The organism is Priestia sp. 53B2 (assembly GCF_056099005.1).
Genome location: NZ_JBLZXA010000016.1, coordinates 1 through 55,461, shown reverse-complemented (window position 1 = coordinate 55,461; position 55,461 = coordinate 1). Strand labels below are relative to the sequence as shown.

The following is a 55,461-nucleotide window of genomic DNA, read 5'->3' as shown; positions in this document are numbered from 1 at the left end:
ATCCTGAGCCAGGATCAAACTCTCCGAAGAAATGTTTGACTTGCTCATATAAAATAAAAAAATTAACGTTGACGTTTGTCGCTTTGTTCAGTTTTCAAAGTTCAACCGCCGCTCTTAAGCGACTTTATTATCTTATCAAGTTATCAACGTAATGTCAACAACTTTTTAAAATTCTTTTTTTAGCTTCGTTGTTACGAGTGTGTCTCAACGACGCTTCATAATAATATAACGCTTTGCATATAAAGTCAATATGTTTCAAGAAGAAAAATGATTTTTTTCTCTTATTTAACTTTTTCCCTTACTGAGAAGTAGTTAAACATAAATAAACTAAATTTTCTAATTTTTATCTATACTCTATATTAAAAAAGAAGCCCTTCACAAAAAGAGCTTCTTTCTTATCTTACTGATTAAGGTAAATAACGACGTGCACCTGCATACTCTTCAATATATCCCTTCGTGTTTAAAGGAATAATCTCTACTGTCCGCTCGGAGTTCGGCGAATGAATCATCATGCCATCTCCCGCATACATTGCTACATGGTGGACGCTTCCTTTTCCTTGGTTATAGGCAAAGAACAATAAGTCTCCAGGTTGAAGGTTGTTCATATCTACTGGTTTCCCTGCTCGAGACTGTGGCCCTGAGTCACGTGGAATCGTAATACCATGGGATTGGTACATCGTAAACGTAAATCCAGAGCAGTCAAATCCAAAACCACTCATGCCAGCCCATAAATATGGAAGATTTAAAAATGCCTTTCCACTTTCAACAAGCTCCGTGCCAGTTGGTACAGGAATATCTTTTTGAGACGCGTAGATTTTTCCTGTTTTTGTAGAAATCCATGCTGTCTTTCCATTTGGTTTTAATACTTTATATGCACTCTTTGATTTTGACAAAAGAGGTAAGCGCGTATTATAGCTAACTTCAATACCTTTCTTTTTTAAAGAAGGCGAATGATATAAATAAGTAGTCGGGGCCGTCACCATTACAAAACGCTTCTTTGCATACTGTTCGTACCTTTTGCTATAGGTTAATTGTTTAGTAGGCATCCATCCGGGATATCCTAATTCATTTCGAGAAGTAGGCTGTCCGTCTACAGCTACTTTGACCCAGTCTCCTTGTTCGTCTAAAACCGTTACTTTGTTTCCATATAACGCTTGTGTCTCAAGCATCCCATCGCTAGATAACTGCTGCTTCTGTTTCAAATTCATCGATGTGGTCCACTTTTTCATATCTACAGGATTAGTAGCTGACGGAGCGTCCACTTCACGCAAGATGTTTGGTGCTGTCCACAGAGTAGCTGCTGCGACATCTATATAAGCAGTTTCTTTTTCTTCAGAAGCATGAACAGAAGGAACTGCACTGGCCCCAAATGTAGCTAAAATAACTGTTGTTGCCGTCAAAAGCCAACGTTTTATATTCATCGTCTCTCTCCTTCTACTATATTACTATCCTTTTATTTTGAGATAGGAACGGTGATTTCTCCTATTCCAGGAAGATCTGATAAGAAAACCTCTTGACCGCTGTACTTTAACACATCCAGTTCAGTTGAAAGCCAAAGAGGAGCATCTAAGTCAAAATACGTGATATTCGGATGAGCGGCTGCCAGATGAGCAGCTGCTCCCACGGAAAGTGATGGTTCCATCATGCTTCCAATCATACATGCAACACCGTTCGCCTCAGCAATACTTGCGATTTTTCTTGCTTCATTAATTCCTCCGCACTTCATTAGCTTAATATTCAAAAGATCCACGTACCGCCCGCTTACAAGCCTTAATGCATCTTTGGCAGAAAATAGACTCTCATCTGCCATAACGGGTACGTTTACTCGTTCAGTCACAAACTTTAACCCTTCCCAATCATGAGCAGGGACAGGTTGTTCTACCAATTCAATACCAAAATTGAGAGTTTCCATTTTATTAATTAATTGCACTGCTTGTTTTGGAGTCCATCCTTGATTTGCATCCAAACGAAGTTTTACATGATCCGGAATGACAGATCGAATATGTTTAATACGCTCAAGGTCTAGCTCAGGAATTGAACCTACCTTTACTTTTAAAATGTCAAATCCGTCCGCTGCACTTTTTTGTGCGTCTTCAGCCATTTTCTCAGGTGTATCAACACTTATCGTCATACACGTAGAGATAGGCTGCTTATCGCCCAAGAAAGCATATAAAGGAATGTTGAGAAACTTTGTATAAGCATCATGCAAAGCGATATCAGCAGCTGCTTTAGCACTTGAATTGTGAATACAGCAGCTTTGAATTTTTTTTAAGAGTTTTTGAAACTGACGTATATCCTCCCCTATTAGCGCTAGTTTAATAGGTCCTTGAAGTGCAGCTTGAATGCCTTCTAAAGAATCGCCTGTAATAACATATGTTGGCGAAGCCGCTCCTTTTCCTTTTATTCCGTTTTCTAACTGAATCTCTACACTTATGCTGTCTATCTCTGTTGCTGTTCGAAGCGCTGTTTTAAACGGAACGAGCAGTGGAACGGTTTGATGCTTTACAGTTATGTCTTTAATTATCATTTCAATCGCTTCCTTTCGATTCAGCACAAATATTCTTTCATACGTACTTTTGGTTTATTCTTAGATCGCCCCTAAAATTTTGGCGATCATCATACCAAAATAAGTACCTAAGAAGGAACCCATCAGAGCCATAATGACTCCTACCGGAATCAGTGCACGGTTATAAGCAGCTGCAAGCATTGGAGCAGACGCCATTCCACCAATATTAGCTAAACTTGCTACTCCGAGCGTAAATAAATCATATTTAAATAGTTTAGCTAGCAACAGCATGATCACTAAGTGCACGAACATAATGAGAAAACCAGATACTAAGTAAATAGGAGCCTGAGCTAAATTTGAAAAATCTGATTGAGAAGCAATTAACGCTACAACGATGTATAACATAACGTTTGATACATCGAGCGTACCTGGAATTTTTGCCGCTGGGGTTACAGCAAGCACTAGACCAACCACAGAAGCAATCATAATCGTCCAGCTCGTTGCATTAATAACCGCTCCCACTTCAGGCAAAAGCCCTCCGATAAATGTAGAAAATGCCGAAACGAACAAACCTAGACCAAGTAAATAAAGAAGATGCTGAAACTGAGGGCCTTCTTTTTCGCTTTCAGAAGTTGCTGCGACTTCATCTATACTATTCTCAATAAAGCTGACGTCTGCTTTTGTCCATTTATTAAATTTAGATGCAAATGGTACAAGCCAAAACATAAACATAACCCATACGGCATAGTTAATCGTATCCATCATAAGAGCGTAGCCAAATATATTTTCTGGAACATCCAAAATCCCTTGGAGAGCAACCATGTTAGCTGATCCTCCGGTCCAACTTCCTGATAAAGCACCAAAAGCTTTCCACGTATCCTCTACATAGAAATTCTTAAAGATGGCATAGACGAGGATAAAACCTACCATTATGCTAAAAACCGCAACGATGAATCCTCCCAGCATTCTTGGACCAAGTTTAATTACACTTCGAACATCACACTTTAACAGCATAAGCATCAGCATGGCCGGAAGCAGTGCATTTTTAACACCCGTATACATGGCGACATTTGATTCGCTATCCCCAAATAACCCTGCCGTTTGCATAAGAGCAGCTCCTATATAAATAAGTACAATACCCGGGATAAATTTAAAAAATCGATTGGCTTTAAATCTTTTTTCAATCCCTACCATGAGTGCAGCAAAGGCAGTTAACACACTCACATACATAAATCCATCTTGAATCATTTATTCTTCCCCCTTCATCTCCACGAAAATGTTTTTATACAAAACAAAATCCAGCCCAACGTTTGAAAACGTCAGGCTGGATTTCGTCTAGGTCTATGTAGACAAAGCAGCTGTTATTTGCTGATATTTTTTCTGTGCATCATGAAACGCTACCACCAGCGCTTTTTGGGAAGACCCGAAGTAGCGGCTGTTAATTTCGTCTGTAAGGGTGGGATCACTTATGTGACGTCCAATAAAAATCGATTCAACAAATCGAACGGTCAACTCAATCGTCGCTGAACATTCCACATCAATAATTTTCCCATTTGTTTTATCAACTACCAACCCTAAAAAATACTGATTGAACTTTTTAGTAATCGGATTGCTTTGAGGAGCTTTGGCATCTCCAATAATATAGATAGTATCTTGATCATACATGATTTTTTATTCCTCCTAAAAGAGATAACAGACGATGCTAGGGACCGGCAAATGAACGTTTGCGGAGCTACGCAACATGTATTCGCTTTCATAAGGAACATTATAATCTATTCTCAATATATCATCTATAAAACAATTTCACAATATAAATTTTATACTATTCAGAATACAATAATATTTTTGTGAAAAAAGAGATTGAGACATAACGAACCACTAATCAAACATGTTGATCAAGGGTTCGTTTTTCACTGTGGGTCAAATATTTTTGTCCCGGCTTCTTTCTACGTCATCCTTTGAACATGGTAGAGAAAAAACGGTTAGGGTAATCTGTCATCACTACTTTTACTGAAGCCTGCTGGAGCTTCAAAAAGTCATTCATTTCATTAATTGTATATACCCGTAAGTCTAATCCTTCTTGCTTTGCTTTTTTCCCGTATGAAGAAAGAGCAAACGACATATCACAGTGTAGGTGCGCTCCTATCGATTTTGCTTTTCCAATCGCATCTTCGCTCACCCCTTCAAATAAAAAACCTGTTGGTATATATGAATGGAGAGATCTCACTTTAGCCAAGCTATCATAGTTAAAAGATGACAAAATAACTTGACCTTCTAAATCAAACTCATCGATTAGACGAAGAACTTTTTCTTCAAGTTTTGGATAGTAAATTCGGTCATTTTTTAATTCAATATTCACCGTTAATTTTATCTTTTTGTCCATCATCCACTCAAATACTTCTACTAATGTCGGAATCGATTGTTTAGAAAAACGAGAGTCATACCAACTGCCAGCATCGAATAAACGCAGCTGTTTGTATGAAAATTCTTGAACATACCCCATTCCATTCGTCGTTCTGTCAATTCGTTCATCGTGAATAACTACTATTTCCCCGTCTTTTGTTAATTGTACATCTAATTCAATACCTGCAACTTGCATTTTCCTAGCTTCTTCAAATGCAATCATTGTATTTTCAGGATATCGTCCGCTAAAGCCGCGATGCGCATAAAGATCAATTGAAGTATTCATTGTCCTCTATCTCCCCTAACTAGTCATTCACTAAGTAAAAAGCTCGTCCTCAAAATAACTTGAAAGACGAGCTTCGTAATCATACGTTATTTTTGATTGGCTACTTCTAATGCTCTATTTGTTTCTTTTGCTGCTTGATCAAGCGCTTTTTTTGGCTTTACTCCTTGATACAGGCTTTCCATCCCTGTTACTACTTTTTGACGCGATTCAGGAAACACAGAAATTAAAGCACCTTGCGTAGCTGGAGTAGGCTTTGTTTCACGAAGCTGATCAACCGTTACTTTTAACTGCGGATATTTCTCCCACTCTTTTTTCACAATATCTTGTTCATACGCTTTTGTGTTAACTGCAAAGTATCCACTTTCTACGTGCCATTTTGCTTGAACTTCTGGTGTTGCTAAATATTTCATGAAGTCCCAGGCTGCTTTTGATGTTTCATCACTGATTCCTTTAGACATCCATAAAGATGCTCCGCCAATAGCTACTCCTTGGCGATCCTCTTCTTTTGGGACAGGAATATAAGATACGCCTACATCAAATGGAGCATTGTCTACTAGTGTTTTAATACCTGCTGATGAGTCCAGGAACATTGCAATTTTTTTAGATTGAAATGCTGCGCGCATATCATCCCAGTTTTGTCCTACGTTGTAGAATGTACCTTCTTTGTACATATCATTGATTAAATCAAATGCGTTTTGTCCTTCTTTTCCATTAAATACTGCCTTCTCAGCATCACCTTTACGGCCGTTTTCGTGATCTACATACAGGCCGCCTTGAGAAGCAACTAGCTCTTCAAAGAACCATCCGTAATTTAGAATTGAAAAACCGTATTGCGATGTTTTATTTCCTTGTTTTTCTGTTAATTTCTTTGCAGCTGCCTTTAATTCATCATACGTTTTTGGAGGATTTTCAGGATCCAACCCTGCTTTTTTAAAAGCATCTTTATTGTAAACAAGAACAGGTGTTGAAGAGTTAAATGGCATTGAATATTGCTTTCCATCTACTTGGTAATAGCTTGAAATGTTTTTCTCCCACTGTGAAGTATCATAGTGGTCTTGATCGATAAACTTTTGAACAGGCTGAATCTTACCGCTGTCTATCATGAATTTCGTTCCTACTTCGAACGTTTGCATAATAGCCGGTGCATCTTTGGTGCCTGCTACTGTATTAAATTTTGTTTGTGCTTCCTCATACGTTCCTTGAAAAATAGGCTTTACTTCCACTTTGTCCTGAGATTTATTGTACTCATCGACAATTTTATTCAGTGATTTTTCAAGGTCACCGCTCATAGCGTGCCAAAATACGACTTCTGTTTTACCTGATGCTGTTTTTTTTGTTTCTTGCGCTTCCGAAGAACCAGTTGAGTTTGAGCAAGCACCTAGAATAACTAGCAAGCATGCCGTTACGATAGCCAATATCTTTTTCATCACATTCACTCTCCTATTTAATTGCACCTTGGGTTAATCCTTTTTGAAGACGTTTTTGACCTAGGAATAATAGTAATAATGTCGGTAAGATAACAACAACGACAGCGGCCATAACCACTCCCCAATCAGTTGAAATCTCCTGTGTTTGCATTTGCTTTAAACCAATCTGAACGGTACGAACATCCTCTGTATTTGTCACTAGTAGTGGCCATAAATACATATTCCATGTTGTTAAAAAGCTATATACGCCAAGTGTGACTAGACTTGTTTTAGACACAGGGAGCACGACGTTCCAAAAGAAACGAAAGCGGCTAATACCTGCAACTTGAGAAGCTTCATATAACTCATTCGGAATGGTTTTAAACTGTTGACGCAACAAAAATGTCCCAAACGCTAAAGCAAAAAAAGGAATCGTTAATCCTAAATAATTGTTAATCCACCCTAGCTTTTGTGCTGTTAAAAAGTTAGGAACCATCGTTGCTTCCCACGGAATCATCATCGTAGAGATAAAGAGAAAGAAAATAGCATCTCTTCCTTTAAATTTAATAAATACAAATGCAAAAGCGGCCAAACTCGAAACTAACAGCTGCCCAGCCATGACGAAGATAGACACTGCAAAACTGTTAATTAAATAATGAAGCAGCGGAACTTTCTCAAAAGCAGCGAGATAATTTTCAAATGAAAAAGATGAGGGCCAAATCTTTCCTTCCAACACTTCCGCTCCACTCATAAAACTAATGGAAAAAGCGTATAGAATAGGAAACATCAATACTAAAGTAGCTGCAATGAGTAACAAATAAGTTGTCCATTTTCTCGTGATGCTCATTGATAATGTACCTTCCTTTCTCCAAGCTTGAATTGAAGAGCGGTAACCAGTAGAATACAGAAAAATAAAATTGTAGCTTGAGCACTTGCAGAGCCAACATTATAGTTTACAAATGCATCTTTGTAGATTGAATAAACAATGACATTTGTGGAATCTGTAGGTCCGCCTTTTGTTAAAATGTCAATTTGTCCAAACGTTTGAAACGCGTTAATAAACGAAACGGTGATAATAAAAAACAGCGTTGGGGAAAGCATAGGAAGCGTAATTTTGCGGAGCTGATACCAATAGCTAACTCCAGCAATACGCGCATTCTCATACAGCTTTTCATCAATATTTTGTAACCCGCCAAGTAAAATTAAAAAGGTAAACCCAATGTTCATCCAAATTGTAGAGATAGACACAGCAACCAATGCATACTTAGGATCTAATAACCACTGCACATCATGAATCCCTATAAGGTTTAATACTTTATTGATAACCCCGATTGTCGGATTATACATAAACATCCAAATCACAGAAGAAGCCGCTACGCTCATTCCCATCGTAGATGAAAACATTGTTCTGAAAAAACCAATTCCTTTCAGCTTTTCATTTGCGATTAGCGCTAGGAATAAGGCAATAATTAAGCCAATAGGCACTGTGTAGAGTACAAATAGAAAAGTAGCTTTCATACTTTGTAAGAAGTTCGGATCTGTAAATAGATATGAGAAATTTTGCAGTCCTACAAAATTTAAGGGATTTCCCCGTGTGTCCGTAATAAAAAGACTTAAATATAATGTCTTAATCATTGGGTAGAAAAGAAATACACTAAATAACAGTAATGATGGCAGTAAATAAGATAGTCCAACAATAATATTAGGCATTGATTTTTTTTCTTTTGGGTTTGCTGAAACAGAAACAGGTGAGTTTGCTGTTTTGGTAACAGCACTCATACAAATGCCCCCTTTACAGTTAAATCTTCTGTTGATGGTTCGTAGTGCAAGCATGAACCTGTATCGCCATCAAATAAAAACAGGTGTTTTGGATCGATAAAAATAGGAACTCGCTCTCCCACCTTTATAGTCCATTGACCGTTCCACTTAGCCATCCACTGCTTGTCACCCATATGAAATGTAAGCAGTGTTTCCGTGCCTAGAATTTCTACATTATCTACTTCCACAATAAAACTCGTATTATCGTTTGTCGCAAGCTGTATATGCTCAGGTCTCACTCCAACCATAACTTCTTTTTTACCGTTAAGGTTACTGTGTGGTGTACTCATAGAAATAGCTCTTCTATCTTCAAAAACTAGTAAGTTATTTTCTATAGAAACGTTTGATAAATTCATAGGGGGAGAACCTATAAAAGATGCTACAAACGTGTTCTTTGGTGCATTGTAAATATCAAGCGGACGTCCAACTTGTTGAATATTTCCTCCATTTAAAATCATCATTCGATCTGCCATCGTCATCGCCTCTGTTTGATCGTGCGTGACATAAATCATCGTAATACCTAACTTACGCTGAATCTGGCGAATTTCTGACCTCATCTTCGCGCGCAGCTTCGCATCTAAGTTTGATAACGGCTCATCCATCAAGCAAATAGGCGAATGAGTAACAATAGCACGTGCAAGCGCTACACGCTGACGCTGTCCTCCCGAAAGCTGTCTAGGCTTTCTTTTTAGATATTCACTTAAACCAAGCATCTCTGCTGCTTCCCTGCAGCGCTTTTGCTGTTCTTGCTTTGAAATTTTCTTTGTATGCAGACCAAAAAGAATATTTTGTTCCACTGTCAAATGCGGATATAAGGCATAGTTTTGAAACACCATTGACAAATCGCGCTGACTTGGAAGCAGTTTATTTGCTTTTACATCTCCAATTAGTAGCTCTCCCTGCGTGACTTCTTCTAATCCGGCAATCATTCTCAGCATTGTACTTTTCCCGCACCCTGAAGGACCTACTAGTACAAAAAACTCTCCCGGTTCAATTGTGACGTTAATATCTTGAATAACATTTGTTTTTTGATCGTATGATTTCGCAATGTTAACTAGCTCTACTTTTTTCATTAAAAACGCTCCTTTCTCTCATTCATATTTTTCCACAACCATGATTTCCCTGTAGAAACTGCCGTAGCTCCTGCTTTTAAAGCAGCTTGGATATGGCTTTCATTTTGAATGAGTCCACCTGTAATAATAGGGATACTTGTTTTTTTAACGACTTTCTCTATCATCTCCGGAATTAATCCTGGCATTAGTTCTAATGCATCCGGTTTAATATCTTGAACGGTTTTCAACCCTTGTGCTACCGCGTCTGTATCCACTAGAAACAGCCGCTGAATAGCAACCAGTCCTTCTTGCTTTGCGTAATTAATGAGTGAACTTTTAGTGGTTACGATACCTGTAGGCTTTACAAACTTAGCAAGGAATTTAAGCCCTTCTCGGTCATAGCTAATCCCTGGAATTTTTTCAACGTGTAAAAAAACCTTTCGATTATGCTGTTTAAGTAAATCTACATAGCGTTTAATCACACTAATATTGCCCGTTAATAAAAAGGCGGCCTGGATCTCTGTTTCTAAAAATTGTTCTAAATTTTTCGGGCTTTTAATGGATGCAATCAAACGGTCTTGCCCAAGCTTTTGTAAGAAATCTGCTTCCCTATTCAAAACGATGCCTTCCTTTCATTCACAAAAAACCACAAAAAACCACAAAAAACGCATAGGGTATTGATATAGACCTATTGTTTTTTGTGGTTTCTCAATTTCATAACCTTAGTAACTATTCACTTATCGTTCACATGTTTTATAATAATGGTTATTTATGAAGGAAATATAAAGAAGCTGTTGAGTTTTGTAAAAAAACCGTATAGTTCCTGTAAATCGCCTAAAAATCAAAAAACCGTTGATTTCTCAACGGCTTTACAGTGCACATTCTTCAATTTCAAATCCTAAATCTTCAATTAAACCCCAGTCAGCTGTAGGTTCTTGACCTTGAGTCGTTAAATAGTCACCTACAAAAATTGAGTTTGCAGCAAACAAACCAAGCGGCTGAAGTGATCTGAGGTTGACTTCTCTGCCTCCTGAAATTCGAATTTCTTTGGCTGGATTTACAAAACGCATCATCGCTAACAGCTTTAAGCATTGCATTGGCTTTAACGCCTTTTTGTCTTCTAGAGGCGTTCCTGGAACGGCAACAAGAAAGTTGCATGGAATAGAATCTGCATCTAACTTTTTAATTTGAAAAGCTAATTCCACGGCTTGTTCATTTGTCTCGCCCATTCCAAAAATCGCACCGGAACAAGGTGACAAACCTGCTTTTTTAGATGTAGTAACCGTATCGACTCGATCTTCATATCCATGCGTAGAACAAATATTGTTATAGTTATCAGCGTGAGTATTTAAATTATGATTATAGCGATGAACACCCGCCTCGACTAGTTCGTGTGCTTGATCATCTGTTAAAAATCCTAGACAGGCACAGATTTTTAAGTCTGTCTTTTGACGGATCTCTTTTACCGCTCCCACTACGTGCGCTACTTCTTTATCAGTAGGGCGGCGGCCTGACGCCACGATACAATATGTACCTGCTTTTCTTTTTTGAGCTTCAAAAGCACCTTCTACAATTTTCTCTTTTGTTAACCACGCATACTTATCAATCGGCGCTTCTGATACAATCGACTGCGAACAATATCCACAGTCTTCTGGGCATAAACCTGATTTAGTATTAATAATCATATTAAGCTTTACTTTTTTTCCATAATGATGATGACGAATTAAGTACGCGGCATTCATGACCTCTAACACTTCTTCATCCGGTACATGAAGAAGTTGAAGCGCTTCGTTATATGTAATTTCTTTCCCTTTAATAATAGACTGAGCAAGTGCTTTCCAATCTCTTAAACTTGTGGTTTCCATCGATTCCCCTCCACTTTAGTAAACTAAAAAAATATAAAGTTAACAATTATAACTAAAAGTTACCATTACTTCTCCTTTTATGTCAACACTGTATAAATAATAGTTAACTCAAAAAGCCACTTCTATGATATAGAAGTGGCTTTTTGCTTATTGCGCTTGCAGTGTGTAAATAACCGATACAAAGTCTCCAGATTTTTCATCGTATGCTTCAACACCCGGATACTCATGAGTTAGAGCAATACCTGCGTACATGAGCTCATCTCCATAAGCTGTTTGATCTGTTTCCATCACTGTATATTCATAATCAGGATGAAGCCCTTTTAGCTCAATGCGTTCGTAAGAAGGATTTGGTCTAGACAATACTTGATAATAACCGATGATTGCCTGTTTTTGATCGGATGAAACAACCATCCAGCTCGTCACATTTCCATCTTGTTCAAACGGACTTTTTAAACGATAGAATATGCCATTTTGAATAAGAGATCGGTGTTTTTTATAATACTGAATTTGTTGTTTTACGGTTTCTTTTTCATCTTCTGTCATCAGCGTAACATCTAACTCATAACCAAATGCGCCAAAATACGCAACGTCTCCTCTTGTTTCTAGACTTGTTACTCTGCGTACTTGATGATTTGGTACGGCCGATACGTGTGCTCCCATTGAACTGATTGGATAGGCAAAAGACGTGCCGTACTGAATTTTTAGACGTTCAATCGCGTCCGTGTTATCGCTCGTCCAAGCTTGAGGAGCATAATAAAGCATTCCCGGATCAAATCTAGCGCCCCCGCTTGCACATGATTCAAATAAAATATCCGGAAACTTCCTTATTAGTCGCTCATACAAATCATACACACCTAAAATATAGCGATGTACTACTTCAAACTGACGGTTCGCGGGCAGCCCAACAGATCCAACCTCCGTTATATTTCGATTCATATCCCATTTTATATAAGAGATAGGCGCTTCACTTAAAATAGCTTCCATTCGTTCATAGATATAATTCACTACTTCTTCTCGTGAAAAATCAAGCACATATTGATTTCGTCCATGAGACTGATGACGATTTGGCACATGAATCAACCAATCTGGATGCTTTTCATACAAGTTGCTTTGCTTTGAAATCATTTCAGGTTCAAACCATAACCCAAAGTCCATACCTAAATCGGTTACTTTTTGAGCCAATGACTTCATACCGCCCGGAAGCTTATTTTCATCTACAAACCAATCTCCAAGAGAAGTTGTATCATCGTTACGTTTACCGAACCAGCCGTCATCCAATACAAAAAGTTCAACGCCTAGCTTTTGCGCTTCTTTGGCAATATGTACAATTTTCTCTTCGTTAAAATCAAAATACGTCGCTTCCCAGTTATTAATTAAAACTGGTCGCTCCAAATCCCGCCATTTTCCTCTAGCAAGACGCTTGCGATAAAGCTCGTGATACTCTTGGCTAAGGCCGTTTAGCCCGCTATTTGAATAAGCCAGTACTAGTTCTGGTGATTGAAAAGTTTGTCCACTTTCTAGTCGCCACTGAAAATCAAAAGGATGAATGCCCATCGTTATTCTTGATACATTGTAATGATCTACTTCCACTTGTCCAAGAAAGTTTCCGCTGTATACAAGACTAAAACCATACGCTTCTCCACTGTGTTCAGTTGCATCTGGGTTCTTTAAAATTAAAAATGGGTTTTGCTGACTGCTGCTTGTACCTCTCGCACTAGAAATACTTTGAATACCAGGCTGAAGCATTCGTGTTTTCACGTGTCTTTCTCGAATCCACGCACCGGAAAGCTGAACCATCTCATAATTTGATGTAGGCAAATCAATGCTGCCGCTCATGATACGCAAAATATCGACTGCTTCTTCTCCTCTATGCTCAAATCGTGCGTGACGCGTAATAATATTTCGGTCTTCGTAAACGGTATACGTTAAAACAAGTGATGCATTGAGCAATTTATCAATCAGTTCAACTTCTACACTTGTGGCTTCACTCTCTTCTTCTACATATGTAGCAGGTAAGCCGTTTAGTGGCTTCTTGCCTTTGTAAATTTTATGGTTATCGTATTCAAAATTTGTGATTCGGCTTCCGTTTTGCTGAAGAAGTTGATAAGCTGGCTCTCTGAAGTCTGTTGTTCCATAAGAAGGATACTCTTGTTTGATTGTTTCAAGAGAAAATGCTAGTTCTCCTTCATATACCGAAGCGCTAGCTCCTCTTGTTTCTACACGTAAAAAATGCTGAAAAGATGAACGGTGCTTAAGCTTTTTTCCATAGTACAAGTGACCGAGCTGCCCGTTTCTCAACACTGAAAAGATATAACTTACATCGCGTCCCTGCAGGTGAAATTCCTTTGTACGTTCATTAAATAAGATTCCCACTTTATCCCTCTCCTTACCATCAAATATCTAACGAGACATTTCCTTTTTCATCTATTGCCGTTGCATGCTCAAAAGCAGATGCTAGATTAATCTCTTTTCTCTCATACCATTTCGCTAAATCTTTGAATAACTCTTCTGTTTCAACCATTCTTGTGTCTACTCGCAGTTCAGTTTCATAGCTATGAAGAGCCCAAGTGCTTTCACTAAATAAAGTCATTTCTACATCTAGACACATTTCTTTCCAATTGGGAGCACACAGAATAGGATGACGTATGTCTGAACATGCAATGGTGTAGCGGTTAGAACCATTCTTATTCATAAAACAATGAACAAAAGAGGCACTCACATCGCCCTTACTAGTTTGTAAAGATTTATATAGTTGGATATCTAACAACGGAACGCTCCATTTTAATTTCATTTTTGGAAGAATTCTTTTTTTAACCGACTTGACCGTTAATTTAATAAAATAAACACCATCTTTTTTTGTTTCATCCAATACGACATGCACACCTGGTTCCTTATTTATCTCCAAGTTTATATAGGGTGTAGCAATCACTTCCTTCATCTCCTTTACCATCATTCTTAACTTTGTATACCGACAAAATGTAACCGCATTCAAAAATTTGTTTTCGTATTTATTACAAGTAGATCACCCTAAACGAAGCTTTTTTACTTTCTTTCATTTTATGTAAAATACTTTCTAGACTCAATGGTAAAAATCAAAGTGAAAAAAAGCATTTTTTTGCTTTATCTAGTAATCAATTAAACGCTCTTTATCTCTTAGCGCGCAATTTTCTCTTCTTTTTTAAAAAAAGATGACAAACCTAATAATATAGTATAATAATAAATAATGCAGAATGATTATACATAGAAAGGATGACAAATATGAATCATGACCCTTCTCTTCTTAAACAACTAAAATTATGGCATATCGTCGTGATAGGCTTAGGCTACATGGCACCTATGGCCGTTTTTGATACATTTGGCATTGTAACTGAATCAACAGATGGACATGTTTCAGGCGCTTATGCATTCACGTTGATTGCTATTTTATTTACAGCCATTAGTTACGGAAAAATGGTAAAAGCTTTTCCCGGAGCTGGTTCCTCTTATACATATGCACAGCAAGTACTGAATCCAAGCATTGGTTTTTTGGTAGGATGGACGGCTCTTCTTGATTATCTATTTCTGCCAATGATCAATGCACTTTTGACAAATATTTACCTAAGCTCTCTGTTTCCAGGTGTTCCAAAGGCCTTATGGATTATCAGCTTTGTTGTCATCATGACCATAATGAATATTTTTAGCGTTCATTTAACCGTTTCTTTTGGTACGCTATTAGTTGCTTTTCAAATTTTAGTCGCTATTATCTTTATTATTTTAAGTGCTACAACTCAAGGCCAAGAGCTATCATTTAAACCGTTTATAAGTGAATCGGCCTCTATATCTCTGTTATTAAACGGAGCAGCTATTTTATGCTTTTCTTTTTTAGGATTTGATGCTGTAACCACCATGGCCGAAGAAACACTTAAGCCTGAGAAAACCATTCCTAAAGGGATTCTCATTATTGCATGTACGGGAGGCGCCTTATTTATCACAGTTTCTTACTTTGCTCAGCTCCTTTTCCCTTCAGCCTCTTTGTTTCATGATTTAGAAGGTGCATCAGCGGAAATTGCTTATAAAATTGGCGGCCAGCTTTTTCGATCTATTTTTGTAGCAGCGGCCTTGACTTCAACTATTGCTTCTGGACTTGTCTCACATATGAGTGCATCAAGACTTCTCTATGCAATTGGGAAAGATGGTTATCTGCCTCGGAGAATTTTTGGCTATATTCACCCGAAAACAAAGACGCCTATTTGGAACGTGGTGATTATTGGTGGCCTCTCTTTAATTTCACTAGGTCTGTCTCTTGAAAAAGCTACCTCTTTAATTAATTTTGGTGCTTTAATTGCGTTCAGTTCAGTGAACATAGCGGTTTTTATCCATTATTTTATTCATCAAAACAAACGATCTCTCAGTGGATATATTTCATATGTACTTATGCCTTTACTTGGCAGTTTATTTTTATTTTTTATGTGGCTTAACTTAGAAACAACATCCTTATTTATCGGTATTGTATGGAGTGTAATCGGAATTATTTATTTACTGATTGCCAGACGAAAAAATACTATTACCATTCCTACTTTTCATTTTGATTAAGGAACTAGACTTAACACACCTCGACATATTTCCCTAGAAATAATGTCGAAAAAAAAGTAATTCAGATATAAACAAATCAATACCATCTAAACACGAACAAAAAGGTAAACGATCTAGTATGAATCACTCGTTACACCGCTGTTGATTTCCGTGCAAGGCTTCGCTTTCCGCGGGCGGCCGTTGAGCCTCCTCGTCGCTTGCGCTCCTGCGAGGTCTCATCTGTTCCTCTTTTTCCGCAGGAGTCTTCGCCTTGCCCTCCAATCAACAGCTAGAAGCAACTAAACACATGAAAGCTACATTTACTATACGAATGAAAAAATCCGAACGTATTTGATTCTCAACCAAGAATCAAACTCGTTCGGATCTTTCTTCAACTAAAATACTTTCGTACCAGTCTCTTTTTATTGTTGCGATTGTGAGACTTTTTCCAAAATACGTCTTTTACGGTAAAGCATCATTCCAACTTCGCCTATATCATTAATCGCTTGTTTGTTAATATAAGCCCCGAATACCATTCCTGCTATAGGAATCATTTGGAACAGCTTTTTCCAGCCCAAGTTGTCCCTGTAGGTTAGAAACACTTCTCTCCACCCTTGTAGCTGCTGCAAGCTCTGCGTTCGATTTCCGCTTGCTAATTCTTCTAAAATCGCACGTTTCCCTACAATGTCAGAAGACGAAAACTGCATGCATTTGACCATAAAAATTCGTTCCTCTTGCTCAGTGGGGTCGTAACCATAAGAAACAGCCACTTCTTGCAGTGTTTTAAGTGTAAGCCCTAATACAAAAGGAACATCAATCGCCAGTGTAAAAATCCCGCCTACCCCGGTTGTAGCTCCTTGCAGCTGTGCATTCTTTTTTCGGACTTCAATAAAATACTCTGCCAATTCATCCATTTCTTGCAGAGATAAACGCTGAATATCCTCTATCGAAAGCTGTTTCTTTTCTTGTAATTGTGCTGATGCTTTTTCTAGAGTGGCAGACGTATTAGCTAAATACTGGCCTCCATTATCAACATACTTAGCAATTTCATCTAATAATTTTTCTATTTTTTGATGAATGAACTTTGGCGTTACTTTATCTAAAGCTGAAAAAGGCAAGCGAGCCAGCCGCTCCCAGAAAAAAAGTCCTTTTTGGTCTTTCTCCCACTTTTCAATTTTTCGTAACTCTACTCTTAACTGCTCATGCTCTGACATATCCTCACTCTTTTCCTCGATTTATCAGCTCTGCCCTACTTGTTTATTCCGCACATATTTAATGATAAAAAACAATGCAATTAAAACAACAATTCCGATTCCAATAGGCTGCATATATTGAGACACAATCGGCCCCACCTCTTTCCACTTAGGTCCTAACTTATATCCTAAATATACATAAATAGCCGTTACTGGAAGCATCGCAACAAATGTATAAATAGAAAACAGCCATACATTCATTTTTGCCATCCCGCACGGAAAAGAAATAGCCGTGCGCACTCCTGGAATAAAGCGTCCAAAAAAAGCAACCCCGCTGCCGTACTTATTAAAAAAGCGATCGGCGGCGTCAATTTCTTTTTCTTTCACCAAAAAGTATTTTCCATATTTTAAAACCAGCGGTCGTCCACCGTAACGTCCCAGTGCATAAAGAGTCAACGGTCCACAAACACCGCCTACTGTACCTGCAAGGATAGCCAGATACAAGTTCATATCACCTTGATACACCCAATACCCTACTAAAGGTAAAACAAGCTCTGCCGGGACAAATTCAAACGTTAATGCTAAAATTACGCCAAAATAAGAGAGCTGTTTTAGCGCTTCAATTAAAGAAAGTAAAACCGACTCTAACAAAAATTCTCCTCCTCATGTCATTAAATCTAAGACTGCAAAACTATAATTTAGCCGATTGATAGATAAAAACCAACGCGGCATAGTTTTTTCCTTTCCCTCTTTACGTATTACGTACTACAAAAGTTTCAATAAAAAAAAGCGCTAGTTTTATCCAGCGCTTTTATAGTTTAAAGTTAATTTGAATAATACCTACTTTACGAAGAGCATCGTATAAAATAACTAAAGCCGGTCCTAAAAATAATCCGACAAAGCCTAAAAGTTTAAATCCAATGTACAAACTAACTAGTGCAGCCAAAGGTGAAATACCCATATTTGTAGAAAATACTTTCGGTTCTACTACACGCCTTACTACTGTAATGACTCCAAATAGAATAAATAAGCCGATTGCTAATGAGTCATGCCCTTGCGTAAGAGCAAAAATCCCCCATGGAACGAGCACCGATCCTGTCCCAAGGATTGGTAAGATATCGACAATTACAATTAATAAACTAAGCAGCGCGGTATACGGAACATCTAACAGCCAAAGCCCTACATAAGCCATTACAAACGTCATGACACTTAAGATAATTTGTGCCTTGATAAAACCAACCCCCGCTTGGATAAGCTGAGTGATGACAACTTGTAGCTTATATTTCGTTTCTTCTGTTAAAAATGACTTAATTTTATTTTTAATAGCAGGCAGCTCAAGGCTGATAAATACAAGCGCTACTAAATAAATAAGAAACTCTAATAGAAACCCAGGAACAGTAGCGGCAAAGCTAATGATGATTTCTACGGTACTTTTTAATAGAGAATCTAATGAATTTACGGTTTTTTCAAGCGTGCGCTCGATAGAAGAAATCACTTCTGTAGGAAGAGCGTTTGAATAGTATTTCCACTTAATAATAGTTGGATAAATCGCGGTTTCATAGATTTCTTTCACAAAGGAAGGCGCTATTTTTGAAAGAGCAACCACTTGCGTAGCGATTGTCCGAACAATAAAAAATCCAATAAGTATGAGCGAAACAACATATAAAATGAAGGTCATAAGCACTGCATAGACTCTCTTCATTTTAAAAGATTGATGCAATTTTTGAACAATACCCTCAAGTGCTAATGCTGTTAATAAAGCAAACACAATCGGTAAACTGTAAGGGATTAACAAACATACGATTACTATCGAGGCGATGACCCATATTCGCTTTTTCCACATACTCTACTATCCCCCTACTAGCTAAGCTATCTCTATATTTACTGATAAAGAAAGGAACCAGTGACTGCTTTATGTAAGAATAAAATTTGGATATTTTTATACCTGATGTTACATATTATAGGGTCAATTCCCATAATAATAAAGGAATTATTATGAAAAAAGCTACTTATTCTAATTTTTTGAATAGAATAAGTAGCTTTTTAATTTATAAATTAGCCGGCCCTCATGACCTCTGTACCTTTTTTAGGGTCAAATTTGCCTTCTGATTTAGACATTACAATTGCTGCTAGTGTGTTTCCTACTAAGTTAACAACCGTACGTGCCATATCCATGATTCTGTCTACTCCAGCAATGAAGGCTAATCCTTCTGCCGGAACACCGATTGTTCCAAGAGTAGCCAGTAATACAACAAATGATGTTCCTGGCACTGCAGCCATTCCTTTAGATGTAACCATCAATACAAGAATGAGCGTCAGCTGTTGAACGATCGTTAAATCAATACCGTACACCTGCGCTAAGAATAACGCTGCAATCGCTTGATAAAGAACAGAACCATCTAGGTTAAATGTATAACCAATTGGTACAACGAACGATACGATAGCTTTTGGACAGCCCATCTTTTCAAGTTTTTCCATAATACGCGGAAGAACTGTTTCAGAACTAGATGTACTGTATGCTAACAAAAGTTCATCTTTCATATAGCGGAATAAGTGGAAAATGTTAATTCCTGCCCATTTCGCAATTCCTCCTAATACAACAAGCAGGAAGAAAATTAACGCTAAGTAAACTAAGATAACAAGCTTTCCTAATGAAAGGAGTGACTCTAAGCCGAATTTTGAAACTGTTACACCAATTAAAGCAAATACACCAATTGGAGCCACTTTCATTACAAGATTTACCACGTGAAACATTGCGTGAGAAACGCCGTCGAAGAATTGTACAACTGGCTTTCCTTTTTCCCCAATTGCCGCTACTCCAAGTGCAAATAACACTGTAAAGAAAATAATTGCTAGCATGTCACCTTCAACAATTGACTGGAAAAAGTTTGTCGGAACAATGTGTAAGAAAGTTTCAGCCACTGACTTTCCTTCTTGCTGTTCGGAAGTTTCAACGTATTGTGAAATATCACTCTTCTGTGCTGAATGAATGTCTACACCTTGCCCAGGATGAAAAATATTAGCAACCAATACACCGATTACAATTGCAAAAGTCGTAATAATTTCAAAATAGAGAATGGTTTTAACGCCGAGCTTTCCGACCTGTTTACCGCTCCCTGCTCCTGCAACTCCAACGACTAAGCTTGAGATAACAATTGGAATAACAATCATCTTAATTAATCTTAAAAATAGGTCTCCTAGCGGCTGTAGGTATGTTACTACACGTGGATCGTTAAACCAAATTACCCCTACAAGAACACCGAGGATTAATCCGGTAAAAATCTGCGTAGCCAAACCAAAACGAATTTTTTTCATAGATGTACCTCCCCAAAGATGTATGACATTTGTATATACTTTTCTGAAAAAACAAAAAAAGACTATTCTTAAGAAAGAACAGCCTTTTACTTACGCTATTTTGGGCTCTTTCTCTCAATAAAGCAAACGGGGTTAACTGTCGGATTCGGAATTGAGAGTTTCCTACCTTTTGTAAGGATTCACCCCAAGGCAGCTTTACTGCCGATAATGATTCCCCCGCTCTATACGATTAAGCTTATTATTCAGTTTTTATAAAATTAAAACGATCTATACGTTGTCATACGTTTTTTACAGTCAATAAAACTAAACAGAAGTCTTACTTTTACTTAACTTTATACTGCACAAATATTAATTTACTATTTTTCGACACGTTTTGTCAATACCCATGTTTATAAAACGCTTTCAAAAGGCGATAATATATATTTATGCAAAAAAGCTATTGCAACATTGCAATAGCTTTTTCTTGCTCTTTGAGTCTCTATTAGACGTTTAAGGGACTAAAGAACACGCGTGTTTATTTTATAAAAATACAAAATATAGAATAGCTGCTAACACAATTCGATACAGTGCAAATGGTACTAATTTGATACGATTAATTAATTTCAGGAAAAAGCGAATAGATACCAGCGCAAAAATAAAGGCGCTGATAAAACCAGCAATAAAAAATGGTAGTGCATCTGATGTGAAATACTGCCAGTTTTTAACCAATGAAAGTCCACTTGCTCCTGCCATGATTGGCACTGCCATAATAAATGTAAAATCTGCCGCTGCCTTATGGCTCATTCCAAGAAGAACTCCTCCTGAAATCGTTGAGCCTGAACGAGAAAAACCTGGCCAAAGAGCAATACATTGAAACAGCCCTATACCCAGTGCTTGTCCATAAGACATTTGGTCCACCGTCTCTACACGCGGACGTTTAGGTCCAAACAAATCTGCTAGAATCATTAATACAGCTCCGACTACTAAGCCAATTAGCACCGTATTTAAAGAAAACAAATGTTCATCAATGTAATCATCAAACAAAAGTCCTAACACTCCTGCGGGTAATAGACCAACAATTACCTGCATTAAATTCAAGCGATTTGTCGGTCCAATTGGAGCAGCTGGCTTTTTTCCCAATCCTAATAAATTAATAAAACGATCTTTAAAAATAACTACTACTGCTAAGATCGACCCTAGCTGAATAACAATTTTAAATGTATTAGCTACTGGAGATGAAAATAATTCTTTTGAATTTAACCACAGGTCATCCACAATAATCATATGCCCAGTTGACGAAACAGGAGCAAACTCTGTTAAACCTTCTACAATCCCTAAAATGATTGCTACAATAATTTCCCACATAAAGCTATGTACCTTGCCTTTCTTTCAAATTAATAAGCTTATCGCTTCGTTTTACATGCTCAACTATTTTCCTATTTTGACACTTGCTTTTTTATCATAATTGTTAAAACTATGAAATACAATGTGTATTTGCAAAAAGATAAGAATCTTTAATAATTTGTAATAAAAACCTTACATGCTATAATCAAAAAACACGATATCAGCTTTTATTTATTTTAGAAAGTAGTCACTATGTTCGGTATAAATTCCGGTCCCTTAGCTAAAAATGAATCATCTAGACTATTTTTCTTTAGTGTGAAAAAATGACTAAATCATTATGTTTTTTCCATCCCCTTTACTGTCATCTATCATTTTAATCAACTAGCGCTTGCTTATACGACATATCCCCTAAGTAATTTGAAACTTTTTTCTCTCTTTTCTCGTATATAGTAGTATCTTTTTTAGGAGGCTTTTTACTATGAATGGAAATGTACGTACAATGAAATGGGTCACTGCTGGGTATGAAGCCTTGCTGGGAATTCCTTTAATTGGCGCGGGGATTGTTATGGGCTTTAGTTATACTCCTCTTTTTATTGGATTTATTCTTCATGCTATCACACTCATTTTAGCTAATAGACGAGGGTTATCTGCGTATGGAAACATACTAGGGATTGTTACTTCACTGGTTGCTTGGATTCCATTTTTAGGGTTTATCATGCACATTATTACAGCTATTGTGATTGCAATCGATGCTGCTAGACAACGTTAATTGTCTAGCTTTTTTTATTTAAGGGTTGATTTTTTACCGAATGATGGTAAACTTAAGCCGTAAATTGAATAATTTGAATGTTATTTCTACTAGGGGTGTCTGATAGCTCAGGCTGAGAGAAGAGTGCAATAAAACTCTTTAACCCTTTGAACCTGATTTGGGTTATACCAGCGGAGGGAAGTAGTCTTAAAAAGAATAGTATATGTTTATTCTTTTTTCGCCTATTCCATCGGGTTCTGTCTATCACAGAACCCGATTTTTTTATGGTTCGGTATAGCTACACTTTATGCGAAACCGGAGGAATATGTAATGTCAAAACAAAATGTATCAGTTTCTATGAAAAAGCCTTTTCCAAACAGTCACAAAGTATATGTCCAAGGATCCAGAGAAGACCTTAAAGTGCCTATGCGTGAAATTCATCAGTCTCCTACTACAGGATCTTTTGGTGAAGAAGAAAATAGTCCCGTACGTGTATACGACACGAGCGGTGTTTATACAGATCCCTGTTATGAAATTAATTTACAAAAAGGATTACCGGCTCTGCGCGAAAAGTGGATTGCAGAACGAAACGATGTAGAAACATATCAAGGCCGTACGGTTCAGCCACAGGATAACGGTTATTATGATGGTGATCCAAGAGACCAGTACGAGCGCTTTATCACTAATCGTTTACCTTTGCGCGCGAAAAAAAATCAAAATGTAACGCAAATGCACTATGCGAAAAAAGGAATCATCACACCCGAAATGGAATTTATCGCTATTCGTGAACAGATGGATCCTGAAGTCGTGCGTGAAGAAGTAGCAAGAGGACGTGCCATTATCCCTAATAATATCAATCACCCTGAGAGCGAACCGATGATTATCGGCCGCAAATTCCACGTGAAAATTAATGCTAATATCGGAAATTCAGCTATTCGTTCAGCTATTGAAGATGAAGTAGAAAAAATGACATGGGCAACGCGTTGGGGAGCCGATACAATTATGGATTTATCAACAGGAAAGGATATCCACACAACACGCGAATGGATTATCCGCAACTCGCCTGTTCCTGTAGGGACCGTTCCTATTTACCAAGCGCTTGAAAAAGTAAAAGGCGTAGCAGAAGATCTAACGTGGGAAGCATATCGCGATACATTAATTGAACAAGCAGAACAAGGTGTTGATTATTTTACTATTCACGCAGGTGTTCTTTTACGCTATATTCCTCTGACAGCGAAACGTACGACAGGTATTGTTTCACGCGGAGGATCCATCTTGGCGCAGTGGTGTTTAGCTCATCATGAAGAGAACTTTTTATATACTCGCTTTGAAGAAATCTGTGAAATCTGTAAAGCATACGATATTTCTATTTCGCTTGGCGATGGGCTACGTCCTGGTTCCATTGCAGATGCTAATGATGAGGCACAGTTCGGTGAATTAGAAACGCTTGGTGAATTAACTAAAATTGCTTGGAAACACGATGTTCAAGTTATGATTGAAGGTCCTGGACATGTCCCTATGCACCTCATCAAAGAAAACGTAGATAAACAAATGGAAATATGCCAAGAAGCTCCCTTCTATACTCTTGGACCGCTTACAACCGACATCGCTCCAGGCTATGACCATATTACATCAGGTATTGGGGCTGCAATGATTGGCTGGTTTGGGACAGCTATGCTTTGCTACGTAACACCAAAAGAACATTTAGGTCTGCCGAATAAAGAAGACGTTCGAGAAGGGGTTATCACCTATAAAATTGCTGCGCATGCCGCTGACCTAGCAAAAGGCCATCCAGGAGCACAAAAACGCGATAACGCGCTGTCTAAAGCAAGATTTGAATTTAGATGGAATGATCAATTTAACCTGTCACTAGATCCAGAGCGCGCAAAAGAATATCACGATGAAACACTTCCCGCTGAAGGTGCTAAAACAGCCCATTTCTGTTCAATGTGTGGACCTAAATTCTGTTCGATGCGTATTTCTCAAGATATTCGTAACATGGCTCAAGAAAATGAAAAAGATGTAAACGAAGTAAGAAAAGAAGGAATGAAAGAAAAAGCTAAAGAGTTTGTTAACAGTGGTTCAAATATCTATCAATAATGAAGTAGAACAGCTTAAAGAACAAATTAAGCAGCTTGAACAAAAGTTATTATTTGTTCAGCAAAATTGTCAGCATATTATCGTTGAATCATCCCATTCTTCGGTAAGGCGCTGCATTAAGTGTTTCTATCAACAAGAGGCAGTGGCTAGGACAAAAGCATTTTAGTTGAAGAAAGATCCGAACGATGAATCGTTCGGATCTTTTCATTGTGATGGTAAACGTAGGCTTCATATCTGTAGCTGCTTCTAGCTATTGATTCAGTTATGTCTCCATCTCTTTATCTTTTTTTGAAACGTGCTTTCAGCACGTTCTTGACCCAATATAGTATTTTAATAATAACCCAGCCTATAAATGTACCTAGCGTGTTCAAAAAGATATCATCAATGTCAAATACTCGTTCCGTTAGCTTGTACTGTAAAATTTCAATTAAAAAACTGATTAAGAAACCCGTCGTAAACACTTGGATAAAACCATCAAACCACTTCATAAACAAAGGAATAAACATTCCAAGCGGCGCAAACATTACGATATTTCCCAGTATATTTGTCAGAGTAAGCATTATATTGCCGCTTTCCCACATCAGACGGATTGTACTAAATAAATCCAAGTTCATTGCTTTTCCGTAAACATGTTCGTTTTCCCGTATGAGAGTAGCATAAATGACCACTGCCGTATACGCAATAAATAGAATAAACATGACTTTTTTAACGATTGACCTGATGCTTACATTCACTTCAACATCACCTTCTTTGACTCCCAAAACCATTTATTATTATCTATATGTACCCGTCCACTGCTTTCATTCGTAGTGAATGTATTTACATGCTTTTTTATCCTATCACATCAATAAATAAATACAATTCCCTTTATACAATTTTATTAAACTTGATTCTTTATAAATAAAAATCCTCATCATTTTATTCTACTCATTTCATTAATTTCTACATCTATAAATAATAAGAAGCAGCGAGATAACACTTCGCTGCTTCTTATTTAATCTGGATAATAAGGATTCAAATGGATTAATACTTCCTGAATATTATCATGCTTTTTCATAAGTGTTGCTTTGATTTCTCGTCCTAAATCATGACCTTCCTTAATTGTTTTAAAGTGGTCAATTGAAATACGTACATCCACCAATATATAATGGCCATGTTCTCTTGCTCGAACGCGATCAATCCGCTTCACATCTTCAAATTCATAAATGCTTTCTTCAAGTTCTTTCAGTAGCTCTTCATCAATATTGCCTTCCATTAAGATTTGAAAAGACTCTCCCATCATTTGTCTGGCAATGTTAAAAATTAAATAAGCAACAAAGATACTTGCTATTTTATCTCCGTATAACAGCAGTTGAACATCCATTTTATCACCAATAATCGATAATAAAACACCAATTGCCGCTGCAATAGAAGCAACAATATCTGCTTTATGATCAAATGCAATTGCCTCAATTGCCTTACTGTGGTGCTGCTTCGCTACGTTTAAAGAATAACGGTACAACAATACCTTTGCTATGTATGAAATAACAGCAATCCACATGGCTAAAATATTTGGAGATTCAACCGGATGGAATAAACCAACGACTCCTTCAAATACCACATAAAATGATACAAGCAATAAAATAATTCCTACGATTCCTGAGACAATCACTTCTGCTTTTCCATGTCCATATGGATGGTCATCATCTGCTGGTTTATTTGCTACTCGTATAACCAACAAGACAATAATAGAGGCAAATACGTCCGCTGCAGAGTGAATACCATCAGCAAATACAGCATCACTATTTCCAATCCATCCTACTATTACTTTTCCTAGCGTAAGGGCAATATTGCTCCATACGCTAATCCATGCTACTTTTTTCGCAATGGACTCCCTTATACTGTTGTTCATTTGCACACCTCGACTTACTTCTTGAAAAATCAGCTTTTTTATCTTATCACTGCTCATTCAAGTGGGTCTAGAGCAATCTATTTTCGCTTAGCTATATATGTTTCGGTACCGCAAAATTAATAATAATCTACAACATACTCCTTATTATTTCTCCGCCAACTTCTTACGGTCTGTTGCCATTGGAGGTTCTTCCATCCAACCTTGCTCAATCATAATCCGAATTCCATCTCTTCCATACTTCCCTATACGCCCGATTAGCTGAGAAAATTCTACTGCGACATCCGAACGGAACGACATAGACAAGCCAGCACCACAGTTATCAATAGCGATTGTCACCGCTGTGGAAGTATGATACATCATCAGCTTATCTGAAAACGGTGAAATCGTTGAGTTGGTTACATATGCATCAAGCAGCCTCGGACTTGGTAAATCAGCTTCAGACAGTAACTCGGTAAAGTGCTTGATTTGCTTACTCGCAAGCTTGACTCCATCAAAAAAATAAGAGCGTAATTTTTGTGTGGTAGCTACTTGACTAAATGCCAGCATCAGCGTTTTACCTAATACATTTGTATTAACAATTTCTTGAATAGCCGTAACCTCCAAAGAAGTTAGAGGATGCATTTGAGAGAAAAGTGGTGATATAAACGTTTTCTGGTCCACAAAATTCACTTTTACAGGATAAGGAATAACCGGAGGTCTCATCAGCATGCTTTTTCTTAAAATAACGTGGTTAGAATCCTCTAAAAGACTGTCGCTTTCTTTTACACATCGAGACAGGTGATCATAAATATCTTGCCTTCTCACTGCGCTTAGGGCTCTGGCATATTTCTTCATACCTTCAATTGCCATTTCATTTACATAAATAACCATAAAAATATCATCAAATAAAGCAGGAACTCCTTTGTTCACATCTTGTTCCCCAAAACCTACTGGTATTGGAATTTTTTCCGAACTGAATAATTCCGTCAATTCGTCTACATGAGTTTGTGAAATCTGATGGGCTTTTTTTAAGAGCTCCTTAATCTCGGCATCTTTTACAACAGATAGAAAATACCCAAGAACACATACATACAGCGTATCGCCTAAATATTGCGCCCATAAGTAACCTAACTCAGCTGCGTTCAACCGCTGATTTTGTTGATGTTTTTGCATTTCGCTCTTTATATTTTCGTTCATTCACTTATTCTCCTTTTGGATAAAGTCGTACTTTTACTATCTCCAAAGAAGCGCCGAATAAACCGCATAAAAAAGACCTAGATAACAAGTCTAGGCCTTTTAGGTTAAGCATATTTCTGGTCTTCTGTTTCTTTTCTAAAAAAGCTTTTCATCGCGTGAAAAACGTCTGATTTTTGTTTTAAAATAAAGTGTCTAAAACTTTCGTCTTGAATATTTTTGTAAGCAGACATTAAAGTGGAATGTCGATTGTACTGATTCACTTCCCCATATCCAAACATATTTGACACTTTCATTAATTCATTTACTAACTTTACACACCTTGCGTTATCTGAAGTTAAGTTATCGCCATCTGAAAAATGAAACGGGTAAATATTATAGCGGCTCGGATCATACTTTTGGTTAATTAATTCAAGCGCTTTTCGATAAGCAGATGAACAGATGGTTCCTCCGCTTTCTCCTTTGGAGAAGAAGTCTTCTTCTGATACTACTTTTGCCTCTGTATGATGCGCAATAAATTCAATTTCCACCGTTTCATATTTCGTACGTAAAAAGCGTGTCATCCAAAAGAAAAAGCTTCTTGCCATATACTTTTCCCATATGCCCATCGAACCGCTCGTATCCATCATAGCTAAGACGACTGCTTTCGATTCTGGCTTTATAACTTCATTCCACGTTTTGAATTTTAAATCCTCCGGATAAATAGGATGAAAAGCGGCCTTTCCTGTCATTGCATTTCGCTTATAAGCGCTCATCATCGTTCGTTTTTTATCAATATTCCCCATCAAACCTGTACGTCGTATATCATTAAACTCAATGTGTTCCACAACAATTTGATCAGATTCTTTTCGCTGAAGATTAGGCAGTTCTAATTGAGCAAATAAAGCCTCTTGAAGCTCCATAAGAGACACTTCTGCTTCAAAGTAGTCTTCTCCAGCCTGGTCACCTGCTCCTTGACCTTTTCCTGCTCCTTTTTGACCATCTCCAGCAGATCCATCACGTGCTACTACATCCCCAACTTTACTGTCTCCATCACCTTGACCCACATGTTTGTTTTTATCATAATTGTACCGAATTCGATATTCATCCAATGATTTGATCGGAATTTTAACAACTTCTCTTCCATTGGACATCACGATATTTTCTTCTGTAATTAAATCCGGTAAATTATTTTTAATTGCTTCTTTAATTTTTTCTTGATGTCTTTTTTGATCATCGTGGCCTTTACGATGGAGGGACCAGTCTTCTTTTGAGACAGCAAAACTTTTATCTACTTCTTTTCCCACGCTATTCCCCTCCTTATTTAAAAAACACCTGCACGTTTTTACTCGGCATGCATAAGCTATACCGAAAGTTTCTGACAAATACCTTTAGTTCAAAGGTTGGTTACTCTTATCCTATGCGCAAGAATGGTATACTTGCTAACTAATTCTTTCACTATTAACTATTCATTTTATAGTGTCTAGTGTCATGTATATGTTTATGACTTATCATATGAGGGTTAAGTGCAATGTGTACTACACATTAGCCTAATTATGCAGAGTTTATTTTAAGAGATAAGAAAAACATGGCACAAATCGGAAGTGCCATGTTTTCTTGTTAGTACTGAGTTATCGATTTAACAAACTTCCTACATAGCGCAGCAGTTCATTAGCAGATACTGAATTGTATCCATGCTCATCAATCAATCGGGCCACTACTTCATTTACTTTCTTCAGCTGCTGCTCATCTGGTGTTTTAGTGGACGTTGTAATTTTCACTACGTCTTTTAAATCCGCAAACAATTTTTTCTGAATCGCTTCGCGTAAGCGCTCATGGGAATTATAATCAAATCGTTTTCCTTTACGTGCATAAGCCGAAATACGAATTAAGATTTCTTCACGGAATGCTTTTTTTGCATTTTCCGAAATACCAATTTGTTCTTCAATTGAACGCATTAATTTATCATCTGGATTTAACTCTTCTCCTGTTAGCGGATCACGAAGCTTATTTTTGTTGCAGTATGCTTCGACATTATCTAAATAATTATCCATTAATGTTTTAGCAGACTCTTCGTACGAATAAACGAACGCTTTTTGCACTTCTTTTTTAGCAATTTCATCATATTCTTTACGCGCCAGAGAAATATAATTCAGGTAACGCTCTCGGTCCTCAGCAGAAATAGACGCATGCTGTGCTAACCCTTCTTTCAATGAACGCAGTACATCTAATGCATTGATTGATTTAATATCTTTTCGAATGATGGTAGATGAAATGCGATTAATGACATAACGAGGATCAATACCACTCATTCCTTCATCCGTATACTCTTTTTGTAACTCTTCTACGTCTGCATCGTTATAGCCTTCTACAGATTGACCGTCGTACAGGCGCATTTTCTTTAATAAATCGATATCACCTTTTTTAGGCTCTTTTAATCTCGTTAATGTAGTAAAGATAGACGCAATACGTAACGTATGAGGGGCAATATGAACATCTGATACGTCACTTTCACGAATCATTTTGTCATAAATTTTTTCCTCATCACTCACTTTTAAGTTATATGGAACAGGCATTACAATAATTCGTGAATGCAAAGCTTCATTTTTCTTATTGGAAATAAACGAGCGATACTCTGTTTCATTTGTATGCGCTACGATTAATTCATCTGCACTAATTAAAGCAAATCTTCCTGCTTTAAAGTTTCCTTCTTGGGTTAAAGAGAGTAAATGCCATAAAAATTTCTCATCACATTTTAACATCTCCTGGAACTCCATCATTCCCCGGTTTGCTTTATTAAGCTCTCCGTCAAAGCGGTAAGCACGCGGATCTGACTCAGATCCATACTCTGCAATTGTTGAAAAGTCAATGCTTCCTGTTAGGTCGGCAATGTCTTGAGATTTCGGATCAGAAGGACTGAACGTTCCAATTCCAGTTCGTTTGTCCTCTGAGAAGAAAATGCGTTCGATAATGACGTCTTCAATTCTGCCGCCATACTCTTCCTCTAATCGCATTGTATTTAAAGGAGATAAGTTTCCTTCGATTCGGATACCATACTCTTCAAAGAAGTCTTTACGTAAATGATGTGGAATTAAATGCAGCGGATCTTCATGCATTGGGCATCCTTTAATAGCGTAAACAGCTCCTCGATCAGTAAGCGAATAAGCTTCAAGCCCTCTTTTTAACATGGTCACTAGCGTCGATTTACCACCACTTACTGGACCCATTAAAAGTAAAATACGTTTACGAACATCTAAACGCTTTGCAGCTGGATGAAAATATTCTTCCACCAAGCGTTCTAGCGAATCTTCAAGTCCAAACATTTGTCCACTGAAAAATTTATAATGTCTTTTACCATTTACCTCTTCAATTCCTGCATCCTTTATCATGTTGTATACTCTAGAGTGTGCAGGCTGAGCAATTAAAGGCTCATCTTTAATCAGCTTTAGGTACTCTTCAAATGTCCCTTCCCACTTAAGACGATTCTCTTCTTCGCGGTATCTTTCAACTTTCTTTAATATATCCATTAAAGGACCTCCCCTACTAGTTATGGTGCTAGTGAACAAGATTAATACAATCTATGCAGCAAAATGTTTGAACATGCTTTTTAAATTGTAAAATTCAGAAATTTGTCCTTGCTAGGCATTCACAGTGAAGTATTTATTAGCTATAATAAAAGAGTAAGAAGGAACGGTTAAACTTTGTTAGAGAACTTATGTCTCTAGAAAAGTTATTTTGTCATTATTATCATCATGAGATATGGGAAGTCGGTTTTAACTGCAGTAGCTGTATAATCCTTTTAATTAGATTGAGGAGGAAAATCAATGCGCTTACTTTTAGTATTAGGAGTAACAATTGCTTTTTTAGCATCCATCTTCAGAGCGGGATACAATGATAAACCGGGCGTTAAAAAATAACCACTACATATCATCGTCGACATAAATAAAAAAGCGAGGTTCAATAAAATTTGAACCTCGCTTTTTACTTAAGATAAACCAGCATAATTTTGTTGACGCAGCGCTTCATAGATTAAAATAGCTGCTGTATTAGATAAATTTAAAGAACGGACATTTTCTGTCATCGGTAAACGAAGACATCTTTCCATGTTCTCTTCAATAATGTGCTTTGGCAGACCCTTTGTTTCTCTTCCAAATACGAAGAAATGATCCTGCTCTAAGTCACTATAATCAAATGTTGTATGTGGCTGCTGACCAAATTTTGTGATGAAGTAGAAACCTGCTTCAGGATACTTTTCGAATACTTCTTCTAATGAATCATGATACACCACATTTACAAATTCCCAATAATCCAATCCAGCTCGCTTTAACATTTTATCATCTGTTGAAAAGCCTAATGGCCGAACTAAATGCAGCGTCGTATTTGTTGCTGCACATGTTCGCGCAATATTTCCTGTATTTGCTGGAATTTCTGGTTGAAATAATACTACGTGTACTCCCACAAATTTTCACCTCTGCTAACAAATCTATTCATCATTATACCACTAACTTGCTAAAACGAAAGTCTTACCGATCAACGATATGGAAAAAATCATACTTAATCTTTGGCGTGTAAGCCGTTGAATCTTCATAAGCCCAATATCTCATTCGACTATTATACGTGTTTGCATTCACAAGAGGCATACCGTGACCGTCTTTCGCTACAACAATCGTCGTATGATTCCATCTTCCATCTCCTTCAAAATCGTAGCAGATAACGTCTCCCGGGACAAGTTCGCTTGCTGAAGATCTCCTCACAGCCCGAAGTCCTGATTTGGAGTTACTTAAATAGCTGTGCATGGAATGAGCAACTGCCCAGCTATAGCTCCAGGCGTTCCCTCTCATCCACCATCCGTTTGCTTTTTTAGGATATCCCCGCATCGGCGCCTTTCCTGCATGCAAACACTGTGAGATATAGTTGGTGCAGTTTACCTCAAACTGCTTATAACTTTCATTAGGTTTATCCCAATATTTTTCTGCATACTGAACAGCCGCAAGACGATCATAATAAGAGGCTCTTTCTTCGTCTTCCTCTACTTCTTCTAAATCCATTTCAACCTCATCTTCAGAAAAGTCCTTTACCAGCAGCTCATCTTGAATAAGCGTATCTTTATAAAAAAGAGCTAAACGATCTTCAATTTCTTCTTCTATATAGAAAAAATCGTTTTGTTTTAAAAATGCCTGAATGTGCACCTTATATAATACTCTAGTTTCTTCCTGATCCGTATGAGCAGATTGAATAGAACCTTTCATATTACATTTTAAAACATCAACTTCTCTTTTTTTTATAAGAGACCGCTTTAGCTCACACTGCTGTTCAATGAAAGGCTTGAAGTCTTCATGCAGCTCACCTTTTACATAGCTGTCCGCACGCGCTTTAACTAAAGTATATAATACATTCCTTTTTGTTAGCATAATGTCACCACTTTTCTAAGCGTTTATTATACGCTATGACTCATTAGCTAACTTTATCAATAAAAATACGCTTTAGATCTCTTGAAGCATCTCTATACCTTTTGACATTTCTTCAATTACTTCTTGGTCCTTTTCTTGTTCTCTTAAGTTCATAAGTGTATCTAACGCTTCTTTATCGCCAATTTTGCCTAACGCCCATGCCGCTGTTCCTCGAATGACAGGGCGAACGTCATTTTTAATTAACTCAATTAAATCTGGAACGGCGGTTTGATCTTTAAAATGGGCCAGTGCAATAATGGCATTACGCTGAATTGGCTTTTTCCCTCTCCAAGACCCTGAAACATGTCCAAATTTCTCTTTGAACTCACGATTACTCATCGTTAAGAGCGGTTTTAATTTAGGCTTCGCAAGTTCTGGGTCAGGCTCCATCTCAGGGTGAAAATGAAAGTCTTTTCCTTTATTTTCAGGACACACAGTTTGACATGTATCACAGCCATATAAACGATTGCCTAATTTACTTCGAAATTCTTCATCTAAAAACCCTTTTGTTTGGGTTAAAAAGGCAATGCATCGCTGCGAATTCAGCTGACCGCCTGTTACAAGCGCACCCGTAGGACACGCATCAACGCACTTATTACAAGTACCACAACCGTCCTCTATCGGTTTATCAGGAGGAAACGGGATATCTGTAATCATTTCTCCTAAATACACGTAGGAACCGAATTCAGGTGTAATAATGGCACAGTTCTTACCGCTCCAGCCAATACCAGCTCTTTCTGCTACAGCTCGGTCCGACAGCTCGCCTGTGTCTACCATCGATTGAAGAATAACTGCAGGTACTTTTTCTTTTATGAAGGTTTCAAGCTTTTGAAGCCTATCACGTAGAACCGTATGATAATCTTGCCCCCAAGAAGCACGGCAAAAGATTCCTCGGCGATCTTCCTTTGTGCTCTTTGGTGCATCTTTTAATTTAGAAGGATACGCAAGTGCAATTGAAATAATAGATCTAGCTTTTGGAACAACTAATGTGGGATCTACTCTCTTTTCAATATCAGGTTCTTCAAAGCCCGAAGCATAACCTAACTCTTGCTGTGCTAACAATCGATTCTTTAACTCATCAAACATAGAAGCACTCGCAAATCCAATCTTATCGATTCCAATCTCTTTGCTGTATGAAATAATTTCTTCCTTCAACTGATACACATTCATAGTGAGTAATGGCCTCCTTTCTAAGAAATTCTATATATTCATGCATTGAACTGTTTTCTCACTCAATGAAATGATAGGATGGTATCTATAAACGAACAAATACTAATTATAATAGAAAGGATCAAAAAAATGAACTTTACATTATCACCCGCTATTAAACAGCTTTGCCCTTCTTTTAAAATGGGAATCATTCAGTATAAAAATATTGAAGTTGGTGATTCTCCTCAAATGCTAAAAGGACGTCTGCGCCTCTTTCAAGAGTCCATTTATTTCGACCTTGAGTCAAAAAAACTAACAGAATTCGAAGGTGTTAGCGAGTGGAGAAAGCTTTTCAAAACATTTGGAACTGATCCAAGTAAATACCGTCCTTCTATAGAAGCTTTAATTAGAAGAATAGGAAAACAAACGTATTTGCCTTCTATCAATTCTGCTGTGGACATTAATAACTTTTTTTCATTGCAATATGAAGTCCCAATTGGAATTTATGATTCCTCTAATTTAGAAGGCCCCATCGAATTTACTATCGGTAAAAAAGAAGAGTCTTATGAAGCTCTAAATGAACGTAACATTTCTTTAGAAAATAAAATCATTTCAAAAGATGCCATAGGAGCTTTCGGAAGCCCTTATGTCGATTCTAACCGAGCGTACGTAACTGAAAAGACAACACAAGCTGTACAGTTCATTTATTTAAAGCCTTCACTTTCAGAAGAACAGGCTTATAAACTAACTAAATCCCTAAGTGACATGTTCATTCAAATTCACGGCGGCGAAGCAACCTATCAAGTCATTAACTGATGTACCTAAATATAGCGTCTATCTTGAAAAGATAGACGCTATATTTACGCTAAAAATAAAAAACGCAACATCTCAGCTTTGAAAGCGAGACACTGCGTTGTGATAACAATATGTATGGAGCGGGTGATGAGAATCGAACTCACGACATCAGCTTGGAAGGCTGAGGTTTTACCACTAAACTACACCCGCAAATATTATCAAAATTTGTCGACCGATAAGTAAAAATAAAAACAGGAATCATCCTGTCAAGTAAAGCTAAAGTACCGATGGTCGGGGTCGAACCGACACTCCCGAAGGAACACGATTTTGAGTCGTGCGCGTCTGCCAATTCCGCCACATCGGCATGATATCGAGCTTTCTACTACGTTTGTTCCGTATTACTACGTACGATCACGTTCAAAAGCGATAATGTAATTATAGTACGATATAGCTACGGAGTCAACACCTTTTTCGAAAAAAATTGTCGAAGTATGTTTACGCTGGTTGTACGGTGGGTAAGTACGGATAAATTAGGCGAGTTTCTTCCATATTAATATGCACTCTGCATTTTACATTTAGATTATACAAGTTAACAATTAAAAAAGCCCCGCTTTACTCAGCAGGACTCTTTTCCATTTGCTTCGCTTCTTGTATAAAACCGTAAATTTCTTCTTCAGATAATTCTTTCCACGATTTTGGATATTGACGTGGATCTCGCTTTCTTCTATTCTCGTATTCTTGCTTTATAGCAAAAAATTCTTTCAATACTTCTTCTCGGTTTTCAGGGATAGCCACTCTCCCAAAATGATTACCGAAATGAGCTGACATCTGTTCAAGATAAGGAGAATTTAAGCGCAATCTATTTCCATGAACTTTACTATAGGTATTTAACAATTTCCAAGGTAAGGAAATAAGCGAATCAAAATGGACTATTTGATGTCCCATTTCAATTTCACCATATGATGGTTCTAATAAAAACAATTGGGATCTTTCTAGTTTAGATATAGGAACTAATTGCCCTTTACCAGCTTCAGACCTTCTAGCATCCTGGAGAGCAGCAACTAAGACCCACTCGAGTTTCGGCTTATCTTTTCCAGACCTTACTTCAAGATCACAAGCTTGATTTAAAACAATTATATTCGCTCTTTGTACTTGTGTTACTAATTCACGCTCTGCGATATCCTCAAAATCTGCAGGACCTAAATCATCGCTAGGGTAAATAGGAATAAACAAGGGACAATTAAAAAGTATATCTCCTTGAGAGATATTTTCTGTAGGTTTTATGATTTCATACCAATTATTTTCCATTCAAAACTTCCTTTATTATCTTTCTCGTTTAATCCAACGATGGAAATTTGAAATCTCCACCTGATATAACTCTACTTTTTACTTGTTTATCAATTTTAAACAACTGATTACCATTTCCGAAATCATCCCAATTGCTCTCCTCAAACTCTGTGCTCAAGGTAGGCTCAAAAAAACCAGCATTAATAACTTTGCTCTTAATTACTTTTTCATGTTTGAAGAGTGAAGGTTGGTTTAATTCCAACTCAATCGCCTCCTGACGAGTGCTTAACGGCACACCATAATTTGGTTTCGTCACAGTATATGAATAAGCAAAAGAACTTACTACATCTTTGTTATCAACAGTGAGCTTTTTTCCAGCCTCTACACGACCTGGTAAACTTTGAATGCGGAATCCATGTTCAGAACCAAGCGACGAAGAATGCTGGTTAATGGAAGCACCGGTAGAGGGAACAAATAGAGCTGTAGCTACAACCCCAGCTGTTTGAATAATTCTTTTTATATTCATTTTGTTATTTAATCGCTGATGAAAATTATTTCTAAAGGCATCAACATCTAAACTCTCTATTCTAAATACTGGGTTCACTACACTTGTCTGTAATTGAGTCATCTGCTTTCCACTCCCTTCACATCTATAGGAAATTCTCCTATTTTATCGTCATTAACAAATATTTCAGTTCTGTATTGTCCTTCTTGGCGGAATACTACATTTCTAAAATCAAAATTCAACATCATCCCATGCATATTAGGAGGCAAATTCCTTTGTTCATCTTCAGGAGCAGGTTTTGGCAAAGCTAAATTTCTAGTATCTATAAGTACACTTTCATCCGGCCCCAAAAATTTGACCCTAAAATTATTTTCAGAATTTAGTTCAATACCGAGCAAACCAAATACAAGTGAGAAAGAAAACATGCCTGGTACAAAAGCTGGCGTAAACACATGCATAGGTGCATTAATCACCATTTGACCATTCTGCGGGTTTGCTTCAGTTGATTCACAGTACATAAAAGTTGAAACTCTAGGCATAATAAATACCTCCATTAATACTTGTACAAATTAAAAGAATTATCTTCTTTAATAAAGTATTTCCATAAAATTTAGATACGAAACAATGAGTTGCGTATAGCTATATTATAACGTATCTTCTGCAAAACGATGTCGAATCTTGTCGTCCGCTTTTAATTTTCACATTAATGTAATAATAAACCAATATTTCATTTAATTAACTTAAGCCTCCTATCTATCAAAAGATAAGAGGCTTTTAACCAAAGCTCCTTCGCCATTATGCGCCAGCTTCCCCAGCCAAGTAGATTTGTCTCGCAAGTGCAGAAGCGATTTTACTAATATCAGCCTCTTCACGCACTGTAAACGTGTTACCTTGAATGATTACGTTACCGCCTGCACCTTTTGCATATTGACGGTTCTCTTTTGCTGTTAATACACGCTCATTCTTATGCAACGTTGCTTGGTAACCGTTATAGGGAACGCGTGCTAAACCGTGATAATGCTTTTTACCCGATTTTCCTCCGCCACCTAGACCGGCTTTAATACTTCCGATACTCGGCAACTTAATACTCGGCATTTTGAACGAGGTTACCGCGCTTTTAAACGATTTCCATTTCGCTTGTACGCCGGCGATCCAACTCTTAACGGATCCGAATACGGAAGCTGCTTTACTTTTTATGCTATCCCAATTACTCATGATTCGAATACCTGCCGAAACGATTTGACCGAATGGACCTGGTAAGTTTGTAAGAACCGATCGTAATACGCCCATTTTATTCCAAAGCTCAATCGCTTTTCTCTTCACGGTATCCCAATTTTTATAAAGTAAGATTCCCGCCGCAACTAAGCCTAAAGCCGCCGCAACAAGCCCGATAGGATTGGCGTATAGTGCTGCCGAAAATAGGAGCATCGCCGTCCGAGCAATCGTTATCGCATTCTTAAACGCAGTAACAAAGGCTGTTATCTTCGGAATGATCGTTAGTGTAATCATCGCTGCTTTAACGCCAAGAACAGCACCGGCTAATCCTAATACGATTTCCTTCGAAGAGGTCGCTTTTTCAATAAAACTACTCAACCCTTCCGCAGCTTTGAGGACGACCGGACCTAACGGCGCCAAGGCTATAACGATGTTACCTACCGAATTAACTACGGTGGTCAGTATGTTCATCAAAGTAGGCCCGTTGGTTTTAACGTAGTCTATAAACGTCTTAAAGCCTTGCGATTGGCTTAGGCTTGCCGACCATTCTTTGAATCGTTGAGTGAGCCGGACGAGACTTTGTTCCATGCCCACCCCGAGAGGCGCGAAAGCCCGTAAAAGATTCGCTACGCCTGCCAATGTATTTCCGGCCATTTGTGCAAAGTTACTCAGACTATTAGCAGCGTTTGTGTTCAACCAACCGAAAAACTTAGAGGCTGAGGCGCTGTCTAAAGACCTATTGAAGCCCTGCATCAGTTCCGTTACTACAGCAGCTGTATTCGAGATAGTAGGCGTTAACTTGGTGAATATCTTCTGAGTAGCGTCTAAGCCTTCGGAAAAGGCCTTGAATATTGGTTTTTCAAACTGCTTCGTAAGATCGCTCCAAAACGACTTAAATTCGGTTAAATCCTTTAAAGCTCCCCGTTGTTCCGCACTCATGCCTTTATATAACGCTGCGAGCTCTTTCTGCGCTGCTACCCGCTCTTTTACAGAACTAGCCTGATCGATTTTTTCTTGAATCTTTCCCAACTCTTCAGAGGCGTCAAATACCTTCGTCAATGCAGACGTAGCAACGACACCATACGCAACAGCACCAGCGCCTGCCGCTGCGAAACTAGCGCCTAATGCACCAACGGCAGCTACACCGACGGCTGAGGTTGTGGACATCGCAGCGCCAAGACCTGTCATTGCAGCGCTAGCATTCGATACTGACCTTTTCGTTAATTCTAACTGCTTTGTAATCATTTTCATCTTGGCGGACATTTTGTCCTTTAATTCAATAACAGCCGTAAGATTGTATGCCACACTTTTCCAACTCCTTTCTTAATCGTCCTATTTCCATCGTTTTGTCATATACCTTTTCATACGTAACACCCATACGGAACATATAAGTGAAGGCTGTACACTGGTCTATAAGGCGTAATCCTAACTTGCGCAGCTTAGCATCCGGTTGTTGCTCGAAATACTCACGGAACTGCTGAACGTCTTTGATATGCTGTTCTGGCATGTTCAATAGCATAGAATCACCTAACGCTTGAACGGCCTCATCAAATTCGATTAGTTGTTTATCCATCGTTACACTTCCTTTTAAATTTTTATAAACACAAAAAAGCCCGCTATAATTAGCGAGCAAATAAGTTAATATATTTAATTAGTTAGTTAGAAAAACAGTGATTTTGTTAACATAATAACGAGAATCCAGAGACTCAGTGCCATGGGTACTGCGAAATACATTCCTTTTAAAAGAGAACTTTCAAATTCGTACATGTTAACACCGCCTTTTGTTATAAGCAAATTATAACATGTAAGCGCATTCATAGATATAATATTTTGAATTTTCAGGTTATATAATATCTACAAATATCTACAAATATCGACAACATAAGACCTTTGGCATAGGAGAGCCAGCGTAAGCCAGCCCGTTAATGTTCAATGTCGCTTTCTTCTTCTAGTCGCTTAGCAAACGCGGCAATCTCATCGTCAATTTTGTTATAATCGACGCCGTTACTAGCGCTTGAGATTTCTCGTTCAACGATATGCTTGTCGGTTAACATACCTTGCATCTGAAGTAATAGCTTAGCCATCGCTGCTGATCGATCATTGATAGCCACGTCATACATTCTTTCAATGAGCAAACCTAAGCGATTTTGACTATGACGCGTTGCTGCTTTACGTAATTCGCTTTGGAAAAGGTCCTCTTTCGTCCAGTTGGTGATTGTATTCCTATGAACGCCTAGTTCCTCAGCAATTTCTACGTTCTTTTTACCTTCAAGTAATAATCCGATAGCTTTGTACTGATTTTCATTTAGATATTTCATTTTGTCTTCTCCTTTCAGATGACGCCTTAAAGGGCGTTTTTAGGGTTTCATATATAAATATTAGTAGCGCATTAAAAACGTCATATCAGGGGGAATAGACGTTTAAAACACGCTTCTAATTTGATAAACCGTCATTCTATAACGCTCGTTTCTTCCGTTCTTCTCGGTATTGTCTGTTACGCTTGTTTCGCTTCACTCGCTCGATCTCTTTAGCGCAGGTCACACAGTAGATTTGACGCCCGCCAGTACGATTAAACTGAGTTCCGCAATTCTCGCAGCATGGCCGACTATCCGTTTTGCCTCGAGACGCATGATAACGTCTCTCCAACGCTGGCTCAGACGGAAGCACCGATGTCTCAAACCAGCTGCACCTACGTATATCTGCGTTTGGACTTCCGTATAAACATGTACGGTCAGTTATAAGACATCGCCCATCTCCGTAGTTAGCACAACGATTTTGAGCAAGTTTTAAAATTTCGTTCATTATTTTCTCCTCCAATATAAAAAGCCCGCAGGTAAGTGCGAGCCTAATCCGTAATTGTAATAAACGTATCTTGCTGATTGCTTTCAACCGTGACAGCGTCCGGAGTATTTAAGTAAATCTCGACGTAGTCGTTATACGCTAATCTAACCGGTAAGCAACCTACGAGAATAGTACCGGAACTAACACACATGCGGTGAAGCATCGTACCATTTACATACACGGCCAATGAACGTTGCTGTGCGGAAGGCGATGTCATCCGTACACCTGCAGCGATTTGATAGACGCCCGTTTTTGATGCTACGAATTTCGAATTAGCTGCGTCATACTCGTTTCGGTAGTCACTTAATTCCGTAGTAAATGCGACCTTAGTCCACTGCCCAGCCGTCATTGATTGTGTAGATGGATGCCAAGCGCCTACAACCGTTTTATCCGGCACAGAGATGTTTTCGCCGCCAGACGGTAGAGCAGATGCGTACGGTTGCTCCGAGTACCAGTTAACGGTCGTTTGAGATGGACTCTTTTCAATGTGATAAGGATTGAAGAAGATTCGGTCAAAGTCGTATCTAACCTTGATGTACAATTCGATTTTGGTTGCAGTTGAGTCGTTTTGTACCGTCCTTGTTCGGACATCGTCAGTCGAAATGTTAGAAAGATCGCTTAAACGAATTTGTACGGTCGGAGCACTTCCCATAGCTGCCTGTTGTTTAGCACGCAAAAAGATATGTCCACGTTGAATAGTCGTATAACCACTAGCTCCGGAAAAGAAAGAGATTTTAGCCATTACGTATTTGTATTGACCGGTAAATGTTATATCGGCTATTTTCGCCCATTGACCCACGGTTGACCCAGTTGTTTCTGCCGTTTTGTAAGGCGCGAGTAATCCGTATTGTGGGTGCGGATTTGCTAGGTTGTTATGATTGCCGACGTTTAAAACGTTATAGCCACCCATATGCGCCGTTTTAGGTAATGCCGCAACCTTTTTATTTTCAACGGACATGTACTTTTTAAATGCTTCGCCTGCTGGTCGGTTTTCAAACGTGAATCTATCCGTTGAATTAAACGCTAAACGCCACCAGAAGAACCCTTTAAACCAGTCCGTATTTGCGCTTAACACTTGGAACATGGCCTCAACGTAATCAGATTGCTCCTGGTTTGACGTTACAGGCGAAGGCCAATCGAACTTAGCCGGGTCTTGGTTAGCGCCAGCAATATTCGTACATCCAATTTCGGTGAATAACACCGGCTTACCATGCGTTTTTTGCCAATCCGTTATTAATTTCAGGACATCAACGCCGTTTTTATTGTTGGACCACGACAATGTAATTTCATCAATGGCTGGCCCCGTTTTATTTGTCATAGGGAAATATGCGTCCAGTCCAGCCAAATCTAGGCGATCCCAAAAGGCCACCTTCATAAATTCGTCAAGGCTATTTCCTTGGAATGCCGTCGCTGCGTAAGTTAACTGGCCGTTATAAATACCGCGAATATTACTAATAACCGTCTGCCAGTCGGATGTACGAGAAGATGCTTTCGCCAGTTCCGTACCTACGCAAAGTAAATCCACGCCTTCAGCTTCCGCAATTGTTGCGTAAGTATTAATAAACATTTGATAAGACGCAAACCAAGCCGCCCAATCAGATGCGACAATCTCTCCGCGCCATGTACCATCATTACAATCTACATGAGGCTTTAACATAACCTTCATACCGAGCGACTTCGCTTTTCTAATTGCTGCGATTACGTCCGCATCTGGAACGGTTTTAGTAGCATGTCTGCTGATAGTTGTTGACGAAGAAGTATCCTGGAACCATGTACATACGATCGCAACGCTATCTCCGCCTAGCCCGTTGAAATACGTTAATAAGTCACTTGATCGTTGGCTTTGGAATTCTCCGGCTGTAATTGACGTAAAGTTTACGCCTTTATAGAAAATTTCATTTACTGGAAGTACGGTTGGTTGTAATTCCTTTTGTGAAATTTGTACACTACCTACATTTTCATCAATCTTTGTAAAATTGCTGTTAACCTCAGCGCGTTTAAAATAGTCCATTTCCGCCCATATATCTAAGTTTAAATTCGGTGTCTTATTACTTGCCATCTTTATCCGTCTCCTTCGGTGCTGTAATTTCGCTAATCTCCTTAAAGTCTCGGCCTTCTAGTTCGCTAAATGTTACGTCTTTATCGTTTGCCATCCCGCATTCCTCCTCATATAATTAAAAAAGCCGCCCCAGTTGGGACAGCCATTGCGAGCAAGATTTAATATTTCGCTCATTATAAAAAACTTGTTTTAGGTAAAATAAAAAGAAAACTAGAACTCTAGCTTATTTCAATTACTTTTATAACATTTCATCCCAATTAATAGTAAGAATTTTCATAAATATTTCTTAATATATAGTTCTTTCAACCCTTTCCGATATATAATAGATCTTATGAAAAGGAGGGGGATCAACTATGGATACAAATCAGCACATAGAAAAAATAAAAAAAGAGCTTAATAAACGTAATTTAGCTATAACGCTCAATCATTTTAATCAAATTATCTCATCTATCCAACAAAAAAATTGGGAATCAGCTAATAGTCAAATTCGTTCATTTTTAGAATCGCTATTTAATGACGTTTGTCAAATAACCTTAAAAAGTAACAAAACAGGCGGTGGAGCACGACAAGCACTACAAAAGGAAGGAATTATAGATGAAACACAAGCAAACTTCCTTTTTAGCTTTATGAAACTAGCTCATACAAAAGGCTCTCATCCAGGACTATCAAATGAAGATGAATCGATAAGTCGTTGGTACGCGTGTTTATCACTAGGTATACTAGGAACTTCATTATTTCCTACTATAATAAAAATTTCTGACGTTCTTACGGATGCTGGAATTAAAATACCTAATGTCCCTATAATTACGGATAACATGTTGGGAGGAGTTTGCCCAACATGTGAAGAGAAACAATTTCTAAGTCTGTGTACTATAATCGAAGAAAATGATGAGACTCATTATAAATGTAAAAATGGATGTCAAGATATTGTAGTTATCAGTAAACCTGCTAAAAATACTAAAAATGCTGTTGAGGGAAGAGGGTACCTTTTAAAAAATTATGTCATAAGAAACGCTCATGATATTTTAATCTTTACACCTAAGGGTATTGTTAAGCTTCCCAAATCCCCCGCAGCTCTTAAAAAGTTGTAACATTGAAGTCATTTGCAGAGAAGGATTGTTTCTCTGCAAATTTTTATTCTATTGTTATCAATGAGAAAGATTCAATTTGAGTATTAATTATTTGTTGTACTACCTCCGTACAATCTTTGTTTTCGGCTACATTATTATGAAATTTCTCTAAAAGCATATTATATTCTTTTATACTCATACGTTTGTTCTTCCTCCTTAATATAAAAAGCCACCCCGAAAGGGCAGCCTTAGTTCAACTTGATTTTTAATTCAACTTAGGTTCAACTATCAGCCTTGTTCGTTAGTTTTTTCCTCGTCAAGTATATAATGCTGGGGTTTATTTGCAGCACGCGCAAACTCTGCGCCAAACGCTTCTTGGATGGCGTTAAATTCTATTCCGTTTGGCAGGAAGATATCGCGACCAAACTCCGTAGCCATTCCAGCGTGAATTTCCTGCGCTTTCTTCTGTTCGTCCGTCATTGATTTATCGCGTACAGAAGTCAACGTATTTTGAAGATCGAGCTTATATTTCGCTTTCTCTGAGCCTGCGATATCTAATACCGACTGCACAACGGAAGGGAAATCGTTTAATACTTGTTTCGCCAAGTAAGCATCGTTCTGTGCTTCCGCAAAGGCTTTTAATTTACGCATTGCTTCGTCCGGACGCGTTTCTAACATAAGGTCCGTCTTTAATTCGGAAAACTCTCGCTCGAAAGATGCTAATTTTGTAGGCGATGGCTTAGCCGGTCCTTCGTTTAATAAAAATTCGGCAGCTACACTCGCTTTGACTACGGCTTTATCGTAATCTTCTCGTAGTTGACGGGCATTCTTAATAAAAGCTTCTCCGTACTGCTTTTGAAGAGCCTCGCGTTTTTTCATTCTACCTGTAGGCGATAAGTCTCTATCTTGGTTGATCTTTGACGCCTCTTCTCTAAATAAATTTCTAGCTGTCGATACAAGTCCTGCTGTTGAGTCTTTAATTTCTTGAAGTTTAGCTACGCTTTCCATCATTTCTTTAAATTTTGTCATGTTAAATCTCCTCCAATAATTTTTATAGGCAGATTAACTGCCCTTTTATGTGTTAAATCTCCTCAATACTATACATATCTAGTAATACTTCTTCGTCTTCATCTTCGTAGACGGGTTCTGGCCAGTATTCGATAGTGCCATCACGAAACAGCGTAGCTTTGCGAGCAGTGACAAAACCACCGTATTCATGTTCATAAACAGTAATTGCCTCTCCAATCTCCATTTCTTATCCCTCCCGTTTAATTTAAATTGATTTATGTCAGAATCATTAATATCAAAATAAAAAGCCTGCCCATGTATCGCTACTCAGGCAAGCCAAATTTAAAATTTATTTTCTTCTCATTATATATAAAGTATAGGTTACTATTGGACAATTCTTAAACGCATCCTTTGAATATTTTTAACAAATGCTTCATAGGAGTATCCCATATCTATAGCTGCTCTTCTGTAGTTCATCCTTGTATTTGGATACTTCTTATAGAAATCATCAGTTGATAGGTTACGTACATCGTCCCTAACATAGTTATATACACTAATAAGCAACGAAACTTGTTTTTTAGTTAGCTTCTTGGCAATTTCTCCTAAGGTCAGAACTTCACCCTCATCCTCAATATGAAATATTAATTGATATACATCCTCGTGAAGGAAATCGAATTCATTTATACCTTTCTCATAGTAATAAATCCATTTCCCATTACGTCTTTTTCTTCGCAACCCTTGAGATTCTGCTCTTAATTTAATAAATTCCGTATAGAAAACTAAGCAGACATAGCGAACAATCTCTTTATCACTTTTTTTAACGTCTACTCGCTCAAATGCGTATCTTAATGCTGGCCTTGCCCAATCTTCAAAAGCTTCTTCAAATAATTCATTATGGTACTGATCTTCTTCTGCATGTAAGGCTCTGAAGAAGTCGATATACTGTTCTAACTCCAGTACTCCTGCTGAATTCCAATGCTGTTCAAGCCTTTCAGGTAAAGGTCCATAATTATTAGCTCTCGTTAATTCCTCTTCCACTTCGAATTCTGCTAACAGCCTTTGGAAACTTACCCATTTCGGATAATACCCACGTCTAACAGTCCTAGCTAGACGTAGAAATGGCCATATCTCTGATTTTACCTTGGCGGAAATATAATCGATTATATCTTTGCGTTCCTCTGCTTCTAAATAGTCAATTCTCTGTATTCGGTGCTTAATTTCATCGATTACCTGAGTCGGACTACTTTTTATCATTGATTTCATCGTTTCACTCCCCCTCTTAACCTAACTTTTCGCTTAATTCAAATATTGTTTTCGCTGTCTCTAATGTTTTAGCGCCACCGGCGTATACAGCACGTGGATTTACAATCATTCCAGCCTTACCTTTAGATTTGAAGTCTGTTCCGAAGTAGCCGAACACTTTACTACCGTCGTATTTGATCTTATCTACAATACGAATAAGGTTTTCTGTACGTTCGTAACCTAGTAAAACAGCAAGCTTATCTATCGTAATGGGCTTAACGAGTTCTCTGCTAGGCTCAGTCGGATTGTAGCAAACGATATTATAGTTAAAGTTAATGAACGGTAGCACCGAGTATAGGACCGCAAGCTGTTTAATAGTTCGTCCGTTATAGGCGCTATATAATGCCCGAGCTGTTTTACGAAACAAGCGTGTATATGCAAGCTCACTTACATCAAACGGATGCTCCTCTGTATCTCCGCGATAGAAAACAGTTGGATTAATGAATAAGTTACCGTTTATTTCAGCTATAATTTCCGCTTCAGCCAAACGACTATAGAACTCTCCGAAGCGACTCCGGGACATATCGGTTAATTTCTGTAGACCCCCTCGGTTGATAGGCACACCGTTGTCGTATTTTAATTGACCTTCCGCCCAACTTGCGTAAGTACCGATGAACATCAGGCGGGCAAGATCGCTTTGTGTTAACGTAGGAAAGCGTTCCTCCATCGTTATGCAGCTACTAAAGAATGCGAAAACGAAGCCGCCATTTTCTCTCTGAAAGTCAGCCATCTTGCTACGGTTCTCGAAATTAGTCGTCATTTCTGGCGTTGGTGTGAATACTACGGTATATATGTCCGATACATCTTTTCCGTTTTTGGTCGTCATTTTTCCGTCTTCTATCGTTAGATTCTGCATGGCGCCTAAGTGCTGACGCTTTTGTTTATCCGTTAATCCTTGCCAAATTAAATGGTTTTCTCTTTGATTTATCGTCACTTCGTTATTCCTCCTCATATTTTCTGCGCTTTTCGGGAGCATTTTTCAAGAAACCTGCGCTTTTCGGGAGCATCTTAAAACACCCTAAAACCACTTGAAAACCCTATAAAATCAACGTTTATCTGCTATTTTCTTCGTATTTCTTTAATACTGGTATATCTTAATCAAGGTTTGTCTACGACGTCTAAAACCATCGAAAATAATTCACTTAAAGAACTTCAAACATTCCGCCTTCGTCCAAAACCAGTCCTCGGCGGCGTCATCTCTTACTTTTTAAAACCATCGCCCAGATAATATAAGTACTAATAGACGATAACTCTTTTAACGGATGATACCGGCTGCGACTGAACTTGGAGCAGACGGAATGTTTTAATATCTAGCGTTCTCACCTCCGTATTGAATTTGCGAATATATATTTTTATATAAAGCCGGCTTTTACCGGCGAATTTTCTATAACGTATCAGACGGTCTCCACCTCGATTTTGTACGAAAAATCCTCTCATTCACTATCTGCAACTGCGATGAAAATTGGACGTTGAATCAACTAACCAATATTACGCTCGATAAATTCGTTTGGCACAACGTATATAATGCAGCTAGTTCCGATAGTGGATATTATCCGCGAAATCTCCGAATTGGACGTCCTACTAAAAAATATGCAGGAGGAGCCTATCTCGCGCACATTAGCTATAAGACTCTATCGTAACGATTGGTACAAAATCTCCTTACATAAAAGAACGTTTCCACTTGCGATAGTGGAAACTTTTTTTGTCTATATAAGACTATACGAACGGAATTCCTAAATTGTACAACGCAAAAAAGCACCTGTTGCCTCAGATGCTCGCTTAATCTATATTAAATTGCCTGCCGCCAGCTTTTTAACGTCCGAGCCCGTTGCCGCGAGCCCTTTAATTAAGCGAAAATCCTTGCCTAAATCTTCGCTAATATGTTATAATTTGGGTGTGTTATAAATCGAATATTATTTGGAATCCGATGCCATACGGGATCCTCTGAGGTCTATCGCAGCCACGCGTTAGGCCTTTTTCGTGTTTACTTCCGCAAATCTTCGGAACATTTCCGCCACAGAAAGGTCCTTTAATGATTCGAAATCAATTTCCGTTACGATTTCTTCGGGATAGAACATGATATTAGTTATCGTCTGCCAGTCCGTAATAATACCGTTCTCATCCTTTTCCCTAATTACTTCGATATGCCAGCTGTCGCCAACACTCGTTACAACAGTATTTGGCGCGATTACAAGCGCTTGTTTCTCTTCAACCTCTAATTTCGGTTTAGTTATGCCGTAATCATACCAGTACTTAAGCGTTACAATCTCCATTGTTAAATCCCCCGCCCGAGCGCCATCATATTAGCTAATTTCGTTAAAAATCCGACTGCAGATAAATCAGGAATCTCACCTACATCAAACGTCTCTGATACTTTTTCGTCTAAATACAAGTGGAACAGCTCTTCGATGTACACAATTTCACCTTTCGAAGTCTCTGCAATTCTTTCGATTGTGATACCTGAGTCTGTATCAGCTCTAACTGCTATATCTTTACTAAGCCTAATGATTTCTTCTTTATCGTATACTACTTCAACCTCGCCATCTTCTTCAAAAGTCCACTTATAAATTACATTTTCCTTTTTCATTCAACAACAACCCCTTTCGATGATAAGTAGAGCATAAATTCAACAACATTCATACTAACCAACTTTCTTAACTCTGCTTGCATTTCAATATCCGGTATCGGAATATGAATCTCTGACAATATCTCACTGGTTGATTCAATCAATTGACCTAATTGATTACGTTTAATACGTTGAAGACGAATACCATCATCGTAGTAACCGTTGATATAAAGGTCGTTCCCTAACGAAATGTAGTCTTTCTCTTCAATCATCCAATGACCATCCCACCAATAAAGTAATTTTTCTCTTGTAAATTTCATTATCAACGCCTCCTTAATTACAGATTACACATGTGTAATTAGAAAGTCAACAATAATTTTAGAATATTGACTAAAAACTTACTAGTATGTAATATGTAATTATCAACTATGTTGGAGGTCATCCAAATGAACTATGATGTAAAGCCTCGTTTAGGTGAGATACTAAAAGAAAGAGAATTACGTCAGAAAGATCTCGCAAAAATGTCTAATTTAACGGAAGCAACTATAAGTCGTTTCGAAAGGCAAAGTCGCTATGAAATTTCTACGTTAGTGGCGATTAGCAAAGCGTTGGATTTATCAATCGAAGATTTATTTGTAATCAAAGAGAGCGCTGAATAGGCGTTTTTTTATTTCGTCTATTCTTCTCCTAACAGAAAACGTGTAGCTAGTCGTTCCATATCGTCCGCGCTTGTAAACACGTGTAGCCAGTAACCGTGTTAAAACCCGTGTAGTATCATGTGTACTTAACCGCGCACTAAAATAAGGATAGACCTCTACCCTGGGTTTGAAAATTTCGCACAAATTTTTTTCGAATCAGTTAATTTTCGTAAAAGAAGCCGCCTGGGTAAATACTTTACTATACTAAAGTGGGAGTTATTTTTATTTCGCATATTGTGTGAAGCCCTGATGGAGAGGAATAGGGCGATGCCGTTGGGGGTCCCGCCGTTGCCTCTACGATTGTCTCGCGCGCCTTTTTATACGCCTTGTTTTATGCATGTTTTTATTCATTCGTTGTTTTATTCGTGTTATTAAGAAACGCTTGATATCAACGGATTTATGAATGCATAAACGCGTGTGCAACGCAAACACTTACGAAACGCTACGAATCCCTTTATATCAACGGTTCTGACAATACGCTAGTTTACATAAGATATGTTCTCGGAACCAATTGTTGTATACGATTGTATAGCGTATACACATAACGGAGTGTGTATCGATAGTACTCCGACGTTCTGTGCGCAGCAACCCCCTGAGTTTTTGGCGGCTGTCTCCTTCGCGGGCATCGTGCTGGTGAAACGTCACACTATGCACCACCAATCGGAAGTAATCGGACGTCATAAATCCGCATTCCTACTATATAGTGCGTATAATGACGCCTCTTCTGATTAAATGGTACAGCGAAAGTTTTTAAACCACACGCAAATAAGCCTCCGTGCTGGTATTCCGCATAATTTTTCACAACAGAAAGGTTTATCGAAAGATGTATCCGGGTAAGTAAAAACTAGCCGAATTGTTTTTAGCACCCAAGGCTAAGTCGAAAACCCATACCTATTCTATATACGAAATAGGCCATCGATTAAGATGGTCTTTTTGTTGCGCTGATTAATTAGAAAAAGCACCCTTCACAGAGTGCTTAATCATTTATCTTTTTTCAATTTTCACAGTCACTTTATATGTTAAGACTAGTTGCCAGATCACATTAACTAATAACCCTATAGCAACCTCTTTTAATAACGGGAATTTAAATATAAATACAAAAATATCCATAACTATCCTACTCACCTCGCTCTACTTTAAAAAATAAAAGTATTAAGCAGGTCTCCTGACTTAGGCGTTTCTTTACTCCGGATATCTCTTTCCACCCTTGCCTTATCCGTTTCATCAGCCTTCACAGTTGCGTTGGACAGCTCTGGATTTACACCAGATTCCCTATTCAGCTCTATAACTGGGAACTATAGAGTCACTTAATAAGAATTATTAAACTATTCTAATTATAACCGATTTTTAATTAAGATACAAATAATTTTCAGTTATAATCGTTTGTACTTTCATTGTACATACCTCCGAATTACTGCGGTAGCTACCGCAGTTTCTACCGCGGAATGTGCTACCGCGGTTTTAATACGTTGAGACTAAGCGAGAGTAGGCTACCGCAGTTCTGTTAGGAGCGAAAAATCGTATGCAATTAACTACTTTAGTTTGATTGACTATACACAACCCGACGTTTAAAATTTATAGCGCAGACTCCGGAAAGCTGGCGGGCAATTAATTCGAAATTAGTGTAAGTATCTTACAGGCAGAGATATTTGCTCTGAAAAAATTATCCGGAGGTATTAATATGCCAATTAAAGTAGTAGACCATAGTTTCCGAACTAACTTAAAGTTAAACGATGTTCTGGTTACAGAAGGTGAAAATTATTACATAGTTTTAGAAAATGACTCAGTAGAGTATCCTTACAGAATTGTCGATATCCAAACTTTTAAGACTAAGCGCAAATTAAGCAAACTAGAGAAACAAGTAAACTACAGTGGATCTAGTCTTTGTATTGGTCAGTTAGAAAAGATAATTGATGGCAAAGAGTTTGAATTAAGTTTTGTTATCAAGCCTAGAGAACCCTTGCTTTAACGCAGGGTTTTATTCGTATGCTAACCAATCAAACAACGGATTCTCCCTACGCTTCCATACCGCCAACTTCGCCTCCACTACACGATAAAAATATCCTTCGAAGGTGTTACGTATCTTACTCGCCTTCTGTGCAAATACGGACTCCTTAAACGCTTTAATCACATCGCTTAATACTTCGCACTCTTCTACCGGTCTACTCACCGCACTTTTCTTATACGCAATTAATACACGGTTCCACAAACGATAAATAATGTCTGCTGAGCGATAAAACGGCGCAGTAGCATCTACGAATCCCTGCGGAACATTAGACGGTGTAAATGATTCGTCGAGTGGGACGTCCTTTACGTTAATTCGTTTATTTATTCTCTTAGAAGGCGATGTTTTAGCAATCACAGTTTCGGAGCCCACTTTCGCCTGCTCAGCGCTTGGTACATCTACGCTTTCCGCCTCTTCACGGGATGACATTTCCGCAGTGACATCCGGGGTGACACAACTGTCAACAGCTCGAATTACGTATACGTTATGACCAGATCCGCCCTTCTCTCTCATCGTTGCTTTACGCTCAATTACACCGTAAGATTCCAACGTTTTTAATGCACGCTGAACAGTACGTTTGCTGCTCTCTGTTAACTTGGCGATAGTATCTACTTTTAAGAACGCTACGCCAACGATTTTACATCCGTAACGGGATATGGTCTTTAAAACGTTAATAACCGATGGTGCTAATTCGTGTTTGTATGTATATAAGAAGCCACGGATAGCTTCGTTCATTGCTGCGACAGTTTCAAATGACTGCAGTTGTTTCATTTCTGTATAGTTAGCCGACTTTAACATCTTGTTTACTCCTCTCTCTTAAGAGGACACCAGCAAAATAGACACAATTAAATAAGCGTTTGACTATCACGCTTTTTTTCTATATTATTTTAGGTAGGGTTGGGCATCTACTTTTGTGGGTGCTCTTTTTTATTTTTATTTAGAAGCGAAAATTATTTATATTTTTAAGTGGACTGAATTGCTTATGTCCCTCGGCTACTTCATTACTAAATAGATTTACATATACTTTCGTCATATCTAGCGATGTATGGCCTAGAATAGCTTGCAACTGAAATGCGTTAGCTCCGTTCATTACACATAACTTAGCAAACGTATGACGTAAGGTATGGCAACTAACTCTGACGTCTGTTATCTTCGCCTTTCTAGCGCAACCAGTGATGCGATTCTGAATCTGGCGTTTGCTAATCGATGTCCCATCTAACGTTACAAACAAAGCGTCTGTAATTGTCTCGCCTCGGAGATTCAAATACTTACGAAGCTGATCCTTCATTTTAGATTGAATCGGTACTAATCTTTCACGGTAACTCTTAGCGTTACGGATACGAATAACTCCATTACTGAAATTAATATCTTCAACATTTATTCCGGTCAATTCATTCGCTCTAACGCCTGTTTCAACTAACAACATAATAATTGTGTAATCGCGTACGCCTACAAATGTCCGCAAGTTACATGCGTTTAGGAGTTTATTTATTTGCGCTACCGTGAGTGTTTCTACAACTTCTTTGCGGTGTCTTAACAGTTGGATTTGATCCATTGGGTTACGTTTGATATAACGCTGGTTATAGAGGAAATTGAAGAACGCCCGTATTGCTCGCAGCCTCGTATTAATACTGACCGGCTTAATACCGTGCTCTTTCATGTGTAGGATTACATTACGTTTAATTACTTCTGTGGTAATGGTTTCGGCGTTAAGCTCTACGCCCTGCGCCTCAATAGAACGCATAAACGTTGATAACTCATTGCGGTAAAACCTAATTGAATGTTCTCGGAGATTCCTAACGGTGCAGTCATCAATAAATATATCAATCAACTCTTCTAGCGTAAAATTACTCGCAGGCAAGACGCCTGCTAACGCTCTCATTTCTTCGGTGGTCAATTCATTGCTACGTCGACTCATTTCCGACACCCCCACGTACGATATAGTTCATACGATTTTGAGCGTAAAATAGTACGCGGACAAATAAAAAACGTCTTCCTACAAACGTAGAAAGACGTTGATAACTCGATATGTATGTTTCCGATTGGTTGTACGTTGGGTTATCCGCTGCCGACCTTCGATTTTGAGTCGTGCGCGTCTGCCAATTCCGCCACATCGGCAAAATAAAAAAGGCAAGTTAAAATTATAAATGGTGCCGAGGGCCGGACTTGAACCGGCACGGTAGTCACCTACCGCAGGATTTTAAGTCCTGTGTGTCTGCCAATTCCACCACCCCGGCAGCTTGTAAATAAATGGAGGCGGCAACCGGATTTGAACCGGTGATAAAGGTTTTGCAGACCTCTGCCTTACCACTTGGCTATGCCGCCATTTACTCAAGACTAAATAACTTTATTAAAATTGGAGCGGAAGACGAGGTTCGAACTCGCGACCCCCACCTTGGCAAGGTGGTGTTCTACCACTGAACTACTTCCGCAAATATGGCTGGGCTAGCTGGATTCGAACCAACGCATGACGGAATCAAAATCCGTTGCCTTACCGCTTGGCGATAGCCCAATATTGGAATATGCATATCGTTTATAAATGGGGCGACTGATGGGAATCGAACCCACGAATGCCGGAACCACAATCCGGTGCGTTAACCACTTCGCCACAATCGCCACGTATATATGCAATATTATTTTTATAATTGGCAGGGGCAGTAGGAATCGAACCCACACTGACGGTTTTGGAGACCGTAGTTCTACCTTTAAACTATGCCCCTGTAAATGGTGGAGGGGGGCAGATTCGAACTGCCGAACCCGAAGGAGCGGATTTACAGTCCGCCGCGTTTAGCCACTTCGCTACCCCTCCACAATAACTGTGGTGCCGGCAAGAGGACTTGAACCCCCAACCTACTGATTACAAGTCAGTTGCTCTACCAGTTGAGCTACACCGGCATTTTAAAAACATTTCTTTTTAAAATGGTGGCTCGGGACGGAATCGAACCGCCGACACAAGGATTTTCAGTCCTTTGCTCTACCAACTGAGCTACCGAGCCTTATTAAATTTAAAATGGCGGTCCCGACGGGAATCGAACCCGCGATCTCCTGCGTGACAGGCAGGCATGTTAACCGCTACACCACGGGACCACTTGGTTGCGGGGACAGGATTTGAACCTGCGACCTTCGGGTTATGAGCCCGACGAGCTACCGAACTGCTCCACCCCGCGATGATAATATATGGTGGAGGATGACGGGATCGAACCGCCGACCCCCTGCTTGTAAGGCAGGTGCTCTCCCAGCTGAGCTAATCCTCCACTATTATGTAGATAAAAATAAATGGTGACCCGTACGGGATTCGAACCCGTGTTACCGCCGTGAAAGGGCGGTGTCTTAACCGCTTGACCAACGGGCCACTGTGCTAATTAAATAAAAATGGCGGAGAGCAAGGGATTTGAACCCTTGAGACAGCGTTAACCGCCTACACGATTTCCAATCGTGCTCCTTCGGCCACTCGGACAGCTCTCCAAATGGCTCCACAGGTAGGACTCGAACCTACGACCGATCGGTTAACAGCCGATAGCTCTACCACTGAGCTACTGTGGAATAATAACAGCCTGGCAACGTCCTACTCTCACAGGGACAAAGTCCCAACTACCATTGGCGCTAAAGAGCTTAACTTCCGTGTTCGGTATGGGAACGGGTGTGACCTCTTCGCTATCGCCACCAGACATATTATATTATACATGATTTGATAAAGAAAGCAAGACTTTTTAAAAAAGTTTTGTTCTCTCAAAACTAGGTAACAATTTGCTGAGTAAAGCTTACGCTTTTAAAGTTTGGTTAAGTCCTCGATCGATTAGTATCAGTCAGCTACACATGTCGCCACGCTTCCACCTCTGACCTATCAACCTGATCATCTTTCAGGGATCTTACTAGCTTACGCTATGGGAAATCTCATCTTG

Annotated in this window: 52 protein-coding genes, 17 tRNA genes, 2 rRNA genes and 3 riboswitches; of the genes, 8 read left to right on the top strand and 63 right to left on the bottom strand. The window is 38.5% G+C overall.

The genetic code is table 11. The features are described 5' to 3' along the window. Positions 1 to 407 precede the first annotated feature (407 nt). The 13 genes from ACN6NE_RS13375 to ACN6NE_RS13315 form a co-directional block, all read right to left on the bottom strand. Positions 408 to 1,421, bottom strand: a complete 1,014-nt coding sequence (locus ACN6NE_RS13375; RefSeq protein ID WP_474325558.1) for a C40 family peptidase — start codon at positions 1,419 to 1,421, stop codon at positions 408 to 410. A 32-nt stretch (positions 1,422 to 1,453) separates the two neighbouring features. Then, positions 1,454 to 2,527 carry a dipeptide epimerase gene (locus ACN6NE_RS13370; protein ID WP_129705969.1) on the bottom strand — a complete coding sequence of 358 codons (1,074 nt, stop codon included), beginning with the start codon at positions 2,525 to 2,527 and terminating at the stop codon, positions 1,454 to 1,456. 60 nt (positions 2,528 to 2,587) lie between these two features. After that, on the bottom strand, positions 2,588 to 3,754 hold the full coding sequence (locus ACN6NE_RS13365) for a DUF819 family protein (RefSeq protein ID WP_129705967.1): 1,167 nt from the start codon (positions 3,752 to 3,754) through the stop codon (positions 2,588 to 2,590). 93 nt (positions 3,755 to 3,847) lie between these two features. Continuing rightward, positions 3,848 to 4,171, bottom strand: a complete 324-nt coding sequence (locus tag ACN6NE_RS13360) for a DUF3870 domain-containing protein (RefSeq protein WP_474325553.1) — start codon at positions 4,169 to 4,171, stop codon at positions 3,848 to 3,850. A 286-nt stretch (positions 4,172 to 4,457) separates the two neighbouring features. Then, positions 4,458 to 5,195 (bottom strand): glycerophosphodiester phosphodiesterase, encoded by a 738-nt coding sequence (locus ACN6NE_RS13355; protein ID WP_129705965.1) that lies wholly within the window; start codon positions 5,193 to 5,195, stop codon positions 4,458 to 4,460. Between the two features lie 86 nt (positions 5,196 to 5,281). After that, positions 5,282 to 6,622 (bottom strand): ABC transporter substrate-binding protein, encoded by a 1,341-nt coding sequence (locus tag ACN6NE_RS13350; RefSeq protein ID WP_474325550.1) that lies wholly within the window; start codon positions 6,620 to 6,622, stop codon positions 5,282 to 5,284. 13 nt (positions 6,623 to 6,635) lie between these two features. After that, complete coding sequence (locus ACN6NE_RS13345) at positions 6,636 to 7,448, bottom strand: carbohydrate ABC transporter permease (protein ID WP_474325548.1); 813 nt, start codon at positions 7,446 to 7,448, stop codon at positions 6,636 to 6,638. Continuing rightward, positions 7,445 to 8,380 carry a carbohydrate ABC transporter permease gene (locus ACN6NE_RS13340; RefSeq protein WP_474325546.1) on the bottom strand — a complete coding sequence of 312 codons (936 nt, stop codon included), beginning with the start codon at positions 8,378 to 8,380 and terminating at the stop codon, positions 7,445 to 7,447. Before ACN6NE_RS13340 ends, ACN6NE_RS13345 begins: the two co-directional genes overlap by 4 nt. Next, positions 8,377 to 9,492: an ABC transporter ATP-binding protein gene (locus ACN6NE_RS13335; RefSeq protein WP_129705957.1), complete on the bottom strand. Its 1,116-nt coding sequence runs from the start codon at positions 9,490 to 9,492 to the stop codon at positions 8,377 to 8,379. Before ACN6NE_RS13335 ends, ACN6NE_RS13340 begins: the two co-directional genes overlap by 4 nt. Further along, a complete protein-coding gene (locus tag ACN6NE_RS13330) occupies positions 9,492 to 10,088 on the bottom strand; it encodes a glycerol-3-phosphate responsive antiterminator (RefSeq protein ID WP_474325543.1) in 597 nt (198 codons plus the stop codon). The genes ACN6NE_RS13335 and ACN6NE_RS13330 overlap by 1 nt, the downstream gene beginning before the upstream one ends. A gap of 252 nt (positions 10,089 to 10,340) precedes the next feature. Then, positions 10,341 to 11,336 carry a biotin synthase BioB gene (gene bioB, locus ACN6NE_RS13325; RefSeq protein ID WP_129705954.1) on the bottom strand — a complete coding sequence of 332 codons (996 nt, stop codon included), beginning with the start codon at positions 11,334 to 11,336 and terminating at the stop codon, positions 10,341 to 10,343. Between the two features lie 147 nt (positions 11,337 to 11,483). Continuing rightward, positions 11,484 to 13,709 (bottom strand): alpha-galactosidase, encoded by a 2,226-nt coding sequence (locus tag ACN6NE_RS13320; protein WP_474325540.1) that lies wholly within the window; start codon positions 13,707 to 13,709, stop codon positions 11,484 to 11,486. 19 nt (positions 13,710 to 13,728) lie between these two features. Beyond that, complete coding sequence (locus tag ACN6NE_RS13315; protein ID WP_240702582.1) at positions 13,729 to 14,274, bottom strand: hypothetical protein; 546 nt, start codon at positions 14,272 to 14,274, stop codon at positions 13,729 to 13,731. 320 nt (positions 14,275 to 14,594) lie between these two features. Here ACN6NE_RS13315 and ACN6NE_RS13310 point away from each other — a divergent pair, with 320 nt between their 5' ends. Then, positions 14,595 to 15,908 carry an APC family permease gene (locus ACN6NE_RS13310; protein WP_129705950.1) on the top strand — a complete coding sequence of 438 codons (1,314 nt, stop codon included), beginning with the start codon at positions 14,595 to 14,597 and terminating at the stop codon, positions 15,906 to 15,908. 130 nt (positions 15,909 to 16,038) lie between these two features. Here ACN6NE_RS13310 and ACN6NE_RS13305 read toward each other — a convergent pair whose 3' ends face one another. The 6 genes from ACN6NE_RS13305 to ACN6NE_RS13280 form a co-directional block, all read right to left on the bottom strand. Continuing rightward, positions 16,039 to 16,173, bottom strand: a complete 135-nt coding sequence (locus ACN6NE_RS13305; protein ID WP_276319771.1) for a hypothetical protein — start codon at positions 16,171 to 16,173, stop codon at positions 16,039 to 16,041. 136 nt (positions 16,174 to 16,309) lie between these two features. After that, complete coding sequence (locus tag ACN6NE_RS13300) at positions 16,310 to 17,101, bottom strand: EcsC family protein (RefSeq protein WP_129705948.1); 792 nt, start codon at positions 17,099 to 17,101, stop codon at positions 16,310 to 16,312. Positions 17,102 to 17,125: 24 nt separating this feature from the next. Then, entirely contained in the window at positions 17,126 to 17,731 is a 606-nt protein-coding gene (locus ACN6NE_RS13295; protein WP_013055189.1) for a DedA family protein, read from the bottom strand. Between the two features lie 160 nt (positions 17,732 to 17,891). Next, on the bottom strand, positions 17,892 to 18,923 hold the full coding sequence (gene ytvI, locus ACN6NE_RS13290) for a sporulation integral membrane protein YtvI (protein WP_474325537.1): 1,032 nt from the start codon (positions 18,921 to 18,923) through the stop codon (positions 17,892 to 17,894). A 212-nt stretch (positions 18,924 to 19,135) separates the two neighbouring features. Then, positions 19,136 to 20,395 (bottom strand): cation:dicarboxylate symporter family transporter, encoded by a 1,260-nt coding sequence (locus ACN6NE_RS13285; protein ID WP_129705946.1) that lies wholly within the window; start codon positions 20,393 to 20,395, stop codon positions 19,136 to 19,138. Positions 20,396 to 20,501: 106 nt separating this feature from the next. Next, positions 20,502 to 20,641: riboswitch (cyclic di-AMP (ydaO/yuaA leader) on the bottom strand. Between the two features lie 273 nt (positions 20,642 to 20,914). Next, entirely contained in the window at positions 20,915 to 21,739 is an 825-nt protein-coding gene (locus ACN6NE_RS13280; RefSeq protein ID WP_013055186.1) for an undecaprenyl-diphosphate phosphatase, read from the bottom strand. A gap of 457 nt (positions 21,740 to 22,196) precedes the next feature. On the opposite strand from ACN6NE_RS13280, the gene ACN6NE_RS13275 reads away from it, so the two are divergent. The 3 genes from ACN6NE_RS13275 to ACN6NE_RS13265 all read left to right on the top strand — a co-directional run bounded on the left by ACN6NE_RS13275 (position 22,197) and on the right by ACN6NE_RS13265 (position 24,732). After that, positions 22,197 to 22,487 (top strand): hypothetical protein, encoded by a 291-nt coding sequence (locus tag ACN6NE_RS13275; RefSeq protein ID WP_013055185.1) that lies wholly within the window; start codon positions 22,197 to 22,199, stop codon positions 22,485 to 22,487. Between the two features lie 81 nt (positions 22,488 to 22,568). After that, a riboswitch (TPP riboswitch) is annotated at positions 22,569 to 22,683 on the top strand. A 113-nt stretch (positions 22,684 to 22,796) separates the two neighbouring features. Then, entirely contained in the window at positions 22,797 to 24,566 is a 1,770-nt protein-coding gene (gene thiC / locus ACN6NE_RS13270; protein WP_016762883.1) for a phosphomethylpyrimidine synthase ThiC, read from the top strand. Beyond that, positions 24,544 to 24,732, top strand: a complete 189-nt coding sequence (locus ACN6NE_RS13265) for a hypothetical protein (protein ID WP_129705944.1) — start codon at positions 24,544 to 24,546, stop codon at positions 24,730 to 24,732. Before thiC ends, ACN6NE_RS13265 begins: the two co-directional genes overlap by 23 nt. A 112-nt stretch (positions 24,733 to 24,844) precedes the next feature. On the opposite strand, the gene ACN6NE_RS13260 is transcribed toward ACN6NE_RS13265, so the two are convergent. The 8 genes from ACN6NE_RS13260 to queG form a co-directional block, all read right to left on the bottom strand. Continuing rightward, positions 24,845 to 25,300, bottom strand: a complete 456-nt coding sequence (locus ACN6NE_RS13260; RefSeq protein ID WP_474325532.1) for a VanZ family protein — start codon at positions 25,298 to 25,300, stop codon at positions 24,845 to 24,847. A gap of 260 nt (positions 25,301 to 25,560) precedes the next feature. After that, positions 25,561 to 26,457, bottom strand: coding sequence for a cation diffusion facilitator family transporter (locus ACN6NE_RS13255; protein WP_014461808.1), 897 nt, complete (start codon positions 26,455 to 26,457; stop codon positions 25,561 to 25,563). 144 nt (positions 26,458 to 26,601) lie between these two features. Continuing rightward, entirely contained in the window at positions 26,602 to 27,633 is a 1,032-nt protein-coding gene (locus tag ACN6NE_RS13250; RefSeq protein ID WP_474325529.1) for a DUF3231 family protein, read from the bottom strand. Between the two features lie 104 nt (positions 27,634 to 27,737). After that, positions 27,738 to 28,916, bottom strand: coding sequence for a sporulation protein YhbH (gene yhbH / locus ACN6NE_RS13245; RefSeq protein ID WP_013055180.1), 1,179 nt, complete (start codon positions 28,914 to 28,916; stop codon positions 27,738 to 27,740). 324 nt (positions 28,917 to 29,240) lie between these two features. Beyond that, the gene (locus ACN6NE_RS13240) at positions 29,241 to 31,136 is read right to left on the bottom strand and encodes a PrkA family serine protein kinase (protein ID WP_013055179.1); all 1,896 of its coding nucleotides are present in this window, start codon (positions 31,134 to 31,136) and stop codon (positions 29,241 to 29,243) included. A gap of 458 nt (positions 31,137 to 31,594) precedes the next feature. Beyond that, positions 31,595 to 32,068 (bottom strand): tRNA (uridine(34)/cytosine(34)/5-carboxymethylaminomethyluridine(34)-2'-O)-methyltransferase TrmL, encoded by a 474-nt coding sequence (trmL, locus tag ACN6NE_RS13235; RefSeq protein WP_016762878.1) that lies wholly within the window; start codon positions 32,066 to 32,068, stop codon positions 31,595 to 31,597. Positions 32,069 to 32,132: 64 nt separating this feature from the next. Beyond that, positions 32,133 to 33,020, bottom strand: coding sequence for an amidase domain-containing protein (locus tag ACN6NE_RS13230; RefSeq protein WP_129705936.1), 888 nt, complete (start codon positions 33,018 to 33,020; stop codon positions 32,133 to 32,135). A gap of 72 nt (positions 33,021 to 33,092) precedes the next feature. Further along, complete coding sequence (queG, locus tag ACN6NE_RS13225; RefSeq protein WP_474325526.1) at positions 33,093 to 34,229, bottom strand: tRNA epoxyqueuosine(34) reductase QueG; 1,137 nt, start codon at positions 34,227 to 34,229, stop codon at positions 33,093 to 33,095. Positions 34,230 to 34,358: 129 nt separating this feature from the next. Here queG and ACN6NE_RS13220 point away from each other — a divergent pair, with 129 nt between their 5' ends. After that, on the top strand, positions 34,359 to 35,024 hold the full coding sequence (locus ACN6NE_RS13220; RefSeq protein ID WP_129705932.1) for a B3/B4 domain-containing protein: 666 nt from the start codon (positions 34,359 to 34,361) through the stop codon (positions 35,022 to 35,024). A gap of 115 nt (positions 35,025 to 35,139) precedes the next feature. On the opposite strand, the gene ACN6NE_RS13215 is transcribed toward ACN6NE_RS13220, so the two are convergent. The 10 genes from ACN6NE_RS13215 to ACN6NE_RS13170 all read right to left on the bottom strand — a co-directional run bounded on the left by ACN6NE_RS13215 (position 35,140) and on the right by ACN6NE_RS13170 (position 42,910). Then, positions 35,140 to 35,213: transfer RNA gene (locus ACN6NE_RS13215), tRNA-Gly, on the bottom strand. A gap of 72 nt (positions 35,214 to 35,285) precedes the next feature. After that, a tRNA-Leu gene (locus ACN6NE_RS13210) sits at positions 35,286 to 35,367 on the bottom strand. A gap of 248 nt (positions 35,368 to 35,615) precedes the next feature. Then, a complete protein-coding gene (locus ACN6NE_RS13205) occupies positions 35,616 to 36,311 on the bottom strand; it encodes a hypothetical protein (RefSeq protein WP_474325524.1) in 696 nt (231 codons plus the stop codon). Positions 36,312 to 36,339: 28 nt separating this feature from the next. Then, positions 36,340 to 36,918, bottom strand: a complete 579-nt coding sequence (locus ACN6NE_RS13200) for a hypothetical protein (RefSeq protein ID WP_474325522.1) — start codon at positions 36,916 to 36,918, stop codon at positions 36,340 to 36,342. Continuing rightward, on the bottom strand, positions 36,915 to 37,334 hold the full coding sequence (locus tag ACN6NE_RS13195; protein ID WP_474325520.1) for a DUF6941 family protein: 420 nt from the start codon (positions 37,332 to 37,334) through the stop codon (positions 36,915 to 36,917). Before ACN6NE_RS13195 ends, ACN6NE_RS13200 begins: the two co-directional genes overlap by 4 nt. 256 nt (positions 37,335 to 37,590) lie before the next feature. Further along, positions 37,591 to 39,315 carry a hypothetical protein gene (locus tag ACN6NE_RS13190; protein ID WP_474325518.1) on the bottom strand — a complete coding sequence of 575 codons (1,725 nt, stop codon included), beginning with the start codon at positions 39,313 to 39,315 and terminating at the stop codon, positions 37,591 to 37,593. Continuing rightward, the gene (locus tag ACN6NE_RS13185) at positions 39,287 to 39,583 is read right to left on the bottom strand and encodes a hypothetical protein (RefSeq protein WP_474325516.1); all 297 of its coding nucleotides are present in this window, start codon (positions 39,581 to 39,583) and stop codon (positions 39,287 to 39,289) included. The genes ACN6NE_RS13190 and ACN6NE_RS13185 overlap by 29 nt, the downstream gene beginning before the upstream one ends. 349 nt (positions 39,584 to 39,932) lie before the next feature. Then, positions 39,933 to 40,328, bottom strand: coding sequence for a phBC6A51 family helix-turn-helix protein (locus tag ACN6NE_RS13180; RefSeq protein WP_474325514.1), 396 nt, complete (start codon positions 40,326 to 40,328; stop codon positions 39,933 to 39,935). A gap of 136 nt (positions 40,329 to 40,464) precedes the next feature. Further along, a complete protein-coding gene (locus ACN6NE_RS13175; RefSeq protein ID WP_474325513.1) occupies positions 40,465 to 40,812 on the bottom strand; it encodes a hypothetical protein in 348 nt (115 codons plus the stop codon). Positions 40,813 to 40,855: 43 nt separating this feature from the next. After that, positions 40,856 to 42,910, bottom strand: a complete 2,055-nt coding sequence (locus ACN6NE_RS13170; protein ID WP_474325511.1) for a glycoside hydrolase family 113 — start codon at positions 42,908 to 42,910, stop codon at positions 40,856 to 40,858. A 353-nt stretch (positions 42,911 to 43,263) separates the two neighbouring features. On the opposite strand from ACN6NE_RS13170, the gene ACN6NE_RS13165 reads away from it, so the two are divergent. Further along, positions 43,264 to 44,001 carry a hypothetical protein gene (locus ACN6NE_RS13165; RefSeq protein ID WP_474325509.1) on the top strand — a complete coding sequence of 246 codons (738 nt, stop codon included), beginning with the start codon at positions 43,264 to 43,266 and terminating at the stop codon, positions 43,999 to 44,001. Between the two features lie 267 nt (positions 44,002 to 44,268). Here ACN6NE_RS13165 and ACN6NE_RS13160 read toward each other — a convergent pair whose 3' ends face one another. The 7 genes from ACN6NE_RS13160 to ACN6NE_RS13130 all read right to left on the bottom strand — a co-directional run bounded on the left by ACN6NE_RS13160 (position 44,269) and on the right by ACN6NE_RS13130 (position 49,176). Continuing rightward, positions 44,269 to 45,009, bottom strand: a complete 741-nt coding sequence (locus ACN6NE_RS13160; protein WP_474325507.1) for a hypothetical protein — start codon at positions 45,007 to 45,009, stop codon at positions 44,269 to 44,271. 52 nt (positions 45,010 to 45,061) lie between these two features. Continuing rightward, positions 45,062 to 45,232, bottom strand: a complete 171-nt coding sequence (locus tag ACN6NE_RS13155; protein WP_474325505.1) for a hypothetical protein — start codon at positions 45,230 to 45,232, stop codon at positions 45,062 to 45,064. 140 nt (positions 45,233 to 45,372) lie between these two features. Beyond that, the gene (locus tag ACN6NE_RS13150; protein WP_474325503.1) at positions 45,373 to 46,251 is read right to left on the bottom strand and encodes a hypothetical protein; all 879 of its coding nucleotides are present in this window, start codon (positions 46,249 to 46,251) and stop codon (positions 45,373 to 45,375) included. A 16-nt stretch (positions 46,252 to 46,267) separates the two neighbouring features. Next, positions 46,268 to 47,224 carry a hypothetical protein gene (locus ACN6NE_RS13145; RefSeq protein WP_474325501.1) on the bottom strand — a complete coding sequence of 319 codons (957 nt, stop codon included), beginning with the start codon at positions 47,222 to 47,224 and terminating at the stop codon, positions 46,268 to 46,270. Between the two features lie 1,033 nt (positions 47,225 to 48,257). After that, a complete protein-coding gene (locus ACN6NE_RS13140; RefSeq protein WP_474325499.1) occupies positions 48,258 to 48,563 on the bottom strand; it encodes a hypothetical protein in 306 nt (101 codons plus the stop codon). Positions 48,564 to 48,565: 2 nt separating this feature from the next. After that, positions 48,566 to 48,877 carry a hypothetical protein gene (locus ACN6NE_RS13135; RefSeq protein ID WP_474325497.1) on the bottom strand — a complete coding sequence of 104 codons (312 nt, stop codon included), beginning with the start codon at positions 48,875 to 48,877 and terminating at the stop codon, positions 48,566 to 48,568. Next, the gene (locus tag ACN6NE_RS13130) at positions 48,874 to 49,176 is read right to left on the bottom strand and encodes a hypothetical protein (RefSeq protein WP_098787130.1); all 303 of its coding nucleotides are present in this window, start codon (positions 49,174 to 49,176) and stop codon (positions 48,874 to 48,876) included. The genes ACN6NE_RS13135 and ACN6NE_RS13130 overlap by 4 nt, the downstream gene beginning before the upstream one ends. Before the next feature lie 126 nt (positions 49,177 to 49,302). On the opposite strand from ACN6NE_RS13130, the gene ACN6NE_RS13125 reads away from it, so the two are divergent. Continuing rightward, entirely contained in the window at positions 49,303 to 49,515 is a 213-nt protein-coding gene (locus tag ACN6NE_RS13125; RefSeq protein WP_098600760.1) for a helix-turn-helix domain-containing protein, read from the top strand. Between the two features lie 1,177 nt (positions 49,516 to 50,692). Continuing rightward, a riboswitch (cobalamin riboswitch) is annotated at positions 50,693 to 50,880 on the bottom strand. 355 nt (positions 50,881 to 51,235) lie between these two features. Next, positions 51,236 to 51,523 carry a hypothetical protein gene (locus tag ACN6NE_RS13120; protein ID WP_474325495.1) on the top strand — a complete coding sequence of 96 codons (288 nt, stop codon included), beginning with the start codon at positions 51,236 to 51,238 and terminating at the stop codon, positions 51,521 to 51,523. Positions 51,524 to 51,532: 9 nt separating this feature from the next. On the opposite strand, the gene ACN6NE_RS13115 is transcribed toward ACN6NE_RS13120, so the two are convergent. The 19 genes from ACN6NE_RS13115 to ACN6NE_RS13025 all read right to left on the bottom strand — a co-directional run. Beyond that, positions 51,533 to 52,357, bottom strand: coding sequence for a helix-turn-helix domain-containing protein (locus tag ACN6NE_RS13115; protein ID WP_474325493.1), 825 nt, complete (start codon positions 52,355 to 52,357; stop codon positions 51,533 to 51,535). A gap of 139 nt (positions 52,358 to 52,496) precedes the next feature. Continuing rightward, entirely contained in the window at positions 52,497 to 53,477 is a 981-nt protein-coding gene (locus ACN6NE_RS13110) for a tyrosine-type recombinase/integrase (protein WP_474325491.1), read from the bottom strand. Between the two features lie 230 nt (positions 53,478 to 53,707). Continuing rightward, positions 53,708 to 53,796, bottom strand: a tRNA-Leu gene (locus ACN6NE_RS13105). A gap of 14 nt (positions 53,797 to 53,810) precedes the next feature. After that, a tRNA-Cys gene (locus ACN6NE_RS13100) sits at positions 53,811 to 53,884 on the bottom strand. 32 nt (positions 53,885 to 53,916) lie between these two features. Beyond that, positions 53,917 to 53,991: transfer RNA gene (locus ACN6NE_RS13095), tRNA-Gly, on the bottom strand. A gap of 5 nt (positions 53,992 to 53,996) precedes the next feature. After that, positions 53,997 to 54,071: transfer RNA gene (locus ACN6NE_RS13090), tRNA-Gln, on the bottom strand. A gap of 28 nt (positions 54,072 to 54,099) precedes the next feature. Further along, positions 54,100 to 54,175: transfer RNA gene (locus tag ACN6NE_RS13085), tRNA-His, on the bottom strand. A 30-nt stretch (positions 54,176 to 54,205) separates the two neighbouring features. Next, positions 54,206 to 54,279, bottom strand: a tRNA-Trp gene (locus ACN6NE_RS13080). Between the two features lie 5 nt (positions 54,280 to 54,284). Beyond that, positions 54,285 to 54,368, bottom strand: a tRNA-Tyr gene (locus ACN6NE_RS13075). A 10-nt stretch (positions 54,369 to 54,378) separates the two neighbouring features. Further along, positions 54,379 to 54,454: transfer RNA gene (locus ACN6NE_RS13070), tRNA-Thr, on the bottom strand. A gap of 25 nt (positions 54,455 to 54,479) precedes the next feature. Further along, positions 54,480 to 54,555 (bottom strand) — tRNA-Phe (locus tag ACN6NE_RS13065). Between the two features lie 15 nt (positions 54,556 to 54,570). Beyond that, a tRNA-Asp gene (locus ACN6NE_RS13060) sits at positions 54,571 to 54,646 on the bottom strand. A gap of 3 nt (positions 54,647 to 54,649) precedes the next feature. Next, positions 54,650 to 54,726, bottom strand: a tRNA-Met gene (locus ACN6NE_RS13055). Positions 54,727 to 54,737: 11 nt separating this feature from the next. Beyond that, positions 54,738 to 54,813, bottom strand: a tRNA-Val gene (locus tag ACN6NE_RS13050). 23 nt (positions 54,814 to 54,836) lie between these two features. Continuing rightward, positions 54,837 to 54,911 (bottom strand) — tRNA-Glu (locus tag ACN6NE_RS13045). A 21-nt stretch (positions 54,912 to 54,932) separates the two neighbouring features. Then, a tRNA-Ser gene (locus tag ACN6NE_RS13040) sits at positions 54,933 to 55,024 on the bottom strand. Between the two features lie 3 nt (positions 55,025 to 55,027). Further along, positions 55,028 to 55,102: transfer RNA gene (locus tag ACN6NE_RS13035), tRNA-Asn, on the bottom strand. Positions 55,103 to 55,111: 9 nt separating this feature from the next. Beyond that, a 5S ribosomal RNA gene (rrf, locus tag ACN6NE_RS13030) occupies positions 55,112 to 55,227 on the bottom strand. A 108-nt stretch (positions 55,228 to 55,335) separates the two neighbouring features. Beyond that, positions 55,336 to 55,461, bottom strand: a 23S ribosomal RNA gene (locus ACN6NE_RS13025); the annotation flags it as partial.

Bases quoted from the DNA above. Each gene is read 5' to 3' on its own strand.
- ACN6NE_RS13375 (WP_474325558.1), bottom strand. From the start codon at position 1,421: ATGAATATAAAACGTTGGCTTTTGACGGCAACAACAGTTATTTTAGCT.
- ACN6NE_RS13370 (WP_129705969.1), bottom strand. From the start codon at position 2,527: ATGATAATTAAAGACATAACTGTAAAGCATCAAACCGTTCCACTGCTC.
- ACN6NE_RS13365 (WP_129705967.1), bottom strand. From the start codon at position 3,754: ATGATTCAAGATGGATTTATGTATGTGAGTGTGTTAACTGCCTTTGCT.
- ACN6NE_RS13360 (WP_474325553.1), bottom strand. From the start codon at position 4,171: ATGTATGATCAAGATACTATCTATATTATTGGAGATGCCAAAGCTCCT.
- ACN6NE_RS13355 (WP_129705965.1), bottom strand. From the start codon at position 5,195: ATGAATACTTCAATTGATCTTTATGCGCATCGCGGCTTTAGCGGACGA.
- ACN6NE_RS13350 (WP_474325550.1), bottom strand. From the start codon at position 6,622: ATGAAAAAGATATTGGCTATCGTAACGGCATGCTTGCTAGTTATTCTA.
- ACN6NE_RS13345 (WP_474325548.1), bottom strand. From the start codon at position 7,448: ATGAGCATCACGAGAAAATGGACAACTTATTTGTTACTCATTGCAGCT.
- ACN6NE_RS13340 (WP_474325546.1), bottom strand. From the start codon at position 8,380: ATGAGTGCTGTTACCAAAACAGCAAACTCACCTGTTTCTGTTTCAGCA.
- ACN6NE_RS13335 (WP_129705957.1), bottom strand. From the start codon at position 9,492: ATGAAAAAAGTAGAGCTAGTTAACATTGCGAAATCATACGATCAAAAA.
- bioB (WP_129705954.1), bottom strand. From the start codon at position 11,336: ATGGAAACCACAAGTTTAAGAGATTGGAAAGCACTTGCTCAGTCTATT.
- ACN6NE_RS13315 (WP_240702582.1), bottom strand. From the start codon at position 14,274: ATGAAGGAAGTGATTGCTACACCCTATATAAACTTGGAGATAAATAAG.
- ACN6NE_RS13310 (WP_129705950.1), top strand. From the start codon at position 14,595: ATGAATCATGACCCTTCTCTTCTTAAACAACTAAAATTATGGCATATC.
- ACN6NE_RS13300 (WP_129705948.1), bottom strand. From the start codon at position 17,101: ATGTCAGAGCATGAGCAGTTAAGAGTAGAGTTACGAAAAATTGAAAAG.
- ytvI (WP_474325537.1), bottom strand. From the start codon at position 18,923: ATGTGGAAAAAGCGAATATGGGTCATCGCCTCGATAGTAATCGTATGT.
- ACN6NE_RS13285 (WP_129705946.1), bottom strand. From the start codon at position 20,395: ATGAAAAAAATTCGTTTTGGTTTGGCTACGCAGATTTTTACCGGATTA.
- ACN6NE_RS13280 (WP_013055186.1), bottom strand. From the start codon at position 21,739: ATGTGGGAAATTATTGTAGCAATCATTTTAGGGATTGTAGAAGGTTTA.
- ACN6NE_RS13275 (WP_013055185.1), top strand. From the start codon at position 22,197: ATGAATGGAAATGTACGTACAATGAAATGGGTCACTGCTGGGTATGAA.
- thiC (WP_016762883.1), top strand. From the start codon at position 22,797: ATGTCAAAACAAAATGTATCAGTTTCTATGAAAAAGCCTTTTCCAAAC.
- ACN6NE_RS13255 (WP_014461808.1), bottom strand. From the start codon at position 26,457: ATGAACAACAGTATAAGGGAGTCCATTGCGAAAAAAGTAGCATGGATT.
- ACN6NE_RS13250 (WP_474325529.1), bottom strand. From the start codon at position 27,633: ATGAACGAAAATATAAAGAGCGAAATGCAAAAACATCAACAAAATCAG.
- ACN6NE_RS13240 (WP_013055179.1), bottom strand. From the start codon at position 31,136: ATGGATATATTAAAGAAAGTTGAAAGATACCGCGAAGAAGAGAATCGT.
- ACN6NE_RS13230 (WP_129705936.1), bottom strand. From the start codon at position 33,020: ATGCTAACAAAAAGGAATGTATTATATACTTTAGTTAAAGCGCGTGCG.
- queG (WP_474325526.1), bottom strand. From the start codon at position 34,229: ATGAATGTGTATCAGTTGAAGGAAGAAATTATTTCATACAGCAAAGAG.
- ACN6NE_RS13220 (WP_129705932.1), top strand. From the start codon at position 34,359: ATGAACTTTACATTATCACCCGCTATTAAACAGCTTTGCCCTTCTTTT.
- ACN6NE_RS13205 (WP_474325524.1), bottom strand. From the start codon at position 36,311: ATGGAAAATAATTGGTATGAAATCATAAAACCTACAGAAAATATCTCT.
- ACN6NE_RS13200 (WP_474325522.1), bottom strand. From the start codon at position 36,918: ATGACTCAATTACAGACAAGTGTAGTGAACCCAGTATTTAGAATAGAG.
- ACN6NE_RS13195 (WP_474325520.1), bottom strand. From the start codon at position 37,334: ATGCCTAGAGTTTCAACTTTTATGTACTGTGAATCAACTGAAGCAAAC.
- ACN6NE_RS13185 (WP_474325516.1), bottom strand. From the start codon at position 39,583: ATGGATAAACAACTAATCGAATTTGATGAGGCCGTTCAAGCGTTAGGT.
- ACN6NE_RS13180 (WP_474325514.1), bottom strand. From the start codon at position 40,328: ATGAAATATCTAAATGAAAATCAGTACAAAGCTATCGGATTATTACTT.
- ACN6NE_RS13175 (WP_474325513.1), bottom strand. From the start codon at position 40,812: ATGAACGAAATTTTAAAACTTGCTCAAAATCGTTGTGCTAACTACGGA.
- ACN6NE_RS13170 (WP_474325511.1), bottom strand. From the start codon at position 42,910: ATGGCAAGTAATAAGACACCGAATTTAAACTTAGATATATGGGCGGAA.
- ACN6NE_RS13165 (WP_474325509.1), top strand. From the start codon at position 43,264: ATGGATACAAATCAGCACATAGAAAAAATAAAAAAAGAGCTTAATAAA.
- ACN6NE_RS13160 (WP_474325507.1), bottom strand. From the start codon at position 45,009: ATGACAAAATTTAAAGAAATGATGGAAAGCGTAGCTAAACTTCAAGAA.
- ACN6NE_RS13155 (WP_474325505.1), bottom strand. From the start codon at position 45,232: ATGGAGATTGGAGAGGCAATTACTGTTTATGAACATGAATACGGTGGT.
- ACN6NE_RS13150 (WP_474325503.1), bottom strand. From the start codon at position 46,251: ATGAAATCAATGATAAAAAGTAGTCCGACTCAGGTAATCGATGAAATT.
- ACN6NE_RS13140 (WP_474325499.1), bottom strand. From the start codon at position 48,563: ATGGAGATTGTAACGCTTAAGTACTGGTATGATTACGGCATAACTAAA.
- ACN6NE_RS13135 (WP_474325497.1), bottom strand. From the start codon at position 48,877: ATGAAAAAGGAAAATGTAATTTATAAGTGGACTTTTGAAGAAGATGGC.
- ACN6NE_RS13130 (WP_098787130.1), bottom strand. From the start codon at position 49,176: ATGAAATTTACAAGAGAAAAATTACTTTATTGGTGGGATGGTCATTGG.
- ACN6NE_RS13125 (WP_098600760.1), top strand. From the start codon at position 49,303: ATGAACTATGATGTAAAGCCTCGTTTAGGTGAGATACTAAAAGAAAGA.
- ACN6NE_RS13120 (WP_474325495.1), top strand. From the start codon at position 51,236: ATGCCAATTAAAGTAGTAGACCATAGTTTCCGAACTAACTTAAAGTTA.
- ACN6NE_RS13115 (WP_474325493.1), bottom strand. From the start codon at position 52,357: ATGTTAAAGTCGGCTAACTATACAGAAATGAAACAACTGCAGTCATTT.
- ACN6NE_RS13110 (WP_474325491.1), bottom strand. From the start codon at position 53,477: ATGAGTCGACGTAGCAATGAATTGACCACCGAAGAAATGAGAGCGTTA.